Source organism: Flavobacterium sp. Leaf82, from assembly GCF_001422725.1.
GTDB lineage: Bacteria > Bacteroidota > Bacteroidia > Flavobacteriales > Flavobacteriaceae > Flavobacterium.
Genome location: NZ_LMMA01000002.1, coordinates 1 through 57671, shown reverse-complemented (window position 1 = coordinate 57671; position 57671 = coordinate 1). Strand labels below are relative to the sequence as shown.

Genomic DNA, 57671 nt, shown 5'->3' with positions numbered 1-57671 from the left:
TAGGAAAATCTGTTACAGTAAAAGAATTAATTAAACTCCCGTCGTTGTTTAAGATATATCCTGAACAACCGCCGCTTCCACAGAAATTAGAGTTTGAGAAACCAACGAAATATTCATCCTTTTTATCATTGTTTAAATCGAAAGCTTCGTAATAAAAAAATCGATCCTCTTTTGTCAGTGCAGGCAAATCTTTCTTTAATAGAATATTCAATTGTTTTTGAATTTGTTCAACAACTTTATCTTCTTTTACCGGTGCATCGCTTACATCTGCAGTTCCAGCAACGGTTTTAGATAATGTATCTTCGGCAATTGTTTTAATGATACTTTTAGATTCCGTTTTATCTTTATTTTGACACGAAATAATTCCTAAAATTATAAATGCCACTAAAATTTTTATTTTCATAATTTCTTTTTTTTAATTCTTACGATTACGTTTTTTTTAAACCAGCAAAGCCGCTTTATTTTCTATATCATTATTAGTCAGCAAAGACTTTATATTATTAAAAGTAACCAAAGCAATCTGTGTTAAAGCTTCATTGGTAAAAAAGGCCTGATGCGCGGTAACCAGAACATTAGGAAAACTCATTAAACGCTGAATCGCATCATCCTGAATAATATCAGCAGAAAGATCCCTGAAGAATAATTTTTCTTCCTGTTCGTAAACGTCAATTCCCAGATAGCCAATTTTGCCTTTTTTTAAACCTTCAGTAACACAAGCTGTTTCTATTAATCCTCCCCTGCTTGTATTAATAATCATCACGTTTTCTTTCATTAAATCAATAGAATCTTTATTAATGATGTGTTTTGTGTATTCATTGAGCGGACAATGCAATGAAATAATATCGCTCGTTTTAAAAATTTCTTCTAGTGATACAAACTTAACTCCGTCCTTTATCATTGCATCATTTGTGACAATGTCATAAGCTAAAACTTTACAGCCAAAACCTAATGCAATTTTCGCAAAAGCTTTGCCGATATTTCCCGTCCCAATGATTCCGATTGTTTTTCCGAATAAATCAAAACCTAATAATCCGTTTAGGGAAAAATTTTGTTCCCGCACTCTGTTATATGCTTTATGTGTTTTTCGGTTTAAAGTTAAAATCATCGCCATGGCATGTTCTGCAACTGCCTGAGGAGAATATGCCGGAACGCGACATACTTTTATATTGTGTGTTTTTGCAGCTTCTAAATCAACATTATTAAAACCGGCGCAACGCAATGCAATAATTTTTACGTTTTTTTCTGCTAATTGTTTAATAACTGCTTCATTGACAATATCATTTACAAATACACAAACTATCGAAGCATTTTCGATTAAAATTACAGTTTGAGGATTGAGTTGTGTTTCAAAAAAATCCAATTCAAAACCAAAATCCTTATTGTACTTATTAAAGAAAGTTTTGTCATAAGGCTGCGTCGAAAAAAAAGCAATTTTATTGTTGTTTGATGGTATGTTCAAGCTCATATTAATTCATTTCAGATTACTAAATTCTAGTTTTACTAAATTACGCAATTAATTTTGAAGTAATTTTCTTATCATAAAAAAAGAGCTTCAATTGAAACTCTTTTATCTGATGGTTATTCTCGAAATTTTAAATGATCTGTACTAAACAGTAATCCAATACCGCTGTAAGGATCTCTTTTTAAATCATAAAAATTATTTACTCCTTCTAAATCTTTATACAAATCAGAAATTATCGATGAAGGCTGAAAACCATCTATCGTATGATTTATAATAGTATCTGATAGACATGTAAGTTCTTTTGTAGTATTTGTAACTCCAATATTATTTCCCGTTTCCCAATCCCAAATAATCCAGTCCCAATTGTGTTTTTTATGAACACAATCCATCCATAAATAAGACAGATTTTTAATTTTTATCTTTCCTAAATCTTTCGTTTTCCAATATTCAACATTTTCTATTATGGCTTTTATTGCTTCATCTGTTTGATTGTACACAAAATCAGGATTCGAAATTTGAATGGTTTTTATGGCATCTCCAATCTTTGTAGTAATCGTTTTTAATTCTTTTTCATTGGGATTTCTCAGGAAAGCAAACTCAATATCCAGTCGCTCAAAAACAGTTCCCGGCGATTTTCCGAGCATTTCTGCAGGAATACATTTTGTATTAGAATTTTGATTGAGAAACTCTTCCTTAGGATCAAATGAAAAGTTCTCTTCTTCATAAAATCCGGAAATATATTTTTCTTCAATTTCTTTTATTAACTCGTAACTCTCATAATTAAAATCTCCTTTTACCTCATCTTCATTTTTAAATTTACAAAAATAATCAGGTTGCAACATCCAATACAAACAAAGTGCTGTTCCTTTATCCAGATATTTTTGTTTAATAATCCATTTAAAAGGTTCAAGTCCGTCATCATAATTCCAATGCTGCACAAATTGATGCAATTCGGCAGCAGTTAATTTTTGATAAGACATCTCATTATTTACGGCTTTAAGAACTCGGTTTTTATTCTTCTTATTAAATAAATGTTCCATATTTATTTTTGTAATTCTATTTTTAAATTTCCGATACAGGAGCAAATTTAAAAACCTATTCTTTTAAAACATCACAATAAAACACAATTACCACAATAAAAAAACTCGTGTAAATCAAGGAACAATATTGTCGAAGATTTTTTCGTTTTGTTAAATAAATTACAATTCTGATTATCAGATTAAACCTATTGAATTTGATAAAGTCTAATTGCTATAACAATTAAAAAACGTACCTCATGAAAAAATTATTTATCGCAGCTTTGTTATTCGTTGGAATAGCAAGTTTTGCACAAGAAGCAGATCAAAAACCTGCACGCGAACCAAGAGAAAAACTAACTCCGGAGCAGCGCAATGAAAAACAGTTGAAAAAAATTACGTCAGAATTAAACTTAGATACTAAGCAACAAGCCGAGGTAAAACTACTTTTAGCCGAAAGAAGCGCAAAAGCAGAAAAATTAAGAGACGAACGTAAAGATCGAAAAGACAGTAATACAAAACCAACTGCCGCAGAAAGAGAAGCTTTTAAAAATGAATTAAAAGCTGAAAAAGACGCTAACGATGCTAAAATGAAAGCGATCCTAAATGCTGACCAATATAAAAAATGGACAACTATTCAGGAAGAAAAAAGAGAAAAAGCTAAAGAGAAAATGAAAGAATACAAACAAGAGAATAACTAATTAATAGTTTACAAAAAGAGGCTTTGAAAGCCTCTTTTTTATTTTTAAAAAGTATTATGCTTTCCTTAATACTTTGTGTTAATTAAAAGATAAATCCAACAATTCGATTAAACTTAATAAAATCGTGGCAGTCTAATTGCTATAAACCTTTAAAAAAAACGAATTATGAAAAAATTATTTATCGCAGCTTTATTATTCGTTGGAGTAGTAAGTTTTGCACAAGACATCAATCAGAAAGCGACACGTGATCAACGAGAAAAATTAACTCCGGAACAACGTAATGAAAAACATTTACAAAAGTTAACTTCTGAATTGAGTTTAGATAAAAAGCAACAAGAGCAGGTAAAACAATTACTGGCAGAAAGAAGTGCTAAAGCCGAAAAGTTTAGGGATGCTAAAAAAGACAGCAAAACAAAACCTACTGAAGCAGAAAGAGAAGCTTTTAAAAAACAAATGGATACTGAAAAAGCAGCAAACGATGCTAAAATGAAATCAATTCTAAACGCAGATCAGTACACAAAATGGACGGCTCTTAAAAAAGATCACGAAAGAAAAGGCGATCACAGAGGCAAGAGAGATATGAAATCTCCGCAAGAACGCAACCAGGCACATTTGCAAAAGCTAACAACTGAGCTAAATCTAAATGCTGATCAGCAAAAACAAGTTAGTGAACTTTTATCTGAAAGAAGTACTAAAATGGAGATGCTTAGAAAAAGTAGAAAAGATACCGGTGCAGCACCAACTGATGCAGAGAAAAAAGCCATGAAAAAACAAATGGAAGAAGATCACAAAGCAACAGATGCTAACATGAAATCTATTTTGAATGCTGATCAATACAAAAAATGGACAGCAATTAAAAAAGAGCACAAAGATAAAATGAAAGATCACCGAAAAGATAAAATGTAATTGAGATCAAAAAAAAGAGGCTTTAAAAGCCTCTTTTTGTTTTTATAAACCTCTTATTTCGGATTAAGAATTAAATCTATTCTTTTAATACAATCTTCATAATGGTATTTTGTTTCTGTATTTACAGGTTTAGCTTTTGCGGCTAAAAGTGTCGTTCTTAAAGCAGTTAATTCTCCACGAACTAAAGCCCTAACATCAGATTGTGCTACATTATAATAGATTACAGATCTGTCTGTTGGTTTAATTTCTTCGGTCATTAAAGCACCCATTCTATCAATATAACCGCGTTGCAAATTTCTTCTGTATATCGTTACATTCGCTGGCGTAGCGGTTTCTTTCCAGATTCCTTTTCGTGTATCTCTTAATAAATCCAAAGCTTTGTAAGTATCTGCACCCAGAATTTCATTATCCATCAATCTGCCAATACGACCAATACTTAGTAAATTATTTAAATGTCGAACCTGCAAAGCTCTAAACCTTTCGGTATAACCTGCAACATCTGTATTTTTTAAAGTATTTAGATTTACAATCCAGGTTGGCGAAGCAAAAGCATTTGCCTGAAGCCAGTTCATTGCTTCTGTTTGTTTTGCTTTTGGAACCACTTCATAAATATTTCCAGCTTGATTTGGTTTTTTAGTATTTTCATAAACACCTCCAACATTGGTTACAACATGACCTACATATCTACTCCAGGCTTCCAGCATTTCTTTATACAATTCATCCAGATCTCCGTAATTATTAGTCACATTACTAGTCCATTCATTTAAATGGCTGGCAACATATTCCAGATTTTTAAGACCGTATGAACTTGCTTTCATCGAATTATTTCCAATATCTTCTGTTTGGGTTGTAGGATCAAATGCACTGCTTTGTTTACCAAATTTGTACACTGGATTTCCGGCTTTCTCCATAATCCATTTGTCTAAAGTTGGGATTTCGTCCTGAGGAGATTTCGCATCAGGAATTACTCTGTATCCCCAATTTACCGCATATTGATCATAAGCTCCCATTTTTCGAACAAAACGAATGTTTTTATCTCCCGGCTGAGCGATATAATTAAAACGTGCATAATCCATAATACTTGCAGAGATTCCGTTTTGTTGCGTAAAATCACCGTTTCTGTAATTCTCTACATCATAAGCACAACTTGCGCCCATATTATGAGGAAATCCTAAAGCGTGACCCACTTCATGAGCAATTACCATTCGCATCATTTCTCCCATTTCTTCATCGCTGGTTTGCAAAGTTCTTGCTGACGGGTTTGCTGCTCCGGTTTCAAGCAAATATCTGTTCCTGTACGAACGCAAATGATTGTGATACCAGATAACATCACTTTCTATGATTTCTCCCGTTCTGGGATCAGAAACACTTGGCCCAACAGCATTACGAGTTGTACTTGCCACATAACGAATTACAGAATAACGAATATCTTCAGCGCTAAAATCAGGATCTTCTTCTTTCGTTGGAGCGTCTTTGGCAATAATCGCATTTTTAAAACCTGCAGCTTCAAAAGGCTTTTGCCACTCTTCTATTCCCTGCTTTATATATTTTCTTAATTTTTCTGGCGTTGCAGGATCTAAATAATATACAATTGGTTTTATTGGTTCAACCAATTCTCCCCTTTTATAAGCTTCAGGATCTTTAGGTTCTAATCTCCAACGGCGAATGTAGGTTTTAAGGTCAGATTTTAATTCATTACTTCCGTAATCGTACTGACTTACAGTAAACCATCCTACTCTGGGATCTGCTAATCTAGGTTTCATTGGCACTTCTGGCAATAAAACCATCGATTGATTCATCTGGATACTTATCGATTCTGTCTCTTCCAGCATTGATGGTTTCGAAGCGTTATACGTCATATCCTGAATCACTTCGATATTCATAGGAAAACTTTTAATCGTATTGATAAAACTTCTTGAATCATCAAGTCCTTTTACTTTATACATTTCGCGCATTTCTGCAGATATTCCGCTGATTGCCTTAACATCAGTACTATAAAATTTAGTAACATCAATTACCGTATTTGCAGAATCTTTGCTAAAAGCTACAATATCAAAAGCAAATAATGTTGGTTCGTAATTGTTTGATTTTACCGAAATACTAATAGGTAAAGTATCATTTGCAACGGCATTGTATGATTTTGATTTGATGAGAATTTTATCCTGAAAACGCTGCCAGACAATTAATTGTTCATTGGTTTCAGAACCCGCATTTACATATCCTCCGCCTAAATTTGATGGTAATTTAGAAAGCCTGCTTACTAAAAGCATATCCTTATCTAAATATTTATTGGGAATCTCGAAGTAGTATTTTTTATCAACTTTATGAACCGTGAAAAGTCCGGGATCAGAGACAGCATCTTTCGTAATTACTTTACTGTATTCTTTAATTGCAGATTCAGACTTTTTCTCTGGTGGTGCAACTACAGTTTCTCCTTTTTTAGGATCTTTCTTTTTAGATTGCGCAATTTGTTTGGTAGAAAACAGCATAAAAACTGTCATTGTAATAAAAATGAAAAATTTCTTCATTTATTGTAGGTTTAGTGGTTATTTGATAAACAAAAATAATTTTTATTCTAAATATATGCAGAAAAACACTCTTATTAACTTTTCATTAACTAATTATAACTGGGTAATAAAAAAGGTTCAGCTTTAAATAAAAGCTGAACCTTAATTGAAAATTATATTTTTAGTTTTTAAAATTTAGAACGTCTTTGAAACTTTATCAATCGCATTAATAGTAAAATCTAAATCTTCATACGTCAAAGCATCCGTTATAAACCATGTTTCATAAGCAGATGGAGCGATATAAATACCTTCGTTTAATAACCCGTGAAAGAATTTCTTAAACGTTTCGTTATCCCCTTTTGCAGCCGTTTGAAAATCTGTAACCGGATTGGCATCAAAATGTACCGAAATCATAGAACCTACTCTATTAATTGTAAACGCAACATTATTTGCTTTTAGAACTTTATCAATTCCGGCGGCTAAATAAGCTGTTTTTTCTTCTAAACGGGTAAAAATCTCACGATCATTATCCAGTGCCTGCAACATTGCTAATCCTGCTGCCATTGCCAACGGATTTCCTGATAATGTTCCTGCCTGATAAACCGGACCAAGCGGAGCGAGATAATTCATGATTTCTTCGCGTGCAGCAAAAGCACCAACCGGTAAACCACCGCCAATTACTTTCCCGAAAGTTACAATATCAGCATTGATATTATACAATTCCTGAACTCCTCCGCGAGCCAAACGAAAACCTGTCATTACCTCATCAAAAATTAGTAAAATTCCGTTTGCAGTACACAATTCTCTTAATCCTTCTAAGAAACCTTTTGCTGGCGGAATACAACCCATATTTCCTGCAACCGCTTCAATGATAATTGCTGCGATTTCGCCTTTATTAGCTTCGATTAAAGTTTTTACATTCTCTAAATCATTGTATTTTGCCAACAAAGTATCTTTTGCAGTTCCTTCTGTAACTCCTGGACTATTTGGTGAACCAAAAGTTACCGCTCCACTTCCTGCCTGAATCAAAAACGAATCAGAATGTCCGTGGTAACAACCTGCAAATTTTATAATTTTATCTCTTTTTGTAAATCCGCGAGCCAGACGAATTGCACTCATACAAGCTTCTGTACCTGAATTTACAAATCTTATTTTGTCAATATTCGGAACCATAGAAACCGCCAAAGCAGCGATTTGAGTTTCTAATTCTGTTGGCATCCCAAAAGAAGTTCCCAGTTTTGCTTTCTCGATTACAGCATCAACAACCGGTTGGTAAGCGTGACCCAAAACCATTGGTCCCCATGAATTGATGTAATCTATTAATTTATTTCCGTCTTCATCATACAAATAAGCACCTTTGGCACTTTTTACAAAAATAGGAGTTCCCCCAACTGCTTTAAAGGCTCTAACTGGTGAATTTACTCCTCCCGGAATTACTTTTTCTGCTTCAGCAAAAAGCTGACTACTTCTTTTATAGATCATTTTTGATTTTAGATTTTAGAGTTCAGATTATAAACTGATAACTTTATTTTAAAATTTGGTTTAGATTTAGATTGATTTCAAAACTGGAAACTGACACTAGAAACTAAAAACTTATTTCACTTTCAATCTTTGCCCAATAGAAATTGCATTGTCTGAAAGATTATTTTTTCGTTTTAAGTCATCAACCAATACGTTGAATTTTTTTGAAATCGAATACAACGTATCTCCTTGTTGTACTTCGTATAAATTAGGATCGTTTGAATTTGAGTTCGAGGAACTTTTAGTTGGGGTTGATTTCTCAAAAGGTTTATAATTTCTTCCCGTAACCTGACAATCGTATTGGTGTAGATTATACCTTTCGATATAACTTATTAATTTATCCGGATAATTAGGATCTGTAGCATAACCTGCTGCTCTTAAACCTTTTGCCCAAGCTTTATAATCGTCTTTTTCGTAAGTAAACAAAGTGGCATATCTATTTTTTCCAACCAAAAACAAAGCGTGATCCCTGTAAGATTCTGCAGCTTCGGGATATTTTCTAAAACATTCCTGTGCTGAATCATCGTCATGCCGAACACTTTCGCCCAGCCAGTCTTTATGACATTTAATCCCAAAATGATTGTTTGCTTCTACAGCTAAATCTCCTCTTCCTGCACCGGATTCCAGAATTCCCTGCGCCAAAATAATACTTGCGGGAATGCCATATTTCTGCATGTTTCCCATTGCAATATCTTTAAACTGCAAAATATAATTGTTGATTAAATCGCTGGTTACAACTGTTTTCGAAGTCGATTGTATTACCTCAGTTGTATTATTTGTAGAAGGATAATTTTTACCAATTGGTTTTACAGGAGTTTGCTTTTTGGTAGTCGCCACTCTTGGCCTCTGAACCGCTGCTGCTTTTCTGGTTGTTGCAATAGCAGGTTTGCTAGACGAACAACTTGCCAATGTTGCGATTATGAAAGCTATTATAATTTTTTTAAACATTGCATTTAAGTATTGGTAATTTTTTCTGCTTCAACTTTATATTCATTCCTTCGATTCCCTGCAATCCGCCGGTATGAAGAAGTAATATTTTTGAATGTTCAGGAAAATAGTCCTTATGGATTAAATCTATAACGCCAAAAACCATCTTTCCTGTATAAATTGGATCTAAAGGCACTTTTGTTTCTTCAAAAAAAGTATTGATAAATTCAATTAATTCTAAATTTATCTTGCCATAACCTCCAAAATGATAGTCAGAAATTAAATTCCAGTTATCTTGTTTTGCAAAAATACGAATTTCATCGGTTAAAAAGTCACCTTTTAACGCCGGAAACCCTAAAACTTTCTGATTTGGCAACGCACTATTGATCAATCCTGAAATTGTTCCGCCCGTTCCTACCGCACAACAAACGTAATTAAAAATGGCATCTTCCTTCGTCAAAATCTCTTCGCAGCCTTTTACCGCCAATTCATTTGTTCCGCCTTCAGGCACTAAATAAAAATCGCCAAACTTATTTTTTAATTTTTCTATAAACGAAATTTCACTTTTTAGCCTGTAATCTTCTCTGGTAACAAACTCAAACTGCATTCCGTTTTGCTGAGCAAATTTCAGTGTTGGATTCTCTTCGATTTTATCAAAAAGTTCATCCCCGCGAATGATACCAATAGTTTTAAAACCCTGTTCTTTTCCGGCATAAGCTACGGCAGCGATATGATTTGAAAAAGCCCCGCCAAAAGTCAGTACAGTTTCTTTATTCTCTGCTTTTGCCTGAAGCAAATTGTATTTTAACTTTCTGAATTTGTTCCCGGAAACAAACGGATGAATCAAATCTTCGCGTTTTATTGTCAACGAAATATCGTTTGGAAAGTCAATATGTATTTCCTGATTCAAAATCTATTTTTTATTTAAAATTATGTATTTGAAAAAGCCAAAGAAAGATCGGTTCTTCAAATAATTTAAATCCGTTTCATTTGCATAAGCCTCTCTTTCAAAACTTATATTTCTATACGCTAAGTCTTTGTTTTTGTATTGTATTAACCGAATTATATACTCTAAAATATAAAAGACATAAAATGGTAAAACGAGTAATTCTAATTGTTGGCGAAGGTGAATTTTTTCATGATTGACAAAAACAGGATTATTTTTATCAAAATCATATTTTAAAACCACAAACGGAAATACAGCCATTCCGCGATATCCTTTCGGAATTAAATATTTAGCAACAATCAGAAACATTAGCTGTAAAATTTATAAATTTGTAGATAAAAAATGTTCAATTTCATTAAAATCCCAATCAATTCGATTCATTTGATTTAAAAAAAAAAGAACATCAACCCAATGCAGATTTATGAAAGAGCAAAGTAATGAAAATAAACTAATCGAAGGCGAAGATTTTTACTATACGCCCGAAGGTTATAAATGCTTTACTGAAAAACACCATCTAAAACGCGGTTATTGCTGCAAAAGTGGCTGTCGTCATTGCCCATATGGCTTTGACAAAAAAACAGGACGAATAAATAAACCGTCATAAAGTGAAACATATTGTATTATTATTTTAAAGCATAAAAATCTATGTTTTTATGTGTTCATTTTTTTTAAAATCATACGCAACAGGTTAAAAACAATATTATAATGAACGTATTTATAAATAAAAATATACCCGAAGCCGGCATTTTACTACTTCAGGAAAAAGGCATTAATCTGACCATAAATTCAACAGAGAATGTATTATCAAGAAATGAGTTTATAAAAATCTGTCAGGAAAATGATGCGCTTCTGAATGTTGGCGCTAATAACTTAGATGAAGATTTTTTTAAGCAATGCCCTAATATAAAAGGTATTGCTTTATATTCTGTTGGATTTGATTCTGTCAATATTCCATCAGCCAATAGTCGGAAAATCCCTGTTGGGAATACTCCTGATGTATTAAGCAGAGCAACATCAGATCTTGCTTTTTTATTGATGCAAAGTGTTGCCAGAAAGTCGTTTTACAATCACAAAAAAATTATAAACGGAGAATGGGGAAGTTTTAATGCATTAGAAAATTTAGGTCAGGAACTCTACGGCAAAACACTGGGGATATTTGGTTTGGGACGAATTGGTTTTGAAATGGCTAAAAAAAGTAAAGCCGCATTTGGCATGAATATAATTTACCACAATCGTTCTCAAAATGAAAATGCCGAAGAAGAACTGGATGCCAAATTTGTAGATTTTGAAACTTTACTTTCACAAAGTGATGTTTTGAGCATTCATTCTAATTATAGCGAAAAAAACAACGAGCTTTTCGATATAAATACTTTTGCAAAAATGAAACGCAATGCTATTTTTATCAACACCGCAAGAGGGAAATTTCATAATGAAAACGATTTATTTTATGCCCTGACTAATGATATAATCTGGGGCGCCGGACTGGATGTTACTAATCCGGAACCCATGCAGCAAAATAATCCGTTATTAGCATTGCCAAATTGTTGTATTTTGCCACATATTGGCTCAGCAACATACGAAGCCAGAAATGCAATGGCAGTTTGTGCTGCACAAAATATAATAGCACTTTTTGAGTATAAAAAAATGCCGTTTTGTGTCAATGAAGAAGTTTATTTGTAAAGATATAATTTGGTAATTAAATAATGTGCCAATTTAGATAAGGAGATAATTTTTAAAAACAATAATCTAAAAATAGTATATGGATATCCGTTCAAGAAAATTCAGGATTAGGATTCATAAATCCTATCACAGGTCGGATATTCGTTATCCCTAGTTTAATTAGAAAATGTGTCAATTTGAAATGAGATAATTTAGATAAATTCCAAATTTTTAAATTCCAATTAAAAATCGAGATCTAATTGCATTGGCAGTATTTCGCTCCGCTGGAGCTTTTGTACTGGGTGATTATTATTTTCTATAAATATGTCGCCTTTCCAAGGCTTTATATCTATTTAATAATTTACATTTTTAAGCTCCATAAGCGAAATATTGGTAGATTAGATTCATCGTCAGTCACATTTAAGCCCTAGAGGGGATATTTTATAAATTTAAGTCCCGGCAGGACAAAATAATTAAAAAAAAAAAATTAATCTGTTGTTAATCTTGCTAAATTATCTTAGCAACTTAGTCCCGAGACTTCGGGATAGCAACGTAGCATCTCTAAAAAAAATGACTTTTCAAGAACAAATACAACAAGGAATTCCCTCTATATTACCTCCAAAAGCAACATACGATTTGGCAATTAACCACGCGCCAAAACGAAAAGAAATCCTTTCGGCAGAAGAAAAAAAACTCGCGCTAAAAAATGCCTTACGTTATTTTGAAGCGAAACATCACGCTGAATTAATTAAAGAATTCTCAGAAGAATTAGAAACTTACGGTCGTATCTATATGTATCGCCTACGTCCTGATTACAGAATGTACGCAAGACCAATTGATGAATATCCCGGAAAATCAATACAGGCAAAAGCAATTATGCACATGATTCAGAACAATCTGGATTATGCTGTGGCGCAACATCCGCATGAATTGATTACGTATGGCGGTAACGGAGCTGTTTTTCAGAACTGGGCGCAATATTTATTGACCATGCAATATTTGTCTGAAATGACAGATGAGCAAACTTTGACGATGTATTCAGGACATCCAATGGGATTATTTCCTTCGCACAAAGAAGCGCCAAGAGTTGTCGTTACAAACGGAATGGTGATTCCCAATTATTCTAAACCGGACGATTGGGAAAAAATGAATGCTTTAGGAGTTTCGCAATACGGACAAATGACCGCGGGAAGTTATATGTATATTGGACCGCAAGGAATTGTACACGGAACTACGATTACGGTTTTGAACGGTTTTAGAAAAATAAAATTAAATCCCGAAGGCAATTTATTTGTAACTTCAGGACTTGGCGGAATGTCCGGTGCGCAGCCAAAAGCCGGAAATATTGCGGGTTGTATTACGGTCTGCGCCGAAGTAAATCCTAAAATCACCAAAATCCGTCACGAACAAGGATGGATTAATGAAATTGTCACTTCGACTGAAGAATTAGTTAAAAGAGTGACTTTGGCAAAAGCCAATAAAGAAGTGGTTTCGATTGCTTATTTAGGAAATGTAGTTGATGTTTGGGAATGTTTCGATCAGGAAAACATCAAAATTGATTTAGGTTCTGATCAGACTTCGCTTCATAATCCTTGGGCTGGAGGTTATTATCCGGTTGGGATTTCGTTTGAAGAAGCTAACGAAATGATGGCAAACAATCCTGATTTATTCAAGGAAAAAGTTCAGGAATCTTTACGCCGTCAAGCGAAAGCCATTAACAAACATACAGCAAAAGGAACTTACTTTTTTGATTACGGAAATGCCTTTTTACTTGAAGCTTCGCGCGCCGGAGCAGATGTAATGGCAGAGAATAATATCGATTTTAAATATCCTAGTTATGTTCAGGATATTATGGGACCAATGTGTTTTGACTATGGTTTTGGACCTTTTAGATGGGTTTGTACTTCAGGAAAACCAGAAGATTTACAAAAAACAGATACTATCGCCAGTCAGGTTTTAGAAGAATTGGCAAAAACTTCTCCTAATGAAATTCAGCAGCAAATGCAGGATAATATCAAATGGATCAAAGGTGCGCAGGAAAACAAACTGGTTGTAGGTTCTCAGGCACGTATTTTATATGCTGATGCCGAAGGTCGCATAAAAATTGCCGAAGCTTTTAATCAGGCAATTGCCAAAGGCGAAATTGGAACGGTTGTTTTGGGTCGTGATCATCATGACGTTTCCGGAACTGATTCTCCTTACAGAGAGACTTCTAACATCTATGACGGATCTCGTTTTACGGCAGATATGGCGATTCAAAACGTGATTGGTGACAGCTTTAGAGGAGCAACCTGGGTTTCGATTCATAATGGCGGAGGAGTTGGCTGGGGAGAGGTTATAAATGGTGGATTTGGTATGGTTCTTGATGGCTCTAAAGAGGCTTCAAAACGTTTAGCATCAATGCTTTTTTGGGATGTTAACAACGGAATTTCAAGACGAAGCTGGGCTCGAAACGACGAAGCTATTTTTGCCATAAAAAGAGCAATGGAAGTTCAGCCGTTATTAAAAGTAACTTTACCTAATATTGTAGATGAAAATCTATTTTAGATAAAGTATGTCACCTTGAGCGAAGTCGAAAGGCTATCGAGGAAAAAAGGGCTTCTCCTGAATTCTGAGCCTGACAAGGAAATGAGAACATTAAAATTTTTAAACATATGAAAACATTCAAATTAGTGCCCGTTTTTTTGCTTTTGATACTAGCCTCATGCAGCACGGTAAGTGTATATTCTGATTACGATAAAAACGTAGATTTTGCACCTTATAAGACTTATGCTTTTTTTAAGCCCGGAATTGATAAGGTCGAAATTTCTGATTTGGATAAAAGACGTATTCTGCATGCTATAGAAGAAGAAATGCAAGCCAAAGGTTTTTCAAAAAGTGAAAACCCAGATTTATTAGTGAACATTTTCACTAAATCAAGAGAACAAGTAAACGTAAACCAATTTAGTGCCGGTTGGGGTTACGGCTGGGGTTGGGGATGGAATCCTTACATGATGTACGGAGGAAATCAAACTACTGTATCAACATCTACAGAAGGAACTTTATTCATTGATTTAATCGATGCTAAAAAGAAAGAAATGATCTGGCAAGGTGAAGGAGTTGGAACTTTAACCAAAAACATCGATAAAAAAGATGCAAGAGTAAAAGAAATTGTATCTAAAGTTTTAGCGCAATATCCGCCCGTTAAGAAGTAAGTTTTTTAGTCGCAGTTTTCAGTTTTACAAAAAACTAAATAAGCCTGATGGATACTTCGCAAATAATTAATACATTTGCCTTTCAAATATCTGAAATGAAAAACTTAAATATCATTATTATCTCTATTAATATTATTGCAATTCAGCAGTAATGGCGAGGTATTATATAAATAAGTAAACAAAATACAATTTATTAAACCTCCCAAATCGGGAGGTTTTTTTTTAGCAAAGAATTAAAAATATAGCCACGAATTTCACGAATGAGCACGAATTTTTATTCTTTAATATGGAAAAAATAATTCGCGTTAATTAGTGCAATTCGTTGCAAAAAAAGCAAACATTACATTTTACAACAGATTAAAATCTTTTTAAATCATTTAATCTGTGGCAAAAAAACTAAACATTATGGATCTATTTAACGAAGTACTTGCTGCAAAAAAGCAACTAGAAAATGTAGTTGCCGCTACTCCACTCACACAAAATTTAAATCTTTCAGAAGAGTTTCAATCGACTATTTTATTGAAACGGGAAGATTTACAAATTGTGCGGTCCTATAAAATCAGAGGCGCTTACAACAAGATTTCTTCGTTGAACGAAAAAGAAAAAGCAATAGGAATTGTTTGTGCAAGTGCCGGAAATCATGCGCAAGGAGTTGCTTATTCGTGTCATCTTTTGCAAATACAAGGCAAAATTTACATGCCAAAAACAACTCCAAAACAAAAAGTAAAACAAGTTCTGTTGTTTGGTAAATCGTTTGTAGAGATTGTTTTAACCGGAGATACTTTTGATGATGCTTATGCATCAGCCACTGCAGATGCGATAAAAAATCATAAAATCTTTGTTCATCCTTTTGATGACGAAAAAGTAATCGCTGGTCAGGGAACTGTGGGCTTGGAGATTCTGGAAAGTTTTAAAGAACCTATTGATTATGTTTTTGTACCTATTGGCGGCGGAGGATTAGCTTCTGGATTATCTGAAGTTTTTAAACATTTGAGTCCAAATACCAAAATTATTGGAGTTGAACCAAAAGGCGCGCCATCGATGAAAACCTCTATCGAAGAAAATAAAAATACAGCCTTAAAAACAATCGACAAATTTGTAGACGGTGCTGCCGTAAAACAGGTTGGCGACAAAACTTTTGAAATTTGCCGATACAATCTGGAAGATATAATCCTGGTTCCCGAAGGAAAAGTCTGTACCACAATTTTACGTTTGTACAATGAAGAAGCAATGGTTGTAGAACCTGCCGGCGCTTTGACAATTGCCGCTTTAGATTTTTATAAAGACAAAATAAAAGGCAAAAATGTAGTTTGTGTAGTAAGCGGAAGCAATAATGATATCGAAAGAACTGCCGAAATAAAAGAGCGTTCTCTACTTTACGAAGGATTAATGCATTACTTCATGATTCAGTTTCCGCAACGTCCGGGAGCATTAAAAGAGTTTGTAAACAATATTTTAGGACCTGACGATGATATTACTTATTTTCAGTTTGCGAAAAAAAACAGTCGTGAAGTAGGCTCTGTAGTGGTTGGTTTAGAGTTGAAAAACAAAAATGATGTTCTGGCGATTAAGATGAATATGACAAAAAATGGTTTTGAATTTCAATACCTCAATGATAATCAGGATTTATTTACCCAACTAATAGGATAAAAACAAAAGGCTGTCAGGATTTTACACCAGACAGCCTTTTTAAATGAGAAATAAAATTACTAATTAAATTCCCAAAATTTATAATTATTGCTTCAGCACTTTTTTAGAATAGGATCTCTCACTATCGCTAACTTTAACAACATAAAGTCCTTTTGGTAATTTCGAAATTTCTATTTCCGCTTCATTTCCGCTTGTAAAATCAACCGTTCTTTTTAAAACACTTTGACCAGAAGCAGAATAAACTTCGACTTGACCGGAACCTGAATTTGGCGTGTTAATTTTTAAATAGTCATTAGTCGAATTAATGTAAAGAGAAAAATCTGATGGCGTACTAACGTCTGCTGCTCCAACTTTTTTAGCCGCAGAAGCTTCAACTTGTACCAATTGCCATTGCTGATTTAATCCTCCTGTATAAGACCAAACCTGAATATTAGCGCCATTTGCAGTAGAAACATTTTCAACATCCAGCGATTTTCCACTGTTTACATTAATGATTTTATAGTAACCTCCACCAAGACTTTCAACTGTCCATTTAAATTCATTCGAAGCTGAGAATGCTCTTTGCTGCACTTTTATTCCGTCAGCAGTACTATTATTTTCTGTCGCTAAATACATTCCTGTCGATTTTACAATGATGTAATAATTCCCACTTCCGTCCGGAACAAACTTCCAGCGTTGATTATTTCCTCCTCCGTTTGTAATATCATATTGCTGGATACGTCCGCCGCTTGTAGTCGAATTATCAGCAACATCCAATCCTTTATTACTGTTTCTTGAAATTATGTTGTAATATCCGGGAAAAGAAGTTGATGGCGGCGCTCCTGCTGACCAATTAAAAGTAACAGCTGATGAAGCCGGAACTGTATAATTAAATGCTGATGAACCTGAAACAACTTTGATCGTATTTGCTGATCCTGAATTATAAATGACAAGTGCAATCGATCCGTCAGGGTTTTTGAATCCAGCCGAAACAATACTACCATTTGTGCTTGAAGATGAAATTCTTAAAGCTCCAGGTTTTACAAATTTCGAAATTTGCCCAATAATATAATACGCAACATTCTTAGTATAACTGGTACTATTATTCACCGTAATTGCACCTAAACAAGTATTACATCCTCCGGTAGTTCGTGGTCCTAAACCTGAATTATTGGCTGCGTTCCATTCCAGAACTGTTTTTGCCCAGTTATTGGTACTTCCAATAACTACGTTTTGCATGTGCCAGCCAAAATCTCCGCCAAAGTTTCCGCCTGATCCTGTATATTGTTCTGTAAAATAAACGTTTTTATTGGTTGCATTTCTTACGGTTGACATGGCCGAAATGTTTCCTAAATACAAATGAAACGCTGCACCATCGACATAACTGCTATTGTTTAAAACATCTATAGGATAAGCGGTGTTATCGCAATTATGATCAAAAGCTATAATTTTAACGCCTCCATAACCCGCAGCTGCCATTTGTGGCCCAAGTTGTTGATTGATAAAGTTTTTTTGCTCTGTAGAATTCATTAGCATACTTGGCTCGTTATGCGGATTTTCAGGTTCGTTTTGAGGAGTGATTCCCCAAATCGAAATTCCCTGTGCCTGCATTGCTGCAAAATATTTTACAAAATATCTCGCATAAGCTGCATAATATTGAGTTTGTAAACTTCCGCCAATCCAGGAATTGTTGGTTTTCATCCATCTTGGTGCTGACCACGGAGTTGCCAAAATTTTTATATTTGGGTTAATAATCTGTATCTTTTTTATAATAGGAATTAAGTACGTTAAATCCGGTCCGTTAAGGCTAAAATTATTCATGTTTACATCACCGGAAGTTTCGTTATAACTGTACGAAGAACTGCTTAAATCAGATGCAGCAATACTAATACGAACTACACTAGCGTTTAAACCTGTAACCGGATTGTATAAATCATTTAATAATTGATTTTGCTGAGTCGCAGCCATTCCGCTAATTACTTCGCAGCTTCCTTCGGTAAGTGTATAACCAAATCCGTCCATGGTTTGATAGGTTGTTCCGGCATTAATTGTGACTGTAGAAGGATTACTTCCGGAATTTGTTCCAAAGTTTAAAGTGCCTTGCTGCTGCAATAATTTAGTCTGATCTCCGCTTGTTATCCACGGAGTAACCGTTTGCGCATTCATCTTAATAGTAAATGAAAAAAGAATAATAAAGTACATTATTATTTTAAAGTTCATTTGGTTTGTTCGATTTTGGGTAGTTTTTTTCATCTTTTATTGAGTTTTTAATAATTAAATTTTTCTTATTTTTTAAGATTAATTTTATTAATTCACATCAATATTATGTTAATTTTCCCTAATTATATAATTTTCAAACTTTACAAATACACATCATATCAAAATTTCACCTTTACAAAAACTTATCTAAAAAAATTTCAACATGTTGATTAACAATAATATATGAATTTATTTTCTACTAAAAATCTTACTTTAATTTTCAGCTCATTAAAAAATGACACATTATTGATATTACAAAGTCTAAAGTGGCTTATCAACTCTTTCTTTTAAGGCAATCAAATAAAAAGAATAATTGAAAATGATAAATATCAGTGAATAAAAGGTTCTTTAAATCGTATTTTTGCAATTGATTTAAATCTTTAAAAAATGGCTCTTCAGGATATTTCTAACATAGATGATATTAAACTTTTAGTAAATACTTTTTACGATAAAGTACAAAAAGACGATTTAGTGGGTCCAATATTCAACGAAAGAATGATCGGACGTTGGCCTGAACATCTGGAGAAAATGTATCGTTTTTGGCAAACACTTCTTTTAGAAGTACATACTTATTCCGGCAGCCCGTTTCCCCCACACAAACAATTACCTGTAAATCAATTGCATTTTGATCGCTGGATGGAAATTTTTACAGCAACTGTTGATGGATTATTCGTTGGAAAAATAGCAGAAGAAGCTAAACTGCGCGCCGCAAATATGGCGTATATGTTTAATTATAAAATTGATTATTTTAGAAATTTAGAAAAATAATTCTGCTAGATAATTTGTCCATCTTTATATCGATTCTTTCCATCTTCCCAAATACCATATTCTGAAGCTGCTTTAAAAGTATCAGGATTTGCTCCTGCTACAATTAAGTTCTTAAAATAGACGTGTTTAGCATCTTTCGAATATTCATTAGCAATAATTTTGAAGCTCGAATTATCAGCCTGAGCGATTTTTTTTCAGTCAAAATAAATACTGTCTTTGTCTTTCGAGAAATTATGATCTAAATCTTCAAAAGATTCTACATCAATTTCAGGATATTGAACGCCTTTGTTAATCAATATGTTATTTACAATTATTTTCCAATAGTCAATATTTTTTACTGTCGCGATAGAGTCAAATGTATGAAGTTCAAATTCAGATTTTGTAAAAGCAGAAACTACTGAATTACCAATTTGAACATAGGTTTCGTTTATTGGCTTAATTTCACCATCTATCCTTTTATGCTTTTGGATAACTTGATTGACTTCTAACATTTCGTTTCCTTCGCCGCGATAAGTGATAATTGCATAAATAAAATTGGCATCAACAGCAATTGCATCATTTAAAGGTTTGAAAGTTTCAGGATCACCTTCAATTTTTTTATTTTTATAATAAACCGCATTCGCGTCTTTAAACCAGTTATTGCGTTGGTAATTTTCTATAGAAGAATTTAATAACTGATATGTTTTTGGGTCAGCATTATCAATAATTTCAAGTTCATCAAATTTCTGACCATTCAGATTGTATACATGATCTTTATCTTTAATAATAAAATCATCAACTTCAAAAGTATCATAATCAACTAATTGCTTTTTTCCTTTCCAGAATACACTATTTTTGTCTTTTCCAAAATCTTCACTGACAGGCTCAAATGTGGTAACATCTGCAACAGATTCAAAATATCCTAACTCAAACCAATTTCCCATTGGCGAGTAAACAATTAACTTTTTTCTATAATGATGAAAATAGGAATTTGAAACTTTTAAGTTTACAGGTTTTCCTATTTTAAATAGAAAATATCTGATTGCTAAAATGGCTAAAATTATTAGTGCTAAAATGATATACAAAACTTTCATACTGGTATAAATCCTAAAAATACTGTTTGTAAAACTAACCAATTTTATGATTATTCGACAACTGTATTTTTATTTTAAATCAGAAAAAACAGATTGCTTATTAAACTTTAGCAGAAAAGAAATAAATTAGAGATTGTGTAATAAAATGATCTTATTATTAAAAATCTATAGTAAAAAAAATTATTTTAGTATTGTAAATTCGTAATTTTACATTCTTAATCTACAACGTTTTCGAAATGAATGCAAGTATTGAAACAAACCCGTTATTAGAGCGATTGCCTAAACATTTAAAGCAATTTATTAAACCTCAGGATTATAGTGATTACACTCCTATAAATCAAGCGGTTTGGCGTTATGTAATGCGTAAAAATGTAGATTATTTATCAAAAGTGGCACATCATTCTTATCTGGAAGGTTTGCGCAAAACAGGAATCGAAATTGATTCTATCCCAAGCATGTACGGAATGAATCGAATTCTGACCGAAATAGGCTGGGCTGCAGTTGCCGTTGACGGGTTTATTCCGCCAAATGCATTTATGGAATTTCAGGCTTATAATGTATTGGTAATTGCTTCTGACATTCGACAATTAGAACATATCGAATATACTCCCGCACCGGATATTATTCATGAAGGTGCCGGCCACGCTCCTATTATTGCCAATCCTGAATATGCGGAGTATTTGCGTCGTTTTGGCGAAATTGGCTGTAAAGCAATCTCATCTCATAAAGATTACCAGATGTATGAAGCGATTAGGTTGCTTTCGATTTTAAAAGAAGCCGAAGATACACCTCAGGAAAAAATAGACGAAGCCGAAAAAGCAGTTGCAGATTTACAAAACAATATGGGTGAATTATCTGAAATGGCTCAAATTCGAAACCTACATTGGTGGACAGTTGAATACGGCTTGATTGGAACTGTTGAAAACCCAAAAATATATGGTGCCGGATTACTTTCGTCGATTGGTGAAAGTGCCTGGTGTATGACAGACAACGTAAAGAAAATTGCTTACGATATCTCGGCTGCGAATCAAAATTTTGATATTACGCAGTTACAACCTCAACTTTATGTAACTCCAAATTTTTCTTATTTAAGTTTGATTCTTGAAGAGTTTGCCAATAAAATGGCTTTACGTACGGGAGGTCTTTCCGGAATTCAGAAACTGATTCATTCGAATGCTTTAGGAACAATTGAGTTGAGTACAGGTTTACAAATTTCGGGCGTTTTTACGAATGTAATTGAAGAAGAAGGAAAACCTGTTTACATACAAACTACAGGAAAAACGGCTTTATCATACCGTGAAAAAGAATTGGTAGGGCATGGAACTTTGACTCATCCGGAAGGATTTGGAAGCCCAATTGGAAAACTGAAAGGCTTTAATTTAGCAATCGAAGACATGAGCCCGAAGGATTTACAGGCTTATAGTATTGTTGAAAATGAAACTGTAAAATTAGAGTTTGAAGGCAATATTATTGTTGAAGGAGAAATCATTACCGGTTCAAGAAACTTACACGGAGAAATTATTCTGATTAGTTTTAGAAATTGTACCGTTACGCATGGCGAAAAGATTTTGTTTCAACCGGAATGGGGAAATTATGATATGGCAATTGGTAAAAAAGTAGTTTCTGCATTTTCCGGTCCAGCCGATGTAAATAGTTTTGACCTGATTAATAATGTCCCGAAAACGACCACTATAAAAGCTAAACATACTGACGAGCGTGATGATCTTGAGGTTCTTTATCAAACGGTTCGCCTGATTAGAGAAAATAAAGATTCTAAATCTGAATTGAAATCTGTATTTGGAAAATTAAAGCAAAATCATCCTAACGATTGGTTGCTTTCTGTTGAAATCACAGAACTTTTGAAAGAATCAAATGAAGAGCAGCTTTTGCAGGAAGTATTAGTATATCTGGATCAGTTGAAAGTGAAACGTCCGGAAGTGGCGCATTTAATTTCTGGTGGATTGGATTTGATTTTTGATAAGAAAGCAGTTTAAATTATTGCCCGCGGATTTTACGGATTAAACTGGTCAACGCAGATTTTATTTTAATCTGGCGGAAACGTGAAAGTCACTAAGTTTTTCTCTCATTTTATGTCATTTCGACCAAAGGGAGAAATCACACTCGTAAATCGACAAAGATTGAAGACTTTCTTTGCGGAGTTTCTAGTGTGATTTCTCCCTTCGGTCGAAATGACAAGATTGTAGAAATCTTTATCAGATTATTTTCAAATCCAAATTATAAAATCATTTTAATCTGTGGCAAAAAACCTTTGAACCTTTCTTCTACAATTTCAGGTCTTCATTAAAATCTTTATCAGATTCTATTGTTTTTCCTTCGTATTGCAACTTCCAACCCATAGAATTTGTCAGAATTAAAATCTTAGATAATTCGCTTATCAATCTGTTTTGAGCATTCGTTTTCAAAGTAGATTTTTCGATTTTCTTAGCCAGATTCGCTTTTACAGATTTATTGATTTTATTATAATCATCTCCCGTAAAAGGATTTAGTTTGCTTTGTTCTACATCATAAAACTGAATATCGGGATTGATTGTAATTTCTTCTTTTGGAATATTTAGTATAGTGATTGTTTTATTCTTTTCGTCAATATCGTATTTCATTTTATGCAAATCGTATGCAACGGTAACATTTGCATTTACGACAACAAGTGCTTTCTTTTCAAAAGAAACCATATCCATCAAATATTTCTGCTGATTTTTATAGGTTATAACTTCTGAAAAATGCCCTTCGGTGACTACTAACTTCCCAACATTAAGTATTTGTTGCTGAATTAGATTGGTATTATAATCGATCGTAGAATCGTCTTCTTTTTTGAATTCGCAATATTTGAAAGCCAGAACTATTACAAGTACAAGCGCAGCTAAAACTATTATTCTCTTTATTAAATTTTGCATTCCTTTATTTTATTAGACCAATTTACTGCTTTTTTTAAGAGATGTAAAGTTTTTATGCAACGAATTATTGTTTTTTTTGCCACGAATTTCACGAATTTTCACTAATGCTTTATGTATAATTTATTAATAGCGTGAATTTAAAATTCGTGAAATTGCTTATTATGCGCAAACTATGAATTAGTGAAATTCGTGGCAAAAAAAACGTAATAAACTTTTTCTAAAATGGATATCCAATTGCGATATTTAAAATCAAATTATCTTTTCTCCAGGGTCCGCTTCCAAAATTGATATCGTCGATTACCCATCTTTCGCCTTGAGGTAAATATGGTTTTCTTAACGGGAATGCCAAATCTGTTCTTAAAACCAAGAAAGACAAATCAAAACGTAATCCTGCTCCAGCTCCAACGGCAATATCTTTCATGAAATCTTTCGTAATTTGTCCGCCTGGTTTATTGGGATCCGCGTTTAAAAGCCAAACATTTCCGGCATCAATAAATAAAGCTCCACGAACAATACTAAAAAGTTTAGCCCTGTATTCTGTACTAAATTCTAATTTTAGATCTCCGGATTGATCCGGTAAATAATTGTTTGTTGTTTCTGTATTCAGGTAACTTCCCGGACCAAGCGATCTGGCTCTAAAGGCGCGAATACTATTGGTTCCTCCCACAACAAATTGTTTTGAGGTTGGCAATGCACCTGAATTTCCGTACGGAAGTCCTGCTCCAACAATAATCCTGCTGGCTAATTCGCTTTCTTTACTTAGTTTTAAGTAATGTCTGAAATCTGCTTTTAACTTTACAAATTGACTAAACGGAACATCAAATATTTTTATGGTATCATTCTTTTTGACATTTGCGCCTGTGACCAAACCTGTAATGTTTCCTGCCAAATCTAATTCTCCATTAAAATAAAATGTATTCTTTTTACGTTTTTGCATCGTATTGGTATAGGTATACGAATACGTTGGACCAAAAATTAATTGCTTTTCGATTACTTTCCCCAGCGAAGCATCTTCCTCAATGTCCTGTTTATATTCTGCTGTCACATTATTTGGACTTACATACGTCACATCAAGAATATTCAATTGATGTTCTTTTCTAATGTTCTCTTTCCATTGATAACCAAAAGAGGTTTTAAAAGAGTTTAAAGCATATAATTGTGTCCTGTTTTGAAATTCGTATCGCACAGTTGCCTTCGTTCTTGGCACATATTCGCTTGAACCTTCTATATGAAAAAACGGAACGATAAATCTTGGCCATGTTAAACTGGTTTCTGTTCCCAGTTTATAGATATTCTTGCCGTTATTCGCACCTGAAAGCTGAAAATCAGCACCTCCAAAAACAGATACGGTAAGCAATTCGGCACCGCGAAATAAGTTCCTGTTATTCCAGTTTACATTTACTTCTGTTCCGGTATAACTTGCGGAATTTGTTTTTCCTAAAACCTCAACACGAATAAATTTCTTAGGCAAAAGTGTCAGGTAATAATAAGAATCCAAACTATTTTTCAAACTGTCTGAAGGCTTAAATTCATTTTTCACAAAACTAAAAGTTCCTAAATTCACGAAACGATTTAGCGTGAGATTGTGATCTTTTCTACTGTATAAATCTCCCTTTTTAAAAAAAATTGCTCTGTCAAAAACTCTTGGTTTAAAAGTATTTGCGGTATCAATAATTGTAAAATCTTTGTACTTAACAATATCTTTCTCAGTATATTTTACGCTGTCTTTAGAAACAGTAAAATTAGGATATACAATGATTTTATTGATTTTATAAGATGTAAGCGCTTTTGGCGGCGCATCAGCTTTTATTACCAGTTTAATTTTTACTTCATGATCGCCTTTACTACTGTCGACCTGAGCTAAAATATAATCCGGATTAAAGTAAAAATATCCTCTCTCTTTAAGCCTAGCGTCTATTCTTTCTCTTTCGGCTTTTATGATATCGAGATCATACGGTTTTCCTACTTTCAATAAACTTCTTCGGCTTGATCTTCCAATTATTCTTGATATTGCGAGGGAATCATCCGGAAAAGTCACGCTTTTTATAATATATTGTTTCTTAGGGATAACAGTATATTCTGCCGTTACTCTTTTGTTTCTTACAGTAGAATCTGCGCTCACACGGCTTTTAAAATAACCGCGGTTTTCTGTAAAACTTCTAAGTACCGAAGCATTATAATCTAAATCGACTTTGCTAAAAAGCACGGGTTGTTCGCCTACTTTATTACGAAGCCAATATCGAATTCCTTTTTTCTTTTTAGGTTCACCTGCAAGGTTATAAATCCATAATTTAGGACGTAATCCTAAGATTTGCTTGTTGGGTTTAGGACGCAATAAATCTTCCAGTTCTTTTTCCAGTGCTTTTCTGTCTTTCTTTTTTATAATAGAATCTTTTACTGTTACAGAACCTCCGGTATATAATAAATCTCCTTCGGCTAAATATTTTGTATTGCTGCACCCAAAAACAAAAAACAAGGACAGCGCTATAAAATATTTTGCATATCTAATTGTTATATTGCTATGTTTTTTGCTCATTTCCTTCAATTTGATTTTCTTCGTTTTCTTCTTTTTTCTTGTCTTCTTTTTCTTTGAGTTTTCTTTTCTCTTTGCGTAGCTTTTCTTCTTTAATCATTTCTCTTTCTGCTGCACTACGATGAAAAAGTTCTCTGAATTTATTGTAACTCATCGTAATAATAAAGGCAACTCCTGTCTCGACAACCTGCCCTTCTACTGCGACCTGATATTCATTTTTTCGATACGCACGAACCATATAACGTCCATCTTTTGTAAGCTGATAATCTAGTGCTACATCTCCCGCAATATTCGTACTTTCTTCGTTGGCGCGTTCCTGTCCTTCGACTGCAAAACTGCTTCCTACCGTTACTTTTAATCTGTCATCTAATAGTTTTTTAGAAACTCCAACATTCAAATCAGTTCTGTTTTCTTTTGTTCCGGTTGTATAATCATCTGTAGATTCAAGATCAAATTCCAGCTGAACTCCGGTAATTAATTCTCCGGCAAGATCATTTAACTGTTGCGAAAGTATTTTACTCACACTTTGTCTTGCCAATGATTCTGCACTCGTTCCGCCACTTTCGCTTGCAAACGGATTTTCGCCAATAAATCTATTTAGTAATAAAAGCGCAAAAACCTGTTTGTTTAACTCGGCTGGTTCTTGTCGCAATTGTTCTAGTTTTGTTTGCGTAAGCGATACAACATCTGTAGAAACATCATAATTTCCGTCAGGAAGTACAATATCAAAAGTAATTTCCGGTTTTAAAAGTTCACCGTTCATTTTTAATAATGTCTGAAACGGAATTTTCTGTTTATACGTATTTCTCACCGTAGGATTATCTGTTGGCAATTGGTTGCCAAGCAAATCTATTGGTGCTGTTTCTACTTTATAAATGGCTGTAATATTCAAACTCGCCATTGTAGGTTCTCCGTTCCAGATAATATAACTTCCTTTCTGGATGTCAAATTTCCTGCGGATCATATTAAAGTTCATTTCATATGCCCCTTCAGAAAATTCATATTTACCGGTTAAAGTAGTTTTTCCTGACGGATCAATTCCTCCGGTAAGTTGAGCTTCTCCTTTTAGGTTTAGATAATCCCCGTTTCCTTTGTCGATTACAAGTGTCAGTTCAGCTTCTTTATCTATTGCAATTTCAACGCTCACATCCATACCAACCAATTCAGATTGATTTAGTTTGTTTTCCATTGCAATAGTTTGTTTCAGATACATATTATCTTCATCAACAAACTCAACAATACCTTCTCTGTCAGCGATTGAAGGATCTGATTGTGGCAAAACAACCGTAAACTTCGTGTCTTTGTTTATTTTAATATTTCCGCCAATAACAGGATTTTCAAGTGTTCCTTTTATGTTTAGTTTCGTGTCCAGAATCAAATCTCCATAAAACAAATCATTGTCTGCTTCTTTAGAATGTATAGCTCTAAAATCATCAGCAACAACCGTTAATCCAAAATCAAAATTGGTATAATCTGCAGATTTTATCGTTCCGTTTATCGTTAGGTTATTATCATTTTCATCATGAAACGTAAATTTATCAAATGTAATTACGTCATTTTGAAGCGTGATTTTTTCGTCCTGTGTTTTAAAGAATGAGTTTAGCTTTTTTACTCTGAAACCTGTATCCTTAAAGTTTAATTCTCCGTTTACCTTTGGTGCGCTTGCATTTCCGGTAATTTTAAAATTTCCGGCTAAGAATCCTGTTACTTCGGTAATATTTCCCATAGTAAAACCCTGAATACTTTTAATATTCAGTTTGTTCAAATCGAGATTAAAATCAAGATTACCATTATCAATTTTATAATTACCTGTTAGGTTCATATCATTTCCTTCACCGCTAAGCGTAACATTTGCTGCCAGTAAATTATTGGTTTTATTATCTACTTTTATCGCAATATCACCAACAGGTTCGCCTCTAAAAGCAAATTCATCAATTTTTAAATCAGATGTAAAAGTAGGTTTCGTCATCACGTTTTCTACAACTGCGTTTCCGTTAATCAAACCTTGCATCAAAAGTTTATCTTTTTTGACGATGTTCATGATCGTCTCGATTTTGAAGTTTACAAAATCAACTTTTAACGGTGAATTATCCTGAGTTCCCTGAGACTGAATTTTTAATTCGTTTCCTGAATTCGACAAGTAAAATTTATTGATGTAAAGTCTTTTTCCTCCAAATTCAATTGCATTTTCAGGATCTACAGTCCATTTATCATAATTCAGTACAAAGTTTTCTGCATCGATTTTTAATATGTTTTTAGAATCTTCTGATTTAAATTCTCCTGCAATAAAATATTGTTGTTTGTCTTTTACATCTTTCACTTCAAGTGCATAAGTCAAAAGATTATTTTCGACTTTTCCCGATAAACTCGTAAACGGAATTTTTAAAGAACCACTTTCAATCGTTGCCACAGAAACCAGATATTCTAAAGCATTTTCTTTGCCTTCGATATTTATTTTTCCGTCAGATATTGTATTATCAGCGTAAACAATTCGCGGAATAGTTCCTTTTATTTCTAAAGAATCTGCGACATTATTGTATTTTCCGGTAATATTAATAGGCTCTAAACCCGTTAATTTAGGAACCAATTTAAAAAGTATCGGATCATTATCAATTTTTAAGGTAAAAGCCAAACGCTGTTCGTCTGATTCTCCATTTACTTTAGGATTTTTCAAATCAATATATTTAGCTAATGATTTTTTAATCGCCGCAGTTAATGTCGTCAATTTATATTTTCCGTCTACTTCAGCCTTTAAAAACTGAGATGAAATTTTGATATTATTTCGATTATTATCAGCAAAAGCAATTATGCGCACAGAATCTAAAACGATTGGTTCTGCATTTTGTAAAACCTGAATGTTCGAAAGAAACACTTTTCCGTTTAAAAAATCAGGATTACTATTCGCAACATCTGCATCGATATTACCACGCAATTTCATTGGTCCGGCGTGAAGATTCAGTTTTTCCAAATCGGCAATATCAAGGTTTAATTTTAATTGAATCGACGGATATTTATCTTTTGTATTTCCGCTTGCTACAAGATCAAAATGTAAATTAGGATCTTTCATTCCTGATTTTACTGCAAATGATCCGTTTTCGATATTTCCTTTTAAGGCTAAATCTTTATACGTATATCTGTTGAAAACTGCTTTCTGAACCAATCCGTCAAATTGAGCGCGAGCCGTTTTTGGGTCTAAACCATTTCCTTTTACTTTCGCTTTAAGCGTAATTTTTCCTATTGAATCGTTTTTGATTAATCGTCCTAAATCAAAATCCAGTAAATAAACCGTGGCGTCGTATTTCTCTTTTTTCTTAACACGCTGATCAAATAAGCCGTCTACTTTTGCGTTACCAAAACTACTGTTTAAAGCCAGATTGGTTTTGAAATTCTGAACAGAACCTTTAAATTTTCCCTGTAAATTCAACTGCGACGGCAACTGAATATTTTTGGGAATTGTTCCTGCGGGAATAAACGAATAAATGTCTTTTGAAGTACTCGATACTTTCTTGATATCAAGATCATAATAGGCTTTTTGAGCATCAGGCAAACCTTTTATTTTACCCGAAAGTGAAACTCTGGTAGTTCCTATTCCGCTCATTTCGAATTGCGGAATATCAAGATCTTTTATTTTTCCGCTCAAGCGTGTATTCAAATATAAAATTGCATTTGGGTTACTCTTAAACGGATTTGTCTTTTGTAAATCCGGAGCAAATAACAGAATATCTTTAAACCCAATTTTCGCCTGATTTAAGTTTGCCTCTAACGAAAGATTTCCTAAATCCTTAGAAATTGTTGCAATAGAATTATACCCCACTTTTACTTTATTTTGAAGTAATGTTTGTGGAGTTTTTAAATATAAATCATTCAGATACGCATTTTTAGGTCCATAAAAGAAATTGGTTTTTAAAGATTGAATCTGTAATCCGCTTTTTTCATTTGCCGTTAATGCTTTTATATTTCCGGAAATAGTATCGTTTCCGTAATACAATTTCTCCGCTTTAAGATTGAATTTATTTAAATCAAGATGGCTGTAATCAATTCCTCTTGAGGCTGGTTTTGATTGCATATCATCAAACCTGAAAGCAATATTTTCGATATTTACATCATTCAGTTTTACTTTCCATCCCGCTTGTTTAATAGCAGTTGAATCTAAATTGGGCGTTTTAATTTGTTTGTCTTTTGTACCTAATCTCAAATTTCCTTTAAGATTTTTTAGTTCGAAAGTATCAAAATCCAAAAGCTGCTTATTTAAATCGATTTTGTTAACCGATAAATCCAGATTACCTAATTTGATTCCGGAATCTAATTTAGAATCTTTGTTATCATACGCAATATCAATTTTAGACAAACTGATTTTACCCAGATTTAGTTTAAAATCTTTTCTTTTCGAAATAGTATCAACGGTTTCTACTGAAACTTCGGCAATTTTTTCTACAACATCCTGATCCAAAACCAATTTCAATCCGTTTAGATTGATATTTGGAATATCAAAATTCATTTTGTCCAATTCAAATTCCTTGAATTTTGTATCAAAATGTGTGAGATTAACTTTGATGTCGTTTTTAGCAAAATCATCCTTAAAATTAAATTTAATATTGTCCAGATTCACATCTACAACTGATATTTTGAAGGGTTTGCTATCCGGATCTTCTACTTTTGGTTCTTTTGATTCGAAAGCTTTAATGATATAATCAAAATTGAAAACTCCCTCTTTATTTCTGGAAATATTGGCTGTAACGTTTTCAAGTGAAACCGAATTAATTTCAAGTTCGCTGCTTACTAATTTAAAAAGATCAACATCGACCACTAAACGTTTACCAGCCAGCAGGGTATCCTTTTTTTGATCTTCAAAATAAAAACCTTCCAGAACTACATCTTTAGGAAATTTAATAGAAATATGATCTAATGAAACTTTAGTTTTTATCTTATTATAGAGATAAGTTATCGCCTTATCCTTTGCATAATTTTGAATAGATGGAACCTGAATTAAAACAATAAGAAGTAATAAAAGTGCAATGATAGAAACCACGCACCAAAGTAGTATACGCAGTGTTTTTTTAAGAAAATGAATGGGTTTGTTATTCATAAGTCAATAAAACACGATTAGATTAAAGTTGTGATATTATAAGGCTGTATTTTTACAGTCTACAAAATTGTGAATTTTAAACCTTAACAATTTACATAATTACACGCAATTATTCTAAAATTTTACGGACAAATAATTATTTTCTTACTTTTTTATATGCCATGAAGGTGCTAAGATAAACAGACAAATTAATTTTAAAACTTAATATGTCCCCATTTATCTTCTATTCTACTTATTTTTTGCTGAAGTTTAGCTAAGAATTTCTGATGCTGTTCAGAATCCGGATTGAAACTGCGATGTCGCAGACTTTTTTGAATTTCTGATATTTCCTGCATAGTTAAAAAACTGTTTTCAGCAATGTAATTTTCACTGAATTTATGCCATATATAATCAATTGCCACTTGATTCGGATGAAGCATATCTTCGTTATAAAAGCGATAATCGCGAAGTTCGTCCATCATGATTTCGTATGACGGGAAATATTCTAATTTAGTATTGTTTTCCCCAAGCCTCGGGATAGATTTTAGATTGAAATGAACAGCCGAAAATAAATGCGATTTACTCAATTGATTTTCTGCAAAACCATCTTTGATATGTCGTACAGGTGAAACGGTAAAAATGAAGTTTATATCCGGGTTTAAAACCTGAATTAAATCAATCATATTTTGAATGCTTTTCTGGATTGTATCAACTGGCAATAACTCTTTTGAGAATTGTTTTTGAGGAACTTTATGGCAATTGGCAACGATTTTATCGCTTTCTAAATTTCTGTAAATCCAGGAAGTTCCGTAAGTAATAATAATATGTGTGGCTTCTTTTAAATTTTTATACGTTTCTGAAATCGCTTTATTGAGCGTTTCTAATAATTCTTCGCGATCACTATTACTTAAATCCGAATGTACTTCGTAACTGTGCCAGCGTTCATTATAAAAGAAAACATCTTTCTCTGTATAAAATTCCTGTTTAATTACACGACTTATTATTTTCTCGATCGAAATGGGATTAAAAATAATTCCAAACGGATTGGTTTCATTCTGAAATTTAAAATAATCGAATTTCTCTGCCATATTCTCCGCAAAACAAGAACCAATAGAAATTATTTTCGAATTATAATCGATTGGATTATTGGTTTTAGAAATTGGTATTTGGGTTCTGAATTGCATGGCTTTTTTATTCAAAAATACAGCTTAAAACTCAATTATGGATCAAAAAAAATCCCCAAATCAACTATTGCTGACTGGGGATATTTTTAATTATAAAAAACTAATTAATAAGTAATCTCTAGTTTTTCAGAATCTTTAGCATCTCCTGCGAATGATTCAGTAAGGAAATTACTGTCATTGTATTTATTAGTAGTCGTTACTGTCGCTGTTTGAGTAATTTTTCCATCACTGTCATAAGTTACAGTAACATTTTTTAATGTATTATTTACTGATGAAAAATCAAAATTATCATCTAAATCCAATAAAAGTTTTACACCTGTAATATTACTAAACGGACTTTTTTTATCATCAAATGTACTTGTAATAATTTCTTTTGCATCGTCAGCATATTCTGTAGAAACTAAATTTCCGTTTGAAAAAGTATATGTAACAGTACCGTCGTATGGAATTTCAACTTTATTTACTACAGCAGATGATTTTGAAGTAACTGTACCATTTGCATTATAAACAAAAGTTAATTTTTGCTGAGTAGTTTTATTAGATTCAGCCGTAGTAATTTTAGACGCTAATTTACCACCTTCATATGCATAAACATCCGTGTAGTACAAAGAACCCGAAACGTAAAATTCAACTTTAGTTATAAGATCGCCTGTGTAAGTATAAACAGATCTTGCAGCATCAGAACCTGCAATTTCTTTTAATTTATTTCCGTCGTAAGTTATCGTATAAGTAAGACTTCCTGGCTTTGAATTTTCTACAGTTGTTTCAACAATTTTTGTAGGTAATAGTGTTGCAGAACCTCCATCAGAAGAATCATCACTAGAACAAGATGACATTAATACCATTGTTAAGGCACTAAAAAGACATAAAATTTTTTTCATTTTTGATTAGGTTAGATTTGTAATTGGGGCAAACTTAATACAACCCCAAATCAAAACCTTACGGCATTCCACATTCAAACTTAAAAATACTTTTTCTAAATAATTAAACATTCCAGACTAAAGAAAACGCAATCATTAATTTCAGCTGCAGAAAAAATTACAGTTTTAATAACAAAAAGCAACTTTACAAAGCCAAACTATTCACTACTTTTGCATCTCTAAATTCAAACTCACCTATGAAATTATTATATTCTTATATAATCAAGCATAAAATGCTCCTGCTTTTTGCTTTGATTATGGCCTCTATAAACATTTGTTTCAGCTTATCAGACTCTATTATTACCGGTAAATTAATGCAGGATTGCGGCGTTGGTTTGCATAAATACGCAGGAAACGAAATTGGATTCATAAAATCTTTATCCTTCTGGCTGGGTCTTTCTCTTGGCGCTGCAATGATATCGAGAATTACCAAAAACTTTCAGGATTATTTTACTAATGTAGTGATTCAGAGAACCGGAGCACAAATGTATACGGACGGAATCAAAAAATCACTTGATTTACCTTATGCCGAATTCGAAGATCAACGAAGTGGAGAAACTTTAAGCAAATTAACCAAAGTACGTTCTGATTCTGAAAAATTGATTACACTTTCGATCTCTTTGATTTTTCAAACAATCATCGGGTTCATATTTGTAATTGTATATGTTGCAAGAATCGATTATCGTATTTCGCTTATCTTTTTGGTTACCGCTCCTATTATTGCTTTAATCAGTTCTTATTTGGGTAAAAAAATCAAAATCGTTTCCCGAAAAATTGTCAATCAAACCAACGCTTTGGCAGGTTCTACTACCGAAAGTTTAAGAAATATTGAACTTGTAAAAAGTCTTGGATTAACGTATCAGGAAGAAAAACGTCTGAACTTAAATACTTTTAAAATCCTGCAACTTGAACTGGAGAAAATCCGTTTTATCAGAAGTTTGAGTTTTATTCAGGGAACAACGGTTCACTTTTTAAGAACTTGTGTGGTTTTTACTTTGTATTATTTCTTATTTGGACAAAAAATTATTGTTGGTGATTTATTAACGATGGTATTTTTTACTTTCTTTATTTTTGGTCCATTGCAAGAATTAGGAAATTTCATTATTGCACTAAATGAAACTAAAGTTTCAATGGAAAACTTTAAAACTTTATTAAGTGCTCCAAAAGAATTTCGCCCTAAAAATCCAAAACATGTTGGAGCTATTCAATCTTTACTTTTTTCGAATGTGAGTTTTCAACATAAAACTGCCAAGTTTAAAGCAGTAGAAAACATTAATTTCGAAATTAAACAAGGACAAACTGTTGCTTTTGTTGGGCCGTCTGGTTCAGGAAAAACAACTTTGGTTAAACTTTTGGTCGGATTATATACACCGGCAGAAGGTCAGATTCTTTACAATGATATTGATTCTACAGATATTGATTTACTTGATTTAAGAAAACAATTAGGTTTCGTTACGCAAGACGCACAATTATTTTCCGGAACGATTCGCGAAAATTTATTGTTCGTAAGACCAAATGCTACTGATGAAGATTTATATGATGCGTTAAAAAGAGCAAGTTGCGAAAAACTCCTTCAACGTGCCGAAGATGGTTTAAATACCACAATTGGTGAAGGCGGAATTAAGGTTTCCGGTGGTGAAAAACAACGTTTATCAATCGCTCGCGCTATTTTAAGAAATCCGAATTTATTGATTTTTGATGAAGCAACTTCTGCATTAGATTCTATTACCGAAGAAGAAATCAATACCACAATCAGAAATATATCTGATAAAAACAGAATCACGGTTTTAATCGCACACAGATTATCTACCGTAATGCATGCTGATAGAATATTTGTACTTGAACAAGGTAAAATTATTGAGTCAGGCAAACATGAAGATTTAATTATCGAAAAAGGTTTGTATTACGCTATGTGGCGTCAGCAAATTGGGGAACGTAAATAAAGGTTCTAAGATTCTATTCCGAAGCCTCGGGACTGAGGTGCTAAGTTTTTTTTGAATAGCCTCCAGCTTTAGCTGGATGGAAAAATAAATTAAGAAAGGGCTTTAGCCAAACTGTTACGTTTGGCTAAAGCCCTTTCTTTTAATTCCTTCTAAAATGTTAGTTTTTTTGTTTTAATAATCGAGTTTAACGCACGGTTTGTCATTTCGACGAAGGAGAAATCACACTCGGGATTCGACAAAGATTGGCGATTTTGATTGCGGAGTTACTTGAGAAGATTTCTCCTTCGTCGAAATGACAAAAACGATGAAAAAATCATTTTAATCCTTTATCCCGATAGCTATCGGGAGTGGCAAAAAAACAAAAACCCGACAGGTTTTAAAAACCTGTCGGGTTTACTATATCAATAATTTTAAAATCTTAGCACCTTAGTCCCGAGGCTTCGGGATAGATTCTTAGCAACTTTTAAAAAAAACCTTACTTTACAAAATCAACTGCGTGAACTAAAGCTTCAGCAATTCCACCAGTATTTTTACCTTTTCCGGATGCGAAGAAAGGTTGTCCTCCTCCGTTTCCTTCAATATATTTTCCTAGTTCCTTGATAACTGCATTTGCATTTAAGCTTTTGCTTGTTACTAATTCTTTAGAAATATAACAGTGAATATTTGGTAAACCATCTTCTATAGAAGCTAAAAACACAAACGAATCTGCTTTTGAACTTCCTAAAGCAGACGCTAATTCTTTAGTCGATGCCATGCTTAAATCTACTTGTTTTGCAAGGAAATTTACGCCGTTTACTTCCTGGAAATCCTTCTCTAAATCCGATTTTAAAGCATTTACTTTTTCTTTTAGTAATTGCTCGATTTGCTTTTTCAACTTTGCATTATCATCTTGAAGTGAAGCTACCGATTTTAAAATATCCTGTGGATTTTTTAATGTTTCTTTTATTTCAGATAAAGTGTTTTCTTGGTTTTGGTAGAAATCTTTTACTGCATCACCTGTAATTGCTTCGATACGACGAATTCCAGCTGCTACTGCACCTTCAGAAATAATTTTGAAATGCCAGATTTCTGCTGTGTTTTTTACGTGAATTCCACCGCAAAGTTCTTTACTGTCACCAAATTCAATCATACGAACATTATCTCCGTATTTCTCTCCAAATAAAGCCATTGCACCTTTATCCAATGCTTCTTTAATTGGGATATTTCTGTGTTCTACCAATTGCAATTGTGCTTCGATTTGCGCATTTACACTTGCTTCTACCTGACGTAATTCGTCATCTGAAACTTTAGAAAAATGCGAAAAGTCAAAACGCAAATAATTTGGGTTTACCAATGAACCTTTTTGCTCTACGTGAGTTCCAAGAAGGTTTCTTAAAGCCAAATGCATTAAGTGCGTAGCAGAGTGATTTTTAGAAGTTGAACTTCTTAACTCCGTATTTACTTTTGCTACAAAACCAGCTTCAATATTTTCAGGCAATTGTTTCGCAAAATGCAAAATCAAATTGTTCTCTTTCTTTGTATCAATAATTTCGATTGTTTCGTTTGCCGAAACTAATGTTCCTTTATCACCAACTTGTCCTCCACCTTCTGGATAAAATGGTGTATTATCTAAAACAATTTGATATAAGATTCCATCTTTCTTAGAATCAACTTTACGAATTCTGGTAATTTTTACATCGTTCTCTACTTTATCGTAACCAACGAATGTTTCTACATTTCCAGGAATCAAAACGGACCAGTCTTCTGTTGAAACTTCTGATGCTGCACGCGAACGATTTTTTTGTTCCTGCATCGACGCATCAAATTCAGCTTCGTTAAAAGACATTCCTTTTTCTTTTAAAATCAAAGCCGTTAAATCTTTCGGGAATCCAAAAGTATCGTATAATTCGAATGCTTTTGCTCCGGAAACTTCCTCACCTTTAGTTTGTGCAATTACATTGTCTAACAATTGTAATCCCTGATCCAGAGTTCTTAAAAAAGAAGCTTCTTCTTCGCGGATTACATTGGTAACCAATTGTTGTTGCGATTTGATTTCCGGGAAAAATTCTCCCATTTGATTTGCCAGAACTTCTACCAATTTATTGATAAAAGGTTCTTTTGTATTTAAGAATGTAAATCCGTAACGAATTGCACGACGCAAAATTCTACGAATTACATAACCTGCTCCGGTGTTTGATGGTAATTGTCCGTCGGCAATTGCAAAAGCAACCGCACGAACGTGATCTACCACAACACGAATCGCAATATTTGTTTTATTTTGTTCTTCTGAGATATTTTTTATCTCATCAGATGTATATTTTAAACCTGTAATTTGTTCTACTTTCTCGATAAGCGGCGTAAAAACATCTGTATCATAATTTGATGTTTTTCCTTGCAAAGCCATACACAAACGTTCAAATCCCATTCCGGTATCTACGTGTTGTGCAGGAAGTTTTTCTAATGATCCATCAGCTTTACGGTTGAATTCCATGAATACATTATTCCAGATTTCAACTACTTGCGGGTGATCATTATTAACTAAACTTTTTCCTGAAACTTGTGCTTTTTCTTCTTTTGATCTTAAATCAACGTGAATTTCAGAACAAGGTCCGCATGGCCCCTGATCTCCCATTTCCCAGAAATTATCTTTTTTATTTCCAAGGATAATTCGGTCCTCATCAATTAATGTTCTCCAGATATCCCAAGCTTCCTGATCAAAAGGTACATTGTCTTCTTTGCTTCCTTCAAAAACAGAAACATAAAGGTTCTCCTTCGGAATTTTATAAACTTCGGTCAATAAAGTCCAGGCCCAGTTGATTGCTTCTTTTTTGAAATAATCACCAAAAGACCAGTTCCCTAACATTTCGAACATGGTATGGTGATACGTATCAAACCCTACATCTTCAAGATCGTTATGTTTACCGGAAACACGAAGACATTTTTGCGTATCGGCTATTCTTTTGCTTTTTGGAGTTCCGTTTCCTAAAAAATATTCTTTAAACTGGGCCATTCCCGAGTTGTTGAACATTAAGGTTGGATCATCTTTAAGCACAATAGGAGCCGACGGAACGATTAAGTGTCCGTTGCTTTTAAAAAAATCTAAAAATTGTTTACGTACGTCTTGTGATTTCATGTTATAATTAGAAATGTGATAATTTGATAATGTGTTAATTAGATAATTTGCTTCCTCTGAAAATAAGTTAATGTTATTTTTTAAATTAGAAACTTATCGTCCAGGACAATAAATTTCACTTTAAAGACATTATCTAATTATCAAATTGACACATTATCTAATTCTGTTTTATTCTTGAAAAAAAGCTGGGAACAACTGAAACATTTCTTAAATTTGTTCGACTAACTTATTTTACAAGCTGCAAAAATAGGGTATTTTAAAATATGGCGAAAGTAAAATATTATTACGACTCAGAAAATCTGGCTTATACGAAAATAAAAACCAGAAAAAGAGCTAAAATTGGCTATGCATTGCTGTTTTTGTTGGCTTCGGCATTGTTTGGTTTTTTAGTTTTTGTACTTTTAATCAACACTTCTTACTTCGAAACACCAAAAGACAGATTACAGGCACGTGAAATTGAAAATTTGAAGCTACAATATGCGATTTTAAACAAAAAAATGGATGAAATCGATGATGTAACCGAAGCATTAGAAAACAGGGACAACAATATATACAGGGTTTATTTTAATAAAACCGAAATTCCGGATTCTATCAGAAAAGCAGGTTTTAGAGATCCTAAACGCTATAAGGATTTAGAAGGATATAACAACTCACAGTTGGTATTAAACACAACAAAACGTATTGACAAATTGTCAAAAGAGCTCGCCATACAATCGAAATCATTAGATGAAATATTGCAGTTAGCGAGTACAAAAGGAAGTTTGTTATTGGCAATTCCGGCGATTCAGCCTGTCAGGAATGAGAATTTAAAAAGAATGGCTTCCGGTTTTGGATACAGAACTGATCCGTTTACAAAAGTGCGAAAAATGCATAACGGAATGGATTTTACAGCAAACACGGGCTCTCCCGTTTATGCCACTGGTGACGGAGTTGTAGAAAGAGCAGATGCTGCGGCGTCAGGATTTGGAAATCATGTTGTGATCAGGCATGGTTTTGGATACGAAAGTTTATACGCTCATTTAAGTAAATACAATTGCAGAGCCGGACAACATGTCAAACGCGGCGATGTTATTGGATATGTAGGGAGTACTGGCAGATCTGAAGGTCCGCATTGTCATTATGAAGTTCATAAAGACGGAAAAGTCGTAAACCCGCTGAATTTTTATTACGGAAATATTTCGGCAGTAGAATATGTGGCAATTTCACAAATGGCAAACCAGGAAAATCAGTCATTAGATTAATACTCCAAAAAGTAGTATTTTTGGAATTAAAATAGAAAATTAAGAATCATGCATATTGAGCTTTCAAAGGATAAAAGATATTATAGCATTGGCGAAGTTGCCAAAGCTTTTAATGTCAATGCATCATTGATACGGTTTTGGGATAGCGAATTTGATATTTTAAAACCTAAAAAGAATGCAAAGGGCAATAGAATGTTTACGCCGGAAGATATTACCAACCTGCAATTGATTTATCATTTGGTGAAAGAAAGAGGTTTTACGCTTGATGGTGCGAGAACACATCTAAAAGAAGGACAAAAGAAAACATTAGATAAATTCGAAATAATACGTAAATTAGAGACGATAAAAACGCAATTAAACGAAATCAAAAACGAATTGTAATTAAAAATAGAAATAAACTTAAATCAAAACGAATATGAAAAAATGGTTAATCCCCGTAGGAATTATAGTAGTACTTATTGCTATTATTGCTTTTTGGTCAATTGGAATTAAAAATACTGGTTTGCAAAAAAATCAGGCAGTTAATAAAGAATGGGGAAATGTGAGTACTACTTACCAAAGAAGAAATGACCTTATCGGGAATTTAGTAAACACTGTAAAAGGAGCTGCAGATTTCGAGAAATCAACATTAACAGCAGTAATTGAGGCTCGTGCAAAAGCTACTTCTGTAACTATTGATCCAAGTAATGTAACTCCGGAACAATTAGCACAATACAACCAGGCACAAAGTGGTGTATCTTCATCTTTGTCAAGATTATTGGTTTCTGTTGAACAATATCCAACATTAAAAGCTAATGAGAATTTCTTAAAATTACAAGACGAATTGGCGAGTACAGAAAACCAAATTTTAACAGCAAGAACTCGTTTTAATGAAGCTGTACAAGATTACAATGGTTACATTCTTGCAATTCCAAATAACTGGTTTTTAAGCTACAAAGAAAAACCATATTTTGAAGCTGTTGCAGGTGCTGATAAACCGGTTGAAGTAAAATTCTAAAGATTTAATATTTTTGATTAACGATTTTAGATTTCAGATTTAATCTGCAATCTAAAATCTACAATCTAAACTCTAAAATAATTTCAATGTCAAAAGTAGAAGATTTTTTATCCAAAGAAGATGAATTAACCATTGTTGAAGCGATTCGCGTGGCTGAAAAAAACACTTCTGGCGAAATTAGAGTACATATAGAACAAACGACTTCTAAAGTTCCTTTTGACAGGGCTTTAGAAGTTTTTTATGAATTAAAAATGAATGAAACCCAACAACAAAATGGGGTTTTATTTTATTTTGCCGTAGCAGACAAAACGTTTGCTATTTGTGGTGATAAAGGCATAAATGATGTGGTTGCATCAGATTTTTGGGATTGTACCAAAGATGCCATGATCTCGCAATTCAAAACAGGGAATTTTAAACAAGGTATTGTCGATGGTATTCTGAATGCCGGTGAACAATTAAAAAAATACTTTCCGTGGTTTGAAGGTGACACGAACGAATTATCAAACGAAATCTCAAAAGGATAAACAATGAAATTTTCCAAAAACAAAATATCTTATTCAAAAGGACTTTTTCAGTTTACCTTTTTGTTACTCGCTTTTTTTTCTACCACTTGTATTTTTGCGCAATTTGAGATTCCTAAAGTACCCGAAAAACAAACTTCGGTTTATGATTATGCAAATGTTTTAAGCGCATCTGAAAAAGCTCAGCTTGAAGAAAAACTAATTCGCTATTCAGATTCTACCACAACTCAAATTGTAGTCATTACAATCGAAAGTTTAAAAGGAGAAGATGTTAGCCAGTTAGCTACAAAATGGGGACAAACTTGGGGAATTGGCGGAACTGCCAAGGATGATAATGGTGTGATTATTTTATTGGCTAAAGCCGAAAAGAAAATTGCAATTAATCCCGGATACGGAGTTGAAGATCGTTTGACTGCCGGAATTGGCGGAACAATAATTAGAAATATTATTATTCCTGAATTTAAAGCTGGTAGTTTTTATAACGGTCTGGATAAAGGAACAGATGCTATAATTGATGTTTTTAAAGGAAAATTTAAAGGCGAACGCAAGCAAACCAAAGAAAAAAGTTTCCCAATACTACCCTTCATTGTAATTGTCGTAATTGTATTAATTTTACTGTCTCGAAACAAAGGCGGCGGAGGAAATTCAGGCAATAATAGTGGCGGAGGTCCAAGCTTGCTCGATGTTATACTTTTAAGCAGTCTTGGAAGAAGCAGCGGAGGCGGATTTGGCGGAGGTTTTGGCGGTGGATCATCCGGAGGCGGTGGAGGCTTTGGCGGAGGTTTTGGCGGAGGCGGATTCTCTGGTGGAGGTTCTAGCGGAGGCTGGTAATTTCGGTTTTCAGTCGCAGTTTTCAGTTTTTTGTTTCAGGTTTTGTTTAGTTTCAAGTTTTGTTTAGTTTTACATTCTAAACTAAAAATTTATAATTCATAATTTACAATTAATAATTAAAAAATAGATGTTATCACATAAAGCAAAATACGCCCTTAAGGCCTTACTTTATTTAGCAGAACAGGACGAAAATCACATTTCAAGAACGATCGAAATTGCTGATGGCGCCAATATTCCTAAAAAGTTTTTAGAGCAAATTTTATTAGATCTAAAACGAGGACGTTTTGTGAGCAGTAAGCAAGGAAAATTTGGCGGATATTATTTGATACGCTCAAAAAACGATATTACTCTAGCCGAAATTCACCGTTTATTTGATGGTGCAATTGCGCTTTTACCTTGTGCTTCATTAAACTTTTATGAACCATGCTCAGATTGTAAAACCGAGGAAGAATGCAGTCTAAGACACGGATTAATGATCATTCGTGATGAAACTCTTAAGGCAATGCAAGGCATCACAATCGCCTCACTTGTAAAGAAATAAAAAAATATTTACTAATTCCTAGTAAATCTATAGAATTTACATATATTTGCAAAAAAATCAACAACCATTTACTAAATTTTAACCGTATGAAAGTAAATTACAATCGATCATTTGTATCTAAAAATCTTTTGCAAGGAAACCAAAATAATCAATTCACTTCTGTGAAAAACAATTCTTCTATGATGTGTATGTGCTGGTAAAAAAAATTTAATTTAAATTCTACTAATCACATATACTTAATATAAAAATGAAAAATTCTATAAAAAATATATTTACAATATTATCCGTTTTAACTTTCTCAATATCATTTGCACAAAACATTGAAGGTGTTGTTAAAACTAATGAAAACATTCCACTAGAAGCTGCCAACGTTGTTATCAAAGGAACAACATCCAATACCACTACAGATAGCGAAGGAAAATTTATTATTGACACTAAAGGAAAACTTCCGGTTACAATCTTAATTCAATATGTAGGTTATAAAACTACCGAAGTAGAACTTACAGCTATACCAACTGCTCCATTACAATTAACAATTAGAGAAGAAAATGAACTTATTGAGGTTGTTGTTTCTTCTAGACGAAGAATAGAAAAAGTTCAGGATGTGCCAATTGCAATATCCGTTATTACTGGTAAGCAGGCAGAACAAACAGGAGCTTTTAACGTAAACCGTATCAAAGAACTTGTTCCATCTGTACAACTTTATTCATCAAACCCAAGAAATACCGGAATTAACATTCGTAGTCTTGGTTCTCCTTTTGGTCTAACAAATGACGGAATCGATCCCGGAGTTGGTTTTTATGTAGACGGAGTTTATTATGCCCGTCCGGCTGCAACAACTTTAGACTTTATTGATGTTGAGCAAATCGAAGTATTACGCGGACCACAAGGATCCTTGTTTGGTAAAAATACAACTTCTGGTGCTTTTAATATTACCACTCGTAAACCAAGTTTTACTTCAGGTGCTGATTTTGAAGTGAGCTACGGAAACTATAATTTTCTGCAAGCAAAAGCATCTGTTACAGGAGCTTTAGGCAAAAAAGTAGCAGGTCGTTTATCTTTCTCAGGAACACAACGCGATGGTTTAATTGATAATGTTGTTACAGGAAGACCTACAAATACGTTAAACAATCAGGGAATCAGAGGTCAATTACTTTGGACTCCAACAGAAAATACCAATATTATATTAGCAGGAGATATTACAACACAACGTCCTGACGGATATGCGCAAGTTGTTGCCGGTGTTGCTCCTACACAAAGACCGGCTTATCGCCAATTTGATGCCATTATTAAGGATTTAAATTACCAATTACCTAGTACAAATGCTTTTGACCGTAAAATCGATCATGACACTCCATGGCGTTCAGGACAAGATATGGGTGGACTTTCTTTAAACATTGACACGAAAATTGGTTCAGGAACACTTACTTCTACTACTGCTTGGCGTTTCTGGAACTGGGATCCGTCAAATGACAGGGATTTTACAGGACTACAAGTATTGGCATTATCTCAAAACCCTACAAGACAAACTCAATTTACACAAGAAGTTCGTTATGCAGGACAATTAACTTCTAAAATAAGCGGTGTTGTGGGTGCTTTCTTTATTGATCAAACTTCTCAAACAGACGGTACAGAAGAATCTGGAAATGCACAATGGAGATTTGCACAAAGTACAACGAGTGCCTTATGGAAAACTCCTGGTCTTTTTGAAGGATACGGTATCAAAACAGATGCAAATATCAGAGCCTCAAGTGCAGCAGTTTTTGGTCAGATTGACTGGGCTATTACAGATCGCCTGCACATTTTACCAGGTTTAAGATATAATTTTGATAAAAAAGACGCGCATTATGCCCGTACAACATACGGAGGTTTACAAACGACGGATCCTGCATTATTAGCTTTAAAAAAACTAGTGTATTCTGATCAGGCTTTTGACTCTAGTACTGACAATACTGACTTTTCAGGAAACTTAACATTAACGTTTAAAGCTTCTGATAAAATCAATGTTTATGCTACTTATGCAAAAAGTTACAAACCGGTTGGTGTAAACGTAGCCGGACTTCCAACTGACGCAAAAGGTTTGCCATTGCTTGATCTTGCAGTAATTAAACCAGAAAAAGTAAATCATTATGAAGTAGGTGTAAAAACATCTCCTTTTAGAAATTCAGTATTTAACCTTGCGTTTTTTAATACCGATATTAAAGATTTTCAAACTAACGTTCAGGCAGCTGAGCTGGGTGTAAACCGTGGTTATCTTGCAAATGCTGATAAAGTACGTGTAAGAGGTGCTGAACTTGATGCAAGTTTTGTTATTAGTCAGCATTTAACCATAAATGGTGCTGCAACATATACCGATGGTAAATATGTAAAATTTACTAATGCACCACTTCCATTAGAAGAAACTGGAGCTCCGGTAGCTTTTAAAGATGTTTCCGGAACTGAATTGCCAGGTGCTTCAAAATGGGCAGGATCTCTTGGCGGTGAACTTTCTGATAACGCTAAATTCTTTGGAAACTCAGGAAAAGTATTCCTAGGTTTAGATTCTTATGCCCGTTCTGAATTTTCGTCAAGCCCATCGGCTTCAAAATACTTAGTGGTTCCGGGATATGCGATTTTTAATGCTCGTTTTGGTTTCCGTGCTTCTCAAGGTTTATCAGTTCATTTCTGGGGACGTAACCTTTTAAATAAAGATTACTACGAACAATTATTGCCTGCAGGTGGAAACACTGGTCAATATGCTGGTGTAATTGGTGATCAAAGAACTTACGGTATTACATTGAAATATTCGCTATAATACAATTTAGTTTAAACAAGAAACGAGGTAGGTTTTAAAAACCTACCTCGTTTTTTTATGATAGAATTTAGATCTTAAATTTAAGATTATCTCTAATTTACAATCTACACCTAAATTTCAAATTTAGCTAAAGTCGCTTACATTTTTAGATCACTTGACTCTGGCTAAAGCAGGATAAATTCAATTTTTGAAGTTGAAGAAAAAAGACATATTTCCAAGATATCTCTAAATAAAAAACTTAGGATCTTAGAAACTTAGTTCCTTAGTTCCTTATACTCTCTACTCCTCTCTTTGTCTTTTCTTATTTCCTTTTTCAGCACCTGCAAAATTGCCAATTTTATACGCTAACGAAAACATTACATAACGTCTTAATACTGTATTTTCTTCATCACGAATAGAAGTAGCAGAGATTGTTCTTGTTGCACTAAGGTTTTGGTTTAGAACATCATAAACTTTTACTTTTGCATATAGTTTTTTATCGAAAAAACCATAAGACAGACTTGTATTCCATAAATAGAAATCTTTCTTAAAATCATCAGATATATTTGAATTGTAAGTGTATCCAAAATCATTTCCCCAGATTAAATTTTCAGGCCAGTATGTTGTAGTTTGTAAATTAATTTTGTGTACAACATTTGAACTTGCATCTCTGGAATAATTCTCGTATTTTGATTGATTATAAGATAAATTATAAGATGGCGCAATGGTTAAAATCTCTCCGTAATCATATGATAAATATACTTTTGGAGTAATAGATGTAGATTTTGCATTGTATAAAACTGCATTTGTAAATCCTTTGTCAAAAGAATAACTTGCGTTTAATCCCAAGCCATATCTTAAACTATGTGCTCCGCTTTTGATCTGCTGATTCCAGTTTGCGCCTATCGAAGTATTATATACTCCTGAGATATTTACATACGTTGTGGTTCTTTTTCCGCTTTCGTCATAAATCGAAGTCGATACAATATCATTATCATAGTAATCGCCTTTTAAATACACACTGTAACCGGATCGAGTACGAAAATCGTAATTTCTAAAATTAAAGTTTACACTATTTTTTTCAATCGGATGCAAATCAGGATTTCCAACAATTGTATTCAATGGATTGTTTAAATTTACAACCGGCATTAATTGCGTTACAGTCGGAAGCGCATTCGAATAATCATATTTGAATGATAAATTTTTAGAGCGGCTGAATTTATATCTTAACAATGCAGTTGCAAAAGGCAATGCATATTTTTTGTTTAAGTCTGTTGCGTTATTTAAATACAGCGAATGGTTATCGAAATTAATGATAGAAGTTCTACTGTCAAGATTAAGGGTAAACTTGTTTTTTTGCAAAGTAACCCCCACTTTTGGAGTAACCGAGTTTTGTGTTGAATTTGTATAATTACTCAAAGACAAATTCAAGTCTGTATATTCTTGAGTTGCAGGATCAAAATTAAAAGTTCTTTCATCATTAGCTGACGTTTTCCAGTCAAAATCAGAACCAAATCTCACTCTTAATGAATCTGTAATAGGTTCAGTATATTCTATATCAGCCGAATACGAATCGCTTGTTGTTTTCTTTTTCGTGTTTTGATTCCTTTCGTCATTTGGCTTAGTATTATCCTGATAGAAAATAGTTTCAGACAAATTTCTTGTATTAGAGTCGCTATCTGTATTGTTATTAGAGAAAACAAAACTTAAATTTCTTGACTTCTTTTCGAAAGTTTTATTAAAGTTAATCGCATTTCCAAAATTCGTGTTTTCACCTTCAGAATAAGATTTCGAATTACTTTCGTTTAATGAATTTCCGTTTTCATCCTCAGAAAAACTGGATGAAATTGCACTGCTGTTAGTACGCGACTGGCTTAACTTAGGTGTTACTACAATTCGCATCGACGGATTAATTTTATATTCTAATTCAAAATTTACATTGTTTCCTGTGCTTTCATTTCTTGTGTTAGAATCTGCCTCTGTGATGATATTTCCGGTTGGCAAAAAACTAAGCTGATTCGATTTACTGTCGTTTTTGTTAACTGTATTCGAAAAATTATAACTTCCCATGGCAAGTAGGTCTTTTGTCCAGTCATCAGAGTAATTAACGCCCAATAAATTAGACTGCGTAATTCCTTTTGCTCCTCCTCCTCCGCCAGATCCGGAACTTCCTCCTTTACTATTTCTTCCGCCTCCCATGTTATCAAAAACATCATCCATAGAAAAACCTGTAGAATTGATATTGTTGGAAGAAGCGAGAAGGCTTATTTTTTGCTTATTATTGAAATAATTCAAATTTACATTGGCTTCATAACGGTCATCAGTTCCATAACCTCCCATTATTTTTCCAAAATAACCTTTATTTTTCTTTTCGTCAATAGTAATATTTATGCTCGAAAAGTCTGAAGTTGATTCTTGTTTGGAAAGTTCTTCTTTTTTGGTTTTAAAATCAGAAACCTGTATTTTTTTTATAATATCGGCTGGTAAATTTTTGATGGCTATGGCGCCGTCTTTATCAAAGAAAGTTTTTCCGTTTACCAAAACCTGATTCACTTCTCGCCCATTCACCGTAATTTTTCCGTCATTATCAACATCAAAACCAGGTAATTGTTTTAATAATGTCTCTACATTCGAATCCGGGCGTACTTTATAAGAAGCTGCATTAAATTCGAGAGTATCTTTTTTGATTGTAATTGGAGCCGCTTCTGTTTTTATGACAACATCGTTCAGGGCATTCACATTTTCGATCAAATATATTTTACCAAAATCTTTACTTTCTGTAAGTCCTTTGTATTCTTCAAAATAGGTTTGATATCCCATATAATTTACCTTTAAAAAAACAGGTTTCTCATATTTTTTAATGGTCATTCTAAAAGCCCCATTTTTATCTGTAGTAGCATATTCGATAACTGTAGAATCTTTAATAGTCGTAAAATAAACCGTTGCTAATTCCAGTGGCAATTGAGTGTTCACATCAAGAACAGTACCTCGAACTGTAATGTCATTTTGAGCGTTTGCAGCAGAGACAAAAAGAAAAAAAAACGAGAGAAATGAATAAATTTTGGTCATAAAAATAATACTTAGGTTAGTTGGATTAGTTAGACTACAAAAAAAGCAAAAGGTTTAATTGTAGTTTTCACATTTATTCAAATAGTATGCCATTAAAAAAGTGATGCAAAAAAAAATCCCCTGATATGGGGACTTTCTTTTTTATTTTTCTCTGATATAAATATCGATTGGCACTCCTGAAAAATCCCAATTTTCTCTAATCTTATTTTCAAGATATCTTTTATATGGTTCTTTAACATATTGTGGCATATTAGCAAAAAACACAAACTGAGGTGTTAATGTTGGCAATTGCATACAATATTTAATTTTTACATATTTACCTTTTGTCGCTGGTGGCGGATATGCTTCTATTACCTTCAACATAAACTCATTGAATTTAGAAGTCGGGATTCTTTGTTTTCTATTTTCAAAAACCTGAACTGTAGCTTCTAATGCTTTCAATAAACGCTGTTTCGTTAAAGCCGAAACGAACAAAATTGGCACATCTGTAAAAGGCATTAATTCTTTTTTGATTTTCTCTTCGTAATCACGTGTCGACATGGTATCCTTTTCTACCAAATCCCATTTGTTTACCAGGATTACAACACCTTTACGGTTTTTCTCTGCCAGCCAGAAAATACTTTGGTCCTGACCTTCAAATCCACGGGTTGCATCGATAACAAGAATACAAATATCTGCATGCTCAATTGCACGAACAGAACGCATTACCGAGTAAAACTCTAAATCTTCTTTTACCTTTGCTTTACGACGAATTCCCGCAGTATCAACTAAGTTAAATTCAAAACCAAAACGGTCAAATTTTGTATCAATTGCATCACGTGTAGTTCCTGCAATGTCTGTAACCATGAAACGTTCTTTACCAATTAATGCATTGATAAAACTAGATTTACCTGCATTAGGGCGTCCTACAACTGCAAAACGAGGTAAAACAACTTCTTCCTGAACTGGTTCTGGTTTTTCTGGAAAAGATTCGATTAAAGCATCTAATAAATCTCCAGTTCCACTTCCTGAGATACTTGCAAACGTAAAATAATCTCCTAAACCAAGATTATAAAACTCTAAAGCATCTTTTTCACGCATTGCGTTATCTACTTTATTAACAGCCAATAAAACCGGTTTTGTTACTTTACGCAATAAACGCGCAACAACATCATCCATTGGTGTAATACCTTCTTCTACATCTACCACAAAAATAATAACATCTGCCTCATCGATAGCAAGCTCAACTTGTTTACGAATTTCACCTTCAAATACGTCATCAGATCCGCGAACATATCCGCCGGTATCAATTACAGAAAACTCTTTTCCGTTCCACTCGCTTTTACCGTAGTTTCTATCTCTGGTAACTCCAGAAACCGAATCTACAATAGCTTCTCTTCTTTGTATCAGCCTATTAAAAAGGGTTGATTTCCCTACATTAGGTCTTCCTACTATCGCAACAATGTTATTCATTTTTGTAAATTTTAGATTCTGGATTTTAAATTTTAGACTTTTAGTTTCCTAAAATTCTATCACTTATAAATCCAAAACACCTTATTTTAATTTTTTGCAAAGGTAGTTAAAAAAGTGACTAAGTCGCTAAGTTTCTAAGCACCTAAGGTTTTTATTATTTTTCTTATTATTTTTTGGAGCTAATTCTGCTCTCAAAACCTTTGGACTATCAGGCTGGAATTTCATGATATAAAGAACTTTCTGATTCAAAAAAATCCAATTCTTTAATTACACAAACTATAAACATACAACGGTCTCGCGCCCATTTGATACGATGTAAAAGTTCCTTTATTCGATAATCTTAACGTGAATTTTTCTTTTGAATTAACAAACTCAATATCCCTAACTTTAATTTTTGGTGAAAGACTGGTAATCGAGCCTATTTTATAAGTCGTGAATAAAAATGGTCTCTCTTCAAAATCAATATAAGTCAATTCCTTTTTGCCAAAATCAATATATCCATTGTTATCAGAATCACAGAATTTTGGATTATTTAATAAAAACTCTTCTACATCTGCTTCTGTATCTATTTTAATAAATTCCTTTTTGGGATCCGTAAAGAGATTATCAGCTACTTCATCCTGGCTAATTGCCACTAATTGTTTTTTAGCTTTATAAATTCTGAAATATAATGTCAAGATCCTGTCTCCGCTTACTGACATTACATCGGCTCGATAATTACATGTTTTTTCAAGAATACGATACGGCTTTTTATCTTCATCAGAACGAGCACTATAAGTATCATCAAAATTATCCAGGCTAAATTTGCCTTTGTACTCTGTGTAAAAAAAACCTGTTTTCTTGAATTCATTATCTCCCAGATATTCTGGAAATGACTCATGCAATACATTTTTATAAATTTTGAAATCGAACCATTCAATCCAATCATCAATTTTATTAGAAAAACTTAAAACGGGATAATATCCATCTTTAACAAATATTGCCAGTCCATCATTTTTATCTACGAACTGATTGATATTTGAAGCTTTATTTGTACTGAATTGCTTTATAAATTCGTTTAAAAACAATCTCACTTCTTTATCTGAACAAGCCGTTGTGTCAAAAACTACGGAGTCTTTTTGTACAACAGATTCGTTTTTTTTGATAACAGGCTTAGTTGGAACCGTTTTCTCTTCCAGACCCAAAAGGTGTACTAAACCCAAAATCAGTATCATTCCGCAAAATATTGGTATGGAATACTTGGTTGAAACTTGCATAAATTATGATTTGAGCTTTATGAAAAATTATTGATTATATCCAAATCGTTTCAACATATTGGCGTTGCTTCTCCAGTTTTTATTCACTTTTACAACCAATTCTATGTGAATTTGTTTCCCAAAGAATTTTTCCAGATCAGCACGTGCTTCTGTACCTACTTTTTTCAAAGCAGCACCTTTATGACCAATAATGATTCCTTTTTGCGTTTCGCGTTCTACCATAATAATCGAACGGATCCTGATAATATTTTCATCTTCAAAAAATTCCTCTGTTACGATTTCAACCGCATATGGAATTTCTTTACTATAGTTCAATAAGATTTTTTCACGAATGGTTTCGTTTACGAAAAAACGTTCTGGTTTGTCTGTTAATTGATCTTTTGGATAATATGCCGGAGATTCTGGCAATAATTCAATGATTCGCCCGAAAACTTCCGGTACATTAAAATTCTGTAAAGCCGAGATTGGGAAAATTTCAGCATTTGGCACTTTTGCAGTCCAGAATGCTACTTGTTCTTCTAATTGTTCCTGATTTGAATTATCGATTTTATTCAACAATAATAAAACCGGAATTTTAGCGTGAATAATTTTATTAAAGAAAGCTTCATCTTTTAAGTCCTGCTCTCCTATTTCGACCATATAAACCAGTATATCAGCATCTTCAAAAGCCGATTTTACAAAGTTCATCATCGATTCCTGCATTTCATAGGCTGGTTTGATGATTCCGGGAGTATCCGATAATATAAGTTGAAAATCTTCGCCATTCACGATTCCAAGAATACGGTGACGAGTTGTTTGTGCTTTTGATGTAATGATTGATAATCTTTCTCCAACAAAGGCGTTCATCAATGTTGATTTTCCAACGTTTGGATTCCCGATGATGTTTACAAAACCTGCTTTATGTGACATTTGCGTAATATTTATTTTGCAAAGGTAGTCATATCAACTCAATACAGAAAATAAAACATTTTTTTAAGTTTTCGTTGGATTTCTAGAAAATCGGCGTATCTTTGCACCCGAAACATCGCGGGATAGAGCAGTAGGCAGCTCGTCGGGCTCATAACCCGAAGGTCACAGGTTCGAGTCCTGTTCCCGCTACTAATTGGGACAAAGAAGAAATTTTCTTCTTTGTCCCTTTTTTATTTAGCCCTATAAGCCTGTTAATACTGTAGATGAGATGCACTACTTCGTTTACTCTAGCGGTTCGAAACCCGTTTTCTGAGATCGTAAAATTCTCAGGAAAAATCGAACCTAATAAATCCCTTGATTCAATCCAGTTGCCGTTTTCATAATATTCGTTAAGCTTCATCAGATTCTCAACTCCAGTTTTTAAAAGCTCTTCGATATCTTTATTCTCATCATCCATACCAGATAATTTAAGTTCTAGCCTTCTTAGCATCTCTCCGTAATCTGACTTCATATCTCGGTAGTCTGAAGCATCTATCTGTTTTGTTGCAAGAAGATCTCTTGCATTTGAGATTCTGGTTTCATAATCTTTGATCTGACTTATGATTTTAGTTTTTTCTTCCAAGACATCCTTAATCTGTTCTCTATAACAGTCGCCTATTACATTGGCATAAATGTTTTTGATTTCAGGAATCGGCACATACTTTTTCAGGTTCTTTATAAATATCTCATTGGCCGTTTCCGAATTTATTCTATATCTGCATCCTGCACTGCAGTGATAATACGGATAATATTTATGTCGTCCTTTAGATATGCTTCCTGTCAATATTTTACCGCAGTCGGGACAGATAAAAAATCCTCTGAGCGGAAAAGGTTTTGCTGAAAGAGCCTTGGGAAGATATTTGCGGGATCTTCCGTCCAGCACATCCTGAACTTTGTAAAAAAGTGATTCCGAGATTAATGCTTCATGCTGTCCTCTCACTAAAGTGCGTTCCTCATCCTTATATTTGGGAACTTCTATCTTTCCACAGTAAAGCGGATTGCGGATCGCTCTCCAAAAATGATTTTTACCTGCTTTAAGCCCCTTTTCTTTTGCCATGTGAAGCACCTGTTCCGTATTAAAAATTCCTTTGGAAAGTTCTTCAAAAGACCATTTTAAAATAGAGGCTTCTGGCTCGTCAAACGCAATATATTTTGTACCGTCTTCTTTTACTTTGTTAATATACCCTATTGGTGCAATCCCCATATACCTTCCCTCTTTTCTAGCTCTTCTCATACCGTGAAAGGTATTCAGGGCTCTTCTGTCATTCTCCACCTCGGGAGCAGCCAGATAAAAAGCCAGCATCATTTTGTTCTCCGGTATTGAAAGATCTAAAGGCTGTTCTATCGCCTGAGGCTCAACTCCCAGTTTTCTTAATATACTGATCATCTGGTAGGCATCTCCCGCATTTCTGCTGAACCTGTCCCATTTGGTAAACAGCAGAAGATCAGTTTTATTCTTATGCTTCTTCAAATCAGCAAGCAGTTTCTTCCACTGCGGACGATTGAATGTCTTTGCCGAATGGTCTTCATAAATTACATGTCTAACTTCAACTGCATTTATATCGCAGTATTTTCGAAGCATTTCTTCCTGATTTCTCTGTGAGTAGCCCCTATCAGCCTGCTCATCGGTACTCACTCTCACGTATAGGTCTGCTATTTTTCTCATCTTTTCTCTTTAAATAGTTTGAAACTGCCATGTTTGCCAGTTTTCTTAAAAATTCTAAAATCATTCCCGCCTGTTCCAGCGTTACTTCCACTCCTTCATCTTTCAGCATTTTTCTTGTCTTTTCTGCCGTCATTTTTCCTCTTTCTTCTCTTCCATCCCTCTCCATTTGAAATTCCTCTTCATTAAAAAAAGACCGAGCCTCGGTCTTTTTTGTTCCACAATCATTCATCGCTATAAAGTTATAACACTTTTCTCTTTTTATCCTGCGCAAAATTTGGGTAGGATAACACAAATATAAAACCTAACCAACTAAGGATCATAAGTAAAATTTACTTATCATCACTCAATCAAATTTTTGATTCTGACAAAGATAAAATGCTTTTCTCTCAATCTCATGGACATAATATGTTCATCAAAACGGTATTGGAATCATTGATAAGCCCTGTGTTCATTTATCTTCCCTCTGCTTATTGAGCATTCTGTATATTTCATCCAGAACCTCAATTTCTGCACTTGGAATCAGCTGAAGGGCAAGTTCCAGAACAGAACCTATGTATATTTCTCTGTTATCCAGCTCGTCTGAATAAATGATATGCAGGCACATTCGGATGAGATTCACTCCCAGACACGTCATATCCGTGTATCCGTAAAATCTTATCTCTCGTATTGATTCCCCTTTCTTGTCCTGAGCAGGTTTCAGAAGCTTGAAATGAAACGATGCAAAATCCTTAAATTCATCCAGTGTTTTTATTTTGTCAGTTTCCATAATTTTAAAATATTAAATCTTAATCTCAGCTATTCTGTTTCTTCTCTATTTTCTGAAAACAGATCAGTAATCTCATTTAAAAATTCTAATTCGTCAACTGGAAAAAGCTGAAGTGCAATCCCTAGTATAAGCCCAACATCAATGTATTGATTTTTAATCGTGGGCGGAACTTCTGCGCTGTCATGATCTAAAGCAATAATACAGAGCTTCATCAGGTTTCTGATCACAGAACCGAGTTCGCAATAGCCATAAACCCTGATCTCTGCATTATACATCCCCCTTTTATCCTCTGCTTTTTTCAGGGCATTAAGCAGTTTTCCGCTTAACACCCTGATGTCTTCCAGTTTTTTGATTTTATCGGTTTCCATAACTTCTGTTTTTATGCTGATAAAGCTTCCTGCTGATGAATTCCCTCAAGCCTCTCCAGTTCCTTCTGGATCATAACTTCTGCCTCTTTCATAAAATCACGGCATCGGCCTTCCATCATTCCATAATACAGATAATCAAAACTGTTGCTTCTGCTGAATCGAAGCGTGTTTGGATTTTTTTTCAGAAGCTTGAACATATTTTTTTCATCGCTGCTGTTTCGGGGAAAATATTCAGAAGTCAAGCTTGTGAAGTATTGGCACAGCTCAAATAAGTAGCCCAGTGAGAAATGATTCGGGGTATATCCCAGAAATACCCTTATAAGGGAAAGGCAGGTCTGTTCCACTATCTGGTGGAGAGAACACATTCTGACTTCATAGGAAAAATACTGGTCGTTATTATAGATAAGATCCCAGATCGATTCAGTAACATTTCTTCTGTCTCCTGCGTATGCTGAAGTGCTTTTCACATATCTCTTTTCTGGATTTTTCGCCCAGATTATCGGCGATCTGTATGCATCTATATGAATTCTTTGGGCTTTCTTAAAAATGTTCCAGAAGAAATACTGCTGGTCTCCGTATAATTTCACGATGTTTCTCAGGCGGTGCATGAGGATGGTTACCGTTATCTGTCCTCTTGATCTGCTCTTTATCTTATCGGTAAGGTCATTGCCGATATTATCCTCGAACTCTTCGGCTATGATCAGCAGATAAAGATGGACATGCTTTTCTTTCTGGACGGGCTTGTGAAAAGGCTCATTAAAAGTATAACTGCTTTTCTTCTGTGCAAAACAGTAGATACCTATTGGATCGATGTTCTGCGAAATAACTCGATAAATTAAATCGGATGCGGTGTTTTGAATTGCTTTCATAATTTTACTCATTTTAATTAATACTTGTCTGAAAAATTGTATTTTTGTTTAACACACAGGCAAGTAAGCAATTACTTGTACGGTACGGTATCAAATTTTACCGTACCGTACATGAGATTTTTTGTATCATACATGAATCCCGTTTTTTTATTCTTAATTATTATCTTTGAGCTATGAGTACATTAACAAAACCAAACCACATGGGTCGCAAAATCAGCCGTATCCGTGAACTGAAAGACATGAAGCAGGAAGCACTGGCGCAGGCTATGGGAACAAACCAGCAGACTGTTTCGATATTAGAAAATAGTGAAGAAATAGATGATGAAAAATTAAAAGAAGTGGCAAAAGCCCTAGGAATAAGCGTGGAAGCAATTAAAAATTTTTCTGACGAAGGCGTAATTAATTACTTCAACAGCTTTAATAATTTTAACGATAATTCGTCATTAAATAGCCAATGCACTTTTAACCCACTGGATAAATTAATGGAATCTGTAGATGAAAATAAAAAACTTTACGAAAGATTATTGAAATCTGAACAAGACAAAATTGAATACTTGGAAAAATTACTAAAAGCCAAATAAGCTTTTATAAAAGATATATTAATTCGTACAAAAAGAGACTTTACAGTCTCTTTTTTTTTAATATCTGACAAAAACTACAGCATAGACTGATAAAGTTTATATTGTTCGCAAAAGTGTTTAGCTTTTTGAAAATCGCTTATATAATATAATTCATTAATCCCTGACTCGGTTTTTATATGAATTGATCCATATAAAACTATTGGGATCTTATAATTATTAACAAACCTTTTATCAGGCGAGCCATCTCTGTTTACTCTATACCAAGTTTCCCCAACAATTTCAGTATCCGTCTGTATATTTTTACTTTCTTCTAAAAATCGAGCTTCGGAATAGTGTAATTGGAGATCAGAATAATCAAGAACAGCAATATCATCTTTGGTTTTAAAATATATTATGAAACTTGGATAAAAATAAAAATCCCCACCGTTATAATTTTCAAAATAAAAACTTTTCTCATCTGTTTTAATTGCGGGAATTGATTCTATTGAAAAGGCTACTTCATTTCGATGCATTGAAGTCTGTGCTGCAGCTTTCGTATCTGTATTAGCTTCTGAATAAGTCATATCCCAAACTTTATCCGAATTTTTTAATGAAGTAAATGAACTTATAAGATCGGAATATTTTTCTTTAAACTCAACGGTTTCAAATTCATATCTAATGTTTAAATACGATTCAGTTTGAGCTCTCTTTACAGCCTCAAGAGCAATTCGACTCTCTTCTAATTCTTCTGTGAGTCTCAGTAATTTCTTTTTATATAAAAATCTAAAAATTGAGTTTTTTGTTTTTAGATATTGACCATTAAGCGTCTTGTGTTTTTCTGAAAGTTTTACTACTTCATCCGTAATTATTTCTCTTTGGTAGTAAAGATTTATAATTTTTTCCCTGACACTGTTAAGATTTTTAGAATTTAATCTTTCAGTATTAAAATGGCTTTCAATTTTGCCATATTCTATTTTATCAAAAAGCTGTTTTAAAATATCATTTCCCTGTTTTCTTCCCTTATTCTTTGCTTCCTGAAATTTTGATTCATCTAAGTTACTGTTTATGTCAGTTTCGGTGCGTTTACCAATTGTGAAAACAATCTGATGTGAAATAACAGACTGATTTAAAGAGTCATTTTGTAAGGCTGTGTCCATAATTTATAGGTTTTAAAGTCAAATTTATTTAATATCAGTTCATATTATTTACGGAAAACCATAATTCATAAAAATAAAGAGTTATTCATCTGAAAAAATTAGATTGGTATTAAATATTTTATTTGACAACTAAAATTTAAATATGACTGAAAAACCTTCTTGTTGCTTATTATAGTATTTAATCATAATTCTATACATCGCGCAAAGACAAATGAAGCTTCTGAAAAGAAAAAAAGTAAAGCAAGGTATTGGACACATCCAGAGAAGTGCGCATAACATTTTTCTTCGTTCCTCAAAAAATGCCCTTCGGGACTTATAGTGGAAAAACCGGTCAATTTGACCACCTAATTCCGGACTAAATTGACCACCCGTTCCGGAGCAAACTGACCACCTAATTCCGGAGCAAATTGACCACCAAG

General features: G+C 33.6%; 45 protein-coding genes and 1 tRNA gene (1 of these 46 running past the window's edge). 19 read left to right on the top strand and 27 right to left on the bottom strand.

The window, feature by feature from the left end; genetic code table 11:
* From ASF10_RS03850 to ASF10_RS03840, 3 genes are all read right to left on the bottom strand, one after another.
* Positions 1 to 403, bottom strand: partial view of a hypothetical protein gene (locus tag ASF10_RS03850; protein ID WP_056245712.1) — the 5' portion only. The gene continues 200 nt to the left of window position 1, outside the view; the window shows 403 of its 603 coding nt (coding positions 1-403); its start codon is at positions 401 to 403; the stop codon falls past the left edge of the window.
* 36 nt (positions 404 to 439) lie between these two features.
* Complete coding sequence (locus ASF10_RS03845) at positions 440 to 1465, bottom strand: 2-hydroxyacid dehydrogenase (protein ID WP_056245707.1); 1026 nt, start codon at positions 1463 to 1465, stop codon at positions 440 to 442.
* 113 nt (positions 1466 to 1578) lie between these two features.
* A complete protein-coding gene (locus ASF10_RS03840; protein ID WP_056245704.1) occupies positions 1579 to 2502 on the bottom strand; it encodes a DUF4274 domain-containing protein in 924 nt (307 codons plus the stop codon).
* 236 nt (positions 2503 to 2738) lie between these two features.
* Between ASF10_RS03840 and ASF10_RS03835 the strand changes: the two genes are divergently transcribed.
* Both ASF10_RS03835 and ASF10_RS24480 read left to right on the top strand, forming a co-directional pair.
* On the top strand, positions 2739 to 3179 hold the full coding sequence (locus ASF10_RS03835; RefSeq protein WP_056245700.1) for a hypothetical protein: 441 nt from the start codon (positions 2739 to 2741) through the stop codon (positions 3177 to 3179).
* Positions 3180 to 3344: 165 nt separating this feature from the next.
* On the top strand, positions 3345 to 4085 hold the full coding sequence (locus tag ASF10_RS24480; protein ID WP_241774901.1) for a hypothetical protein: 741 nt from the start codon (positions 3345 to 3347) through the stop codon (positions 4083 to 4085).
* Between the two features lie 53 nt (positions 4086 to 4138).
* Here the strand turns inward: ASF10_RS24480 and ASF10_RS03825 are convergent, their stop codons facing one another.
* From ASF10_RS03825 to ASF10_RS03805, 5 genes are all read right to left on the bottom strand, one after another.
* A complete protein-coding gene (locus tag ASF10_RS03825) occupies positions 4139 to 6613 on the bottom strand; it encodes a zinc-dependent metalloprotease (protein WP_056245696.1) in 2475 nt (824 codons plus the stop codon).
* A 174-nt stretch (positions 6614 to 6787) separates the two neighbouring features.
* Positions 6788 to 8074 (bottom strand): glutamate-1-semialdehyde 2,1-aminomutase, encoded by a 1287-nt coding sequence (hemL, locus tag ASF10_RS03820; protein WP_056245693.1) that lies wholly within the window; start codon positions 8072 to 8074, stop codon positions 6788 to 6790.
* A 111-nt stretch (positions 8075 to 8185) separates the two neighbouring features.
* Positions 8186 to 9061, bottom strand: a complete 876-nt coding sequence (locus ASF10_RS03815) for a glucosaminidase domain-containing protein (protein ID WP_056245692.1) — start codon at positions 9059 to 9061, stop codon at positions 8186 to 8188.
* Positions 9054 to 9950: a 1-aminocyclopropane-1-carboxylate deaminase/D-cysteine desulfhydrase gene (locus tag ASF10_RS03810; protein WP_117611354.1), complete on the bottom strand. Its 897-nt coding sequence runs from the start codon at positions 9948 to 9950 to the stop codon at positions 9054 to 9056. Before ASF10_RS03810 ends, ASF10_RS03815 begins: the two co-directional genes overlap by 8 nt.
* A gap of 3 nt (positions 9951 to 9953) precedes the next feature.
* Positions 9954 to 10295 carry a hypothetical protein gene (locus tag ASF10_RS03805; RefSeq protein WP_056245687.1) on the bottom strand — a complete coding sequence of 114 codons (342 nt, stop codon included), beginning with the start codon at positions 10293 to 10295 and terminating at the stop codon, positions 9954 to 9956.
* Positions 10296 to 10407: 112 nt separating this feature from the next.
* Between ASF10_RS03805 and ASF10_RS23860 the strand changes: the two genes are divergently transcribed.
* The 5 genes from ASF10_RS23860 to ilvA all read left to right on the top strand — a co-directional run bounded on the left by ASF10_RS23860 (position 10408) and on the right by ilvA (position 16489).
* Entirely contained in the window at positions 10408 to 10590 is a 183-nt protein-coding gene (locus ASF10_RS23860; RefSeq protein ID WP_082472378.1) for a DUF5522 domain-containing protein, read from the top strand.
* 101 nt (positions 10591 to 10691) lie between these two features.
* Entirely contained in the window at positions 10692 to 11666 is a 975-nt protein-coding gene (locus ASF10_RS03800; RefSeq protein WP_056245686.1) for a 2-hydroxyacid dehydrogenase, read from the top strand.
* Between the two features lie 549 nt (positions 11667 to 12215).
* On the top strand, positions 12216 to 14192 hold the full coding sequence (locus ASF10_RS03795; RefSeq protein WP_056245684.1) for a urocanate hydratase: 1977 nt from the start codon (positions 12216 to 12218) through the stop codon (positions 14190 to 14192).
* A gap of 107 nt (positions 14193 to 14299) precedes the next feature.
* Entirely contained in the window at positions 14300 to 14839 is a 540-nt protein-coding gene (locus ASF10_RS03790; protein ID WP_056245682.1) for a DUF4136 domain-containing protein, read from the top strand.
* A gap of 405 nt (positions 14840 to 15244) precedes the next feature.
* The gene (gene ilvA / locus ASF10_RS03785; RefSeq protein ID WP_056245678.1) at positions 15245 to 16489 is read left to right on the top strand and encodes a threonine ammonia-lyase IlvA; all 1245 of its coding nucleotides are present in this window, start codon (positions 15245 to 15247) and stop codon (positions 16487 to 16489) included.
* Positions 16490 to 16573: 84 nt separating this feature from the next.
* On the opposite strand, the gene ASF10_RS03780 is transcribed toward ilvA, so the two are convergent.
* A complete protein-coding gene (locus ASF10_RS03780) occupies positions 16574 to 18721 on the bottom strand; it encodes an RICIN domain-containing protein (RefSeq protein ID WP_056245672.1) in 2148 nt (715 codons plus the stop codon).
* A gap of 393 nt (positions 18722 to 19114) precedes the next feature.
* Between ASF10_RS03780 and ASF10_RS03775 the strand changes: the two genes are divergently transcribed.
* Positions 19115 to 19495, top strand: coding sequence for a group III truncated hemoglobin (locus ASF10_RS03775; protein WP_056245669.1), 381 nt, complete (start codon positions 19115 to 19117; stop codon positions 19493 to 19495).
* Between the two features lie 5 nt (positions 19496 to 19500).
* On the opposite strand, the gene ASF10_RS24670 is transcribed toward ASF10_RS03775, so the two are convergent.
* Together ASF10_RS24670 and ASF10_RS03770 are read right to left on the bottom strand one after the other, a co-directional pair.
* The gene (locus ASF10_RS24670; RefSeq protein WP_082472381.1) at positions 19501 to 19683 is read right to left on the bottom strand and encodes a DKNYY domain-containing protein; all 183 of its coding nucleotides are present in this window, start codon (positions 19681 to 19683) and stop codon (positions 19501 to 19503) included.
* 6 nt (positions 19684 to 19689) lie between these two features.
* Entirely contained in the window at positions 19690 to 20610 is a 921-nt protein-coding gene (locus ASF10_RS03770; protein ID WP_131726501.1) for a DKNYY domain-containing protein, read from the bottom strand.
* A 194-nt stretch (positions 20611 to 20804) separates the two neighbouring features.
* Between ASF10_RS03770 and ASF10_RS03765 the strand changes: the two genes are divergently transcribed.
* Positions 20805 to 22562 (top strand): aromatic amino acid hydroxylase, encoded by a 1758-nt coding sequence (locus ASF10_RS03765; RefSeq protein WP_056245664.1) that lies wholly within the window; start codon positions 20805 to 20807, stop codon positions 22560 to 22562.
* 288 nt (positions 22563 to 22850) lie between these two features.
* Here the strand turns inward: ASF10_RS03765 and ASF10_RS03760 are convergent, their stop codons facing one another.
* The 5 genes from ASF10_RS03760 to ASF10_RS03740 all read right to left on the bottom strand — a co-directional run bounded on the left by ASF10_RS03760 (position 22851) and on the right by ASF10_RS03740 (position 33143).
* Positions 22851 to 23480, bottom strand: coding sequence for a DUF4230 domain-containing protein (locus ASF10_RS03760; RefSeq protein ID WP_055094690.1), 630 nt, complete (start codon positions 23478 to 23480; stop codon positions 22851 to 22853).
* A gap of 217 nt (positions 23481 to 23697) precedes the next feature.
* A complete protein-coding gene (locus tag ASF10_RS03755; RefSeq protein ID WP_056245662.1) occupies positions 23698 to 26016 on the bottom strand; it encodes a BamA/TamA family outer membrane protein in 2319 nt (772 codons plus the stop codon).
* Positions 26000 to 31099 carry a translocation/assembly module TamB gene (locus ASF10_RS03750; protein WP_056245659.1) on the bottom strand — a complete coding sequence of 1700 codons (5100 nt, stop codon included), beginning with the start codon at positions 31097 to 31099 and terminating at the stop codon, positions 26000 to 26002. Before ASF10_RS03750 ends, ASF10_RS03755 begins: the two co-directional genes overlap by 17 nt.
* 194 nt (positions 31100 to 31293) lie before the next feature.
* Positions 31294 to 32262, bottom strand: coding sequence for a GSCFA domain-containing protein (locus ASF10_RS03745; RefSeq protein ID WP_056245656.1), 969 nt, complete (start codon positions 32260 to 32262; stop codon positions 31294 to 31296).
* 104 nt (positions 32263 to 32366) lie between these two features.
* Positions 32367 to 33143 carry a hypothetical protein gene (locus tag ASF10_RS03740; RefSeq protein ID WP_056245654.1) on the bottom strand — a complete coding sequence of 259 codons (777 nt, stop codon included), beginning with the start codon at positions 33141 to 33143 and terminating at the stop codon, positions 32367 to 32369.
* Between the two features lie 236 nt (positions 33144 to 33379).
* On the opposite strand from ASF10_RS03740, the gene ASF10_RS03735 reads away from it, so the two are divergent.
* Positions 33380 to 35125 (top strand): ABC transporter ATP-binding protein, encoded by a 1746-nt coding sequence (locus ASF10_RS03735; RefSeq protein ID WP_056245650.1) that lies wholly within the window; start codon positions 33380 to 33382, stop codon positions 35123 to 35125.
* Between the two features lie 475 nt (positions 35126 to 35600).
* On the opposite strand, the gene alaS is transcribed toward ASF10_RS03735, so the two are convergent.
* Positions 35601 to 38237 carry an alanine--tRNA ligase gene (alaS, locus tag ASF10_RS03730; RefSeq protein WP_056245646.1) on the bottom strand — a complete coding sequence of 879 codons (2637 nt, stop codon included), beginning with the start codon at positions 38235 to 38237 and terminating at the stop codon, positions 35601 to 35603.
* 263 nt (positions 38238 to 38500) lie between these two features.
* Between alaS and ASF10_RS03725 the strand changes: the two genes are divergently transcribed.
* The 7 genes from ASF10_RS03725 (at position 38501) to ASF10_RS03695 (ending at position 45162) form a co-directional block, all read left to right on the top strand.
* Positions 38501 to 39478 carry a peptidoglycan DD-metalloendopeptidase family protein gene (locus ASF10_RS03725; protein ID WP_056245644.1) on the top strand — a complete coding sequence of 326 codons (978 nt, stop codon included), beginning with the start codon at positions 38501 to 38503 and terminating at the stop codon, positions 39476 to 39478.
* Positions 39479 to 39526: 48 nt separating this feature from the next.
* Positions 39527 to 39859 (top strand): MerR family transcriptional regulator, encoded by a 333-nt coding sequence (locus ASF10_RS03720; RefSeq protein WP_055094707.1) that lies wholly within the window; start codon positions 39527 to 39529, stop codon positions 39857 to 39859.
* 34 nt (positions 39860 to 39893) lie between these two features.
* Positions 39894 to 40475 carry a LemA family protein gene (locus ASF10_RS03715; RefSeq protein ID WP_055094708.1) on the top strand — a complete coding sequence of 194 codons (582 nt, stop codon included), beginning with the start codon at positions 39894 to 39896 and terminating at the stop codon, positions 40473 to 40475.
* Between the two features lie 86 nt (positions 40476 to 40561).
* The gene (locus ASF10_RS03710; RefSeq protein WP_056245643.1) at positions 40562 to 40999 is read left to right on the top strand and encodes a TPM domain-containing protein; all 438 of its coding nucleotides are present in this window, start codon (positions 40562 to 40564) and stop codon (positions 40997 to 40999) included.
* Between the two features lie 3 nt (positions 41000 to 41002).
* A complete protein-coding gene (locus ASF10_RS03705; RefSeq protein ID WP_056245641.1) occupies positions 41003 to 41827 on the top strand; it encodes a TPM domain-containing protein in 825 nt (274 codons plus the stop codon).
* Positions 41828 to 41954: 127 nt separating this feature from the next.
* Positions 41955 to 42368, top strand: a complete 414-nt coding sequence (locus tag ASF10_RS03700) for an RrF2 family transcriptional regulator (RefSeq protein ID WP_041517419.1) — start codon at positions 41955 to 41957, stop codon at positions 42366 to 42368.
* 247 nt (positions 42369 to 42615) lie between these two features.
* On the top strand, positions 42616 to 45162 hold the full coding sequence (locus ASF10_RS03695) for a TonB-dependent receptor (protein ID WP_056245639.1): 2547 nt from the start codon (positions 42616 to 42618) through the stop codon (positions 45160 to 45162).
* A 279-nt stretch (positions 45163 to 45441) separates the two neighbouring features.
* Here ASF10_RS03695 and ASF10_RS03690 read toward each other — a convergent pair whose 3' ends face one another.
* The 4 genes from ASF10_RS03690 to era form a co-directional block, all read right to left on the bottom strand.
* The gene (locus ASF10_RS03690; RefSeq protein ID WP_056245637.1) at positions 45442 to 48210 is read right to left on the bottom strand and encodes an outer membrane beta-barrel protein; all 2769 of its coding nucleotides are present in this window, start codon (positions 48208 to 48210) and stop codon (positions 45442 to 45444) included.
* A 141-nt stretch (positions 48211 to 48351) separates the two neighbouring features.
* Complete coding sequence (der, locus tag ASF10_RS03685) at positions 48352 to 49662, bottom strand: ribosome biogenesis GTPase Der (RefSeq protein ID WP_055094723.1); 1311 nt, start codon at positions 49660 to 49662, stop codon at positions 48352 to 48354.
* Positions 49663 to 49925: 263 nt separating this feature from the next.
* Positions 49926 to 50876, bottom strand: coding sequence for a hypothetical protein (locus ASF10_RS03680; protein WP_056245635.1), 951 nt, complete (start codon positions 50874 to 50876; stop codon positions 49926 to 49928).
* Positions 50877 to 50945: 69 nt separating this feature from the next.
* Positions 50946 to 51827 (bottom strand): GTPase Era, encoded by an 882-nt coding sequence (gene era, locus ASF10_RS03675; RefSeq protein ID WP_041517423.1) that lies wholly within the window; start codon positions 51825 to 51827, stop codon positions 50946 to 50948.
* A gap of 116 nt (positions 51828 to 51943) precedes the next feature.
* Here era and ASF10_RS03670 point away from each other — a divergent pair.
* Positions 51944 to 52016, top strand: a tRNA-Met gene (locus ASF10_RS03670).
* Here ASF10_RS03670 and ASF10_RS23850 read toward each other — a convergent pair.
* The 5 genes from ASF10_RS23850 to ASF10_RS03650 all read right to left on the bottom strand — a co-directional run bounded on the left by ASF10_RS23850 (position 51976) and on the right by ASF10_RS03650 (position 55535).
* On the bottom strand, positions 51976 to 53532 hold the full coding sequence (locus ASF10_RS23850; RefSeq protein WP_082472380.1) for a recombinase family protein: 1557 nt from the start codon (positions 53530 to 53532) through the stop codon (positions 51976 to 51978). The genes ASF10_RS03670 and ASF10_RS23850 overlap by 41 nt on opposite strands.
* Positions 53489 to 53761, bottom strand: coding sequence for a hypothetical protein (locus tag ASF10_RS03665; RefSeq protein ID WP_056245633.1), 273 nt, complete (start codon positions 53759 to 53761; stop codon positions 53489 to 53491). The genes ASF10_RS23850 and ASF10_RS03665 overlap by 44 nt, the downstream gene beginning before the upstream one ends.
* A 219-nt stretch (positions 53762 to 53980) precedes the next feature.
* The gene (locus ASF10_RS03660; protein WP_056245631.1) at positions 53981 to 54298 is read right to left on the bottom strand and encodes a hypothetical protein; all 318 of its coding nucleotides are present in this window, start codon (positions 54296 to 54298) and stop codon (positions 53981 to 53983) included.
* A gap of 29 nt (positions 54299 to 54327) precedes the next feature.
* Positions 54328 to 54666 carry a hypothetical protein gene (locus ASF10_RS03655; RefSeq protein WP_056245628.1) on the bottom strand — a complete coding sequence of 113 codons (339 nt, stop codon included), beginning with the start codon at positions 54664 to 54666 and terminating at the stop codon, positions 54328 to 54330.
* A gap of 11 nt (positions 54667 to 54677) precedes the next feature.
* Positions 54678 to 55535 (bottom strand): hypothetical protein, encoded by an 858-nt coding sequence (locus ASF10_RS03650; protein WP_241774900.1) that lies wholly within the window; start codon positions 55533 to 55535, stop codon positions 54678 to 54680.
* 173 nt (positions 55536 to 55708) lie between these two features.
* Here ASF10_RS03650 and ASF10_RS03645 point away from each other — a divergent pair, with 173 nt between their 5' ends.
* Positions 55709 to 56116, top strand: a complete 408-nt coding sequence (locus ASF10_RS03645; RefSeq protein WP_056245622.1) for a helix-turn-helix domain-containing protein — start codon at positions 55709 to 55711, stop codon at positions 56114 to 56116.
* A 74-nt stretch (positions 56117 to 56190) separates the two neighbouring features.
* Here the strand turns inward: ASF10_RS03645 and ASF10_RS03640 are convergent, their stop codons facing one another.
* The gene (locus tag ASF10_RS03640; protein WP_056245620.1) at positions 56191 to 57252 is read right to left on the bottom strand and encodes a hypothetical protein; all 1062 of its coding nucleotides are present in this window, start codon (positions 57250 to 57252) and stop codon (positions 56191 to 56193) included.
* Positions 57253 to 57671: the final 419 nt, after the last annotated feature.

Coding starts and splice junctions, on each gene's coding strand:
- ASF10_RS03705 (WP_056245641.1), top strand. CDS start 41,003: ATGAAATTTTCCAAAAACAAAATATCTTATTCAAAAGGACTTTTTCAG.
- ASF10_RS03845 (WP_056245707.1), bottom strand. CDS start 1,465: ATGAGCTTGAACATACCATCAAACAACAATAAAATTGCTTTTTTTTCG.
- alaS (WP_056245646.1), bottom strand. CDS start 38,237: ATGAAATCACAAGACGTACGTAAACAATTTTTAGATTTTTTTAAAAGC.
- ASF10_RS03640 (WP_056245620.1), bottom strand. CDS start 57,252: ATGGACACAGCCTTACAAAATGACTCTTTAAATCAGTCTGTTATTTCA.
- ASF10_RS03840 (WP_056245704.1), bottom strand. CDS start 2,502: ATGGAACATTTATTTAATAAGAAGAATAAAAACCGAGTTCTTAAAGCC.
- ASF10_RS03665 (WP_056245633.1), bottom strand. CDS start 53,761: ATGAATGATTGTGGAACAAAAAAGACCGAGGCTCGGTCTTTTTTTAAT.
- ASF10_RS03775 (WP_056245669.1), top strand. CDS start 19,115: ATGGCTCTTCAGGATATTTCTAACATAGATGATATTAAACTTTTAGTA.
- ASF10_RS03650 (WP_241774900.1), bottom strand. CDS start 55,535: ATGAAAGCAATTCAAAACACCGCATCCGATTTAATTTATCGAGTTATT.
- ASF10_RS03800 (WP_056245686.1), top strand. CDS start 10,692: ATGAACGTATTTATAAATAAAAATATACCCGAAGCCGGCATTTTACTA.
- ASF10_RS03815 (WP_056245692.1), bottom strand. CDS start 9,061: ATGTTTAAAAAAATTATAATAGCTTTCATAATCGCAACATTGGCAAGT.
- ASF10_RS03740 (WP_056245654.1), bottom strand. CDS start 33,143: ATGAAAAAAATTTTATGTCTTTTTAGTGCCTTAACAATGGTATTAATG.
- ASF10_RS03690 (WP_056245637.1), bottom strand. CDS start 48,210: ATGACCAAAATTTATTCATTTCTCTCGTTTTTTTTTCTTTTTGTCTCT.
- ASF10_RS03735 (WP_056245650.1), top strand. CDS start 33,380: ATGAAATTATTATATTCTTATATAATCAAGCATAAAATGCTCCTGCTT.
- ASF10_RS03755 (WP_056245662.1), bottom strand. CDS start 26,016: ATGAGCAAAAAACATAGCAATATAACAATTAGATATGCAAAATATTTT.
- ASF10_RS23860 (WP_082472378.1), top strand. CDS start 10,408: ATGAAAGAGCAAAGTAATGAAAATAAACTAATCGAAGGCGAAGATTTT.
- ASF10_RS03765 (WP_056245664.1), top strand. CDS start 20,805: ATGAATGCAAGTATTGAAACAAACCCGTTATTAGAGCGATTGCCTAAA.
- ASF10_RS03805 (WP_056245687.1), bottom strand. CDS start 10,295: ATGTTTCTGATTGTTGCTAAATATTTAATTCCGAAAGGATATCGCGGA.
- ASF10_RS03795 (WP_056245684.1), top strand. CDS start 12,216: ATGACTTTTCAAGAACAAATACAACAAGGAATTCCCTCTATATTACCT.
- ASF10_RS03680 (WP_056245635.1), bottom strand. CDS start 50,876: ATGATACTGATTTTGGGTTTAGTACACCTTTTGGGTCTGGAAGAGAAA.
- ASF10_RS03700 (WP_041517419.1), top strand. CDS start 41,955: ATGTTATCACATAAAGCAAAATACGCCCTTAAGGCCTTACTTTATTTA.
- ASF10_RS03825 (WP_056245696.1), bottom strand. CDS start 6,613: ATGAAGAAATTTTTCATTTTTATTACAATGACAGTTTTTATGCTGTTT.
- ASF10_RS03725 (WP_056245644.1), top strand. CDS start 38,501: ATGGCGAAAGTAAAATATTATTACGACTCAGAAAATCTGGCTTATACG.
- ASF10_RS03780 (WP_056245672.1), bottom strand. CDS start 18,721: ATGAAAAAAACTACCCAAAATCGAACAAACCAAATGAACTTTAAAATA.
- ASF10_RS03645 (WP_056245622.1), top strand. CDS start 55,709: ATGAGTACATTAACAAAACCAAACCACATGGGTCGCAAAATCAGCCGT.
- ASF10_RS03655 (WP_056245628.1), bottom strand. CDS start 54,666: ATGGAAACCGATAAAATCAAAAAACTGGAAGACATCAGGGTGTTAAGC.
- ASF10_RS24480 (WP_241774901.1), top strand. CDS start 3,345: ATGAAAAAATTATTTATCGCAGCTTTATTATTCGTTGGAGTAGTAAGT.
- ilvA (WP_056245678.1), top strand. CDS start 15,245: ATGGATCTATTTAACGAAGTACTTGCTGCAAAAAAGCAACTAGAAAAT.
- ASF10_RS03660 (WP_056245631.1), bottom strand. CDS start 54,298: ATGGAAACTGACAAAATAAAAACACTGGATGAATTTAAGGATTTTGCA.
- era (WP_041517423.1), bottom strand. CDS start 51,827: ATGTCACATAAAGCAGGTTTTGTAAACATCATCGGGAATCCAAACGTT.
- der (WP_055094723.1), bottom strand. CDS start 49,662: ATGAATAACATTGTTGCGATAGTAGGAAGACCTAATGTAGGGAAATCA.
- ASF10_RS23850 (WP_082472380.1), bottom strand. CDS start 53,532: ATGAGAAAAATAGCAGACCTATACGTGAGAGTGAGTACCGATGAGCAG.
- ASF10_RS03750 (WP_056245659.1), bottom strand. CDS start 31,099: ATGAATAACAAACCCATTCATTTTCTTAAAAAAACACTGCGTATACTA.
- hemL (WP_056245693.1), bottom strand. CDS start 8,074: ATGATCTATAAAAGAAGTAGTCAGCTTTTTGCTGAAGCAGAAAAAGTA.
- ASF10_RS03715 (WP_055094708.1), top strand. CDS start 39,894: ATGAAAAAATGGTTAATCCCCGTAGGAATTATAGTAGTACTTATTGCT.
- ASF10_RS03835 (WP_056245700.1), top strand. CDS start 2,739: ATGAAAAAATTATTTATCGCAGCTTTGTTATTCGTTGGAATAGCAAGT.
- ASF10_RS03745 (WP_056245656.1), bottom strand. CDS start 32,262: ATGCAATTCAGAACCCAAATACCAATTTCTAAAACCAATAATCCAATC.
- ASF10_RS03760 (WP_055094690.1), bottom strand. CDS start 23,480: ATGCAAAATTTAATAAAGAGAATAATAGTTTTAGCTGCGCTTGTACTT.
- ASF10_RS03710 (WP_056245643.1), top strand. CDS start 40,562: ATGTCAAAAGTAGAAGATTTTTTATCCAAAGAAGATGAATTAACCATT.
- ASF10_RS03695 (WP_056245639.1), top strand. CDS start 42,616: ATGAAAAATTCTATAAAAAATATATTTACAATATTATCCGTTTTAACT.
- ASF10_RS03720 (WP_055094707.1), top strand. CDS start 39,527: ATGCATATTGAGCTTTCAAAGGATAAAAGATATTATAGCATTGGCGAA.
- ASF10_RS03790 (WP_056245682.1), top strand. CDS start 14,300: ATGAAAACATTCAAATTAGTGCCCGTTTTTTTGCTTTTGATACTAGCC.